Source organism: Sphingobacterium alimentarium, from assembly GCF_004342685.1.
In the GTDB taxonomy this organism is placed as follows: Bacteria; Bacteroidota; Bacteroidia; order Sphingobacteriales; family Sphingobacteriaceae; genus Sphingobacterium; species Sphingobacterium alimentarium.
This window is the reverse complement of record NZ_SMBZ01000017.1, coordinates 1-57,671: the sequence shown is the minus strand read 5'-3', so window position 1 is coordinate 57,671 and position 57,671 is coordinate 1. Positions and strand designations below refer to the sequence as shown.

Below are 57,671 nucleotides of genomic sequence, written 5' to 3'. Positions count from 1 at the left end.
ATGAAGTAGGTTCGAAATACAGTCTTTTTCTAGCCAAGCATCTTGATTGACGAGGAACACATAGTCATAATTATGAGAAATGGCGTACTCCATCCCTATATTGTTGGCTTTGCCAAACCCCAGGTTTTCTTTGCTTTCAACAATTATTACGGATGGATACTGCTCTCTAAGCACAGCGACAGTATTATCCCCACTTGCATTATCAATCACCATGATGTCCGTGGGGTATGTAGAATCAAGTAGGCTCGGAATACAGCGATTTATCCAGGGTTCGAAATTGTATGATACAATTAGAGTGAGTACTTTCTTCATTATTATTTCTTGACAAGTGCGCCTTGTGCAAAGTTGATGATTTCTGTTAAGATTTCGGGCTTGAAAATTTTATTTAATATAATATAGAGGATGCCGCTCGTAAGTACACAGGTGCCAAAGCGTACATACACATTATCTATTTCTTTTGACACAAAATAGGCCGCAAAGCATGCAATGCCCGCGATAAAAACATAGGAAACAACATCATTCAGTAAATTTCTAAAGCTATATGTTATATAATTTCTGATAATCGCAGTCCATAGAAACATCCACAGTATATTCAGACCTGATATAATTAACATCGAAGGTTCGATACCCCAATTTTTACAGAAAATCAAAATAAGAAATTGAAATAGACCAAAGGAAATTACATTAAACATATAAATGTTGGACTTGCCTTTGGTAAGAATAAGGTTGGAAAAGACATTATTAATCGTGGCAAACGCTCCGCCTATACACAGTATGCGTAGGTAGGTTGCTGTTTTTATCCATTTTTCGGTGAGCGTAATACGGATGAAATCATCGGCTACCGTGGCCAATCCGAATAACAGGATAAAGGCTACAAAAGCTGTAAAATTTAATATCTTCCGAAATACGCGGATATGTCGGTCTTGGTCATCCTGGATTTGATTCAGCACGGGTTGTATCACGTTGTTAATCATATTCGTGATCACAGATTGGCCCATATTATTCCATTTGGAAGCCTGATTTAAATTACCAATGATTTTTTCGGAGTAAAATCTTCCTAATACCGCAGAATAGATGTTGTTGTTGATGTGAACAAATATGTTGGTAACCAATATTTTACTGCTAAATTTGTAAATGTCCTTTAATGGGGAAAAGTCAATATTAATAGAAGGTCTAAATTTAGAGTAATAGAAAAATAATGAACTGGAAATAAACGTATATACCACGGTCTGAATAGCTAAACTCCAATAGGCAAATCCTTGATACGCAAATATTAATCCTATGATATTGGAGAGAATAAGAGCGGCTAACATTATTTTACTTCGCTCAATGACCATCAGATTTTTGAAAAGATAAGCGTTGTGCGCAATACTAAAACTGCCAAACCAAAGGCTTAGAAAATGGAAACGATACAAGCTCACTAAGTCTGGATTGTTGTAGAAGTGTGCGATATAAGGAGCAGCAATAAAAAGCAATATGTATAAGACGGTGCTGATCATTAGACTACACCAAAATACGGCGTTATAGTCCTTGTTCCCCACATTCTTTTTGTTGATAAGCCCTACGACAAATCCACTTTCCTGAAAAGCTGAGGCTATTAAAGGGAAAATCAAGATAACAGCGATTTTACCTTGATCTTCCTCTGATATAAAATATCTATTGAGAATAATTCCGAAAAGAAAACCTATAAACTGTTGTAATACATTGGAGAAGCCACCAAAGAATAATCCTTTTGCTGTCTTCTTTTTAAGTGAATTATCGATTTCCTCTTCTTGCGCGTCCATGGATAGTTATATTACCTTTAAGTGATTGGCAAAATCTTTAAGACGCGGATCCGTCGCCTCCAAATCTGTCACTAGGTAGGAAACTTCTTTAAGCGGAGCTACACGCATTTTCTGATTGGAATTCAGTTTTTCGGCAATACTCATGATGGCTAATGACTTCGAACATTTAATCATTGCGCGTTTGATCTGCACCACCTCCCAATCGGAGTCGGTGATACCTTCTTCGATGGAGAGACTATTTGTTCCCAACAAACACAGGTCCACGCGTAGGTCAGATAATTCGTTGATAACCTGTGAGCCAGTTACGATATTGGTATTGCGAGAAAGTTTTCCGCCTAAGAGAAATACTTCGATATTATCTTTCTCCGCCAGTTCTAAAGCCACAAGCGGACTGATCGTAAAGAATGTACACTGTAAATCATTGGGAATAAGACGAGCTAGCTCAATCATTGTCGTACCTCCACCAATTAAAATAGTCATGCCCGAGCTAATCAATGACAAAGCTTTGAGTGCGATCTCCTTCTTACCTTCTTTTGCGTATACATTCCCTTCTTGAAAAGGAAATTGAAAAGATTTGGATAATGCGCCTCCGTATACTTTGATGACCTGACCATTCTCCGCCAATTCATTTAAGTCGCGACGGATGGTGTCCTCAGAAACATTCAATTGAACACTGAGGTCAGATGATAGCACTTTATTGTGTAGATTAATCTGATGTATAATATACGCTTGTCTTTCTTCTTTAAGCATGATTTGTGTTTTAAGATAATTGGTTAGATCTTGTTATGAATTGTCTTCCTCAGAAGGCTTTGTTTTGGTAATTCCTGCTTTGAAACGCGGTTTGAATCCAGCCGGTTTATTTACTGGTTCGGTAGGTGTTTCTTCAGCACTTTCTGAAGGAGTACTTGCAGGTTTTGTCTCTTGCTCCGCAGAGGTTGTTTTTGTAATTCCTGCTTTGAAACGGGGTTTGAATCCAGCCGGTTTACTTACTGGTTCGGTAGAGGTTTCTTCAGCACTTTCTGAAGGACTACTTGTAGGTTTTGTCTCTTGCTCCGCAGAGGTTGTTTTTGTAATTCCTGCTTTGAAACGGGGTTTGAATCCAGCCGGTTTATTTACTGGTTCAGGATTGGTTTCTTCAGCACTTTCGGAAGGAGTAGTACTTGTAGGTTTTGTCTCTTGCTCCGCAGAGGTTGTTTTCGTAACTCCTGCTTTGAAACCAGCTGGTTTACTTGCTGGTTCGGCAGGTGTTTCTTCAGTACTTTCTTCAGTACTTTCTTCAGTACTTTCTGAAGGATTACTTGAAGGTTTTGTCTCTTGCTCCGCAGAGGTTGTCTTTGTAATTCCTGCTTTGATGCGCGGTTTGAATCCAGCCGGTTTTGCTGCTACGGGAGCTTGATCAGTATTTTCTTCGGTTTTGTTTTCAGGAGCAGCGGCAGGTTTTACGGTAGCTTTGAAGCCTGGTTTGAATCCTGCTGTTTTTTCCGCCGTTGCGGTTTTTGTTTTTTGTTCAACATTGTTATCTGTTGGCAATACTACATCAGATTCTTTTTGCGGCGCTATTACAGCAGCTTCCGCCAAAGGATGTACACGGCGCAATTGATTGAACCAAAACTTCTTGGAGTGATCGAAGCTTTTTTCGCCCATTAATAAATAATGCTCTTGAAATTCTAGGAATAACGTTTCATCTGCTTTTTTCAAAGCAGTTAAATCAATTTTTTTCTTCGCGAAGAATTCCTCAAATGTGAGCATAATCCCAAAGTTAATGATTTTGTGCAGATAATAAAAAAGAGGGTAATACCCTCTTTCCAAATAATAATAAGATTGAATATTGTATTATTCCATATTGTGGTATACCGCCTGTACATCGTCATCCTCTTCGATTTTGTCGATAAGTTTGAGTACATCCGCAGCTTGTTCTTCCGTCAATGAGGTGTGGGATAGTGCAATACGCTCTAGTTTAGCAGATTTAAGCTCAATACCTTTTTCTTCTATTAGGCGCTGCATATTTCCGAAATCTTCGAAAGAAGTCTGTACCACGACGATGTCGTTTCCTTCTTCGTCCGCCTCAACGTATAATTCTTCTAAACCGCCATCGATCAATTCCAATTCCAATTCTTCCACATCTAAATCTTCAGCAGCTGCAAAACGAAAAATAGATTTGCGATTGAAAATAAAATCTAAAGAACCCGTTTTTCCTAATGAACCGCCAGATTTTGTGAAATAAGATCTGATATTTGCTACTGTACGATTGGTATTGTCCGTCGCTGTTTCGATTAACACGGGTACACCATGTGGACCATAGCCTTCGTATACAAATTCTTCGTAGCCTTTTGAATCTTTTTCTGAAGCTCTTTTGATAGCTGCTTCCACACGATCTTTAGGCATATTCACTGCTTTCGCATTTTGGATAGCCGTACGCAAACGTGAGTTGTTCTCCGGGTGAGGGCCACCTTCTTTTACAGCGATAGCAATTTCTTTTCCTAAACGTGTGAATTGGACCGCCATTTTGGCCCAGCGCTTAAATTTTCTTTCCTTTCTAAATTCAAAAGCTCTACCCATTGTTGTTTATTTGTTTTAAGATTTTCGATCATTTCTCGTGTCAAATCTTCAAGGTTGTATTCAAGCTTCCAATTCCAGTCCTTCTGAGCGTACTCGTCGTTTATACTCTTCGGCCATGAATCAGCAATAGCTTGGCGTGGGTCCCCATCTGCATAAGACATGTCAAAATTAGGAAGAATTTTTTTAATTTCTTGAGCAATCTCTGTAGGAGTAAAGGAAATACCTGCCAAATTATAGCTAGAGCGAATCGTTAAGTTTTCGGCCGGAGCATCCATAAGTTCGATGGTGGCGCGTACAGCATCATCCATATACATCATAGGCAAAGCGGTATTTTCGGACAAGAAAGAGGTGTAGGCGCCTTTTGCCAAAGCCTCAAAGAAAATATGAACAGCATAATCTGTCGTGCCGCCTCCTGGCGCAGTTTTCCATGATATAATTCCTGGGTAACGGATACTGCGGATATCTAATCCGTACTTCGCGTGGTAATATTCTACCAATCTTTCTCCTGAAAGCTTACTAATCCCATAAATACTATTAGGATCCATTACACAGTACTGCGGAGTATCAATTTTTGGTGAATGAGGCCCAAATACGGCGATAGAGCTTGGCCAAAATATTTTTTTGATGCCTAGTTCTACAGCCAGATCCAAGACATTCAATAGTCCATTCATGTTTAGATCCCACGCTTTTTGCGGATACTGCTCACCCGTAGCGGATAGCATAGCAGCAAGCAAATAAATCTGCGTAGGCTTATACTTGAGGAATAATTCTTTTAATAGATTTTTGTCTAGAACATTTGCCGTTTCGAATATATCGCCCTCTTCCAGCTGCTGTGGAGGCCTAATATCGGAGGTAATGACGTTTTCTTTACCAAATTTATTGCGTAGTGCCAATGCTAATTCAGACCCAATCTGACCGTTAGCACCAAGGATGATTATTGTTTCTTTCATATGATACAGCAAAGTTATTTGTTTTTCAATGTCTTGTCAATGAGTAGATTAACACAAACGGTTGTTTAAATTGTTCTGTCTTACCGTTGTGGTTAAAAATTCTCGTATAGCAGATGTAATGTCCTTTAACACAGGGTTGTCCATTTTCATTCCGGCCATCCCAGGTCAGTGTGCCATGGGTGCCGGCCAGATTTTGATGCGCCAATTTTCTCATCAACTGTCCTTTTTCGTTGTATATTTCGACAGCAATGATGTAATTAGGTTGCATCAATTCATAGTTTATCTCTAACACATCCTCATAGCCATCCCCATTAGGAGATACGGTTTTGGAGGTCAAGTGAATGTTGTTTTGTTGGAGACCAAGATCATCCGTAGAATTTTGGTAACCCGGAGTCACCCCACCTACCAGCGTGGACGCTGAATGAAAGAGCGGCTTTTGTGGGGTTAATCGTTCTAAGGATACGCCTTTTGGCTGTACAAGATGCCCGGAGTGCATATTACTATTGTAATATACAGAGTCGATAAGGATATCTCGGTCCGAATATAAGGTAACTATGCCTTGTTGATTGGCATAGGGCGGCAGTGCAGCCGTCTGCAGTATATTTTGTCTATGGCTTTGAGGGTAATGCTGAACAAGGACATCTGGATGGGTCGTTATCGCTAGATGTTGGTGGCTTTCTAAAAGATAAAAATCCGAAGTAATGGTTCTATTCCCCAACTTGAAGTTTTGAAGGTTAATGCTGTAGTCTGTATTATTATATATCTCTACGAAATCCACACCACCTTCGCGCGGATTAAACAGAATCTCGTTAATTACAATATCGCCTCTTTGTATCTCTTTTTGGTCAAATAATTTACTCTCAAACGATGCAATAGCCAAGTTGCAAAGTTTTAATCCGTTGAATTGGAGTGTGTATAGTTTTTGGGGATCCACCACCTTAGAGAAGGTAAGGATAATCGAGCCGTTGCTTACATGGACATCTATGGCGTTATCAATGCCTTCGTCAAGACTGAATGAATTGGGACTAGTGATATCTATGAAGGCTGCGTCAATCTGAAAGCGAATCTCTACTTTATTTTGTTGGATATGATAATGCTGAATTTGTAGAGTCGGAGCAAAATCTTTATTCCATACAGTATTAGACTGTCCAGGCGTTCCACCCGATAAGGAAAGAGTGGCAGACCAATTGAGATTGATATTGCATTTCCATTCTGGACTGATGCGCTCCAAACTCCAACCGCCATTCCTTTTGCTGCTGCTGTTGTACCAGCTATCGCGGTATGACACTTCATCTAAGATCTCATCGTTCGCCGTTAACTTGACTGTGGCTCCTGTATTACTCAATGCATACCAGCGCGAAAGACCAATTGCATTTCCAAATCGGGCAAATTCATTTACGGATTCGGGACTACACAAAATGACGTATTGCCGAGGTGCTAAATGATGGGTGGGCAGTGAGATTTGGTTGGTATTAATATGGAGCGTGATATTACCAAGATCAATAGCTGTTGACCCGTTGTTGTATAATTCGATGTACTCAAATGGTGGGAGTGATGCGACATTGTTTGGATTGATCATGAGTTCGTTGATGACCAAGCGGTCAACAGGTTGAGACCATCCTTTGAGAAGAGGAGTGAATAGCAGAATAAGCCAGAATAAAAACAATTTTAATATTGATCTCATGCTTTTTTTATTCTTTGTGCGTATGTTTTGTTGAGAGGGGCAATTTACAGAATAATTTTCTCTAGAAAATATTTATACATTGTGTTTGTTCCGTGTATTGGCTTGAAATATTAATAAAATGATAATCAATCGGCTGTTTTTTGAAGGTATATTTGAATTTTGAAGTAATTTGAATGCGAAAAATTTAAAATTGTATGGTTTTCCTAATTTTAATTTGTTATGTTTGAATCCATTAATTAATAAGTATAAAGCAACAATTGTAAAGAAATGAAAGTAGCAGTAGTTGGCGCAACGGGTTTAGTTGGGTCCGAAATGTTAAAAGTATTGGCGGAGAGAAACTTTCCCCTAACCGAATTAATTCCAGTAGCATCAGAAAGAAGTAAGGGCAAGGAAATTGAATTCAAGGGTAAGCAATACAAGGTAGTCACTCCATCAGAAGCTATTGCACTCAAACCAGATGTAGCTTTATTCTCTGCGGGCGGTGGCACATCGACAGAGTATGCACCTCTATTTGCAGAAGCAGGTATTACTGTGATTGATAATTCATCAGCATGGCGTATGGACCCTACTAAAAAATTAGTAGTGCCCGAAGTGAATGGTGATGTATTGACGGCTGAAGATAAAATCATTGCCAACCCAAATTGTTCGACAATTCAAATGGTAGTGGTATTAAAACCATTACATGAAAAATATAAAATCAAGCGCGTCGTAGTATCCACTTACCAGTCGGTGACAGGTACCGGTGTGAAAGCTGTTCAGCAGCTACATGATGAGCGTACAGGCGTAGAGGGCGAGAAAGCATACCCTTACCAAATCGACTTAAACGTGATTCCTCAGATTGATGTATTCCAGGATAATGGATATACCAAAGAGGAGATGAAGATGATATTGGAAACGAACAAAATTATGCAAGATGATTCTATTCGTGTGACAGCGACTACAGTTCGTATTCCAGTAATGGGTGGTCACTCAGAGTCTGTGAACATTGAGTTTGAGAATGATTTTGATTTGAATGAACTGAGAGAAGCCTTGCGTGCTCAAGAAGGTGTGATTGTCGTTGATAATCCGGCTAATTTGGAATACCCAATGCCAAAAGATGCACACGGTAAAGATGAGGTATTCGTAGGACGTATACGTCGTGATGAATCACAAGACAAGACTGTGAACCTTTGGATTGTAGCAGACAATCTGCGTAAAGGTGCTGCCACAAATGCCGTTCAAGTCGCGGAATTGTTGTCTAAGAAGGGACTAATTTAATTTTTCACTTAAAGCTGTAAGAAAACTTACAGCTTTTTTTGTTTCTTACCGTAGTAACTCTCTTAAATCGTCTTGAGTCAAGGATTTTACAAAAGTTTCTTCTGTCGTGATTAAGGTTGTAGCAATCGACAACTTTCGATTTTGAAGCGCCACAATCTTTTCCTCCACGGTGTCCTTGCTGATGAATTTGTAGATAAAGACATTGCGTTTTTGGCCGATACGATGCGATCTATCAATCGCTTGTTGCTCCACAGCCGGATTCCACCAAGGGTCGAGGATAAATACATAATCTGCCTCTGTCAGGTTGAGCCCCACACCACCAGCCTTGATAGAAATCAAAAATATTCTAACTTCTTCCTTTTCTTTGAACTCCTGCACGGCCCTCGCGCGATCTTTCGTTGCGCCATCCAAGTAAGCGTATGGAATGTCTTTTTTGTCAAAATACTCTTTGAACAAATCCAAATGCTTGACGAATTGGGAAAAGATCAACACTTTGTTGCCTTCGGAAGAAATTGACTGCAGCATCTCTATGACCGCCTTAAATTTACCCGAATCTTTACTGTATTTTGTGTCCACCATCTTGGGGTGGTTCGCCAGCTGCCGCAACTTGGTAAGCCCTTGCAACAATGCTATCTGTGTGCCTTTCGCACTATTATTGACAACGCCTTCCAATAGCGCATTGCGATATTCCGATTTTGTGGATTCGTAAATTTCGGCCTGCGCCTCGTCCATTTCGCAATAAATGATTTGCTCCGTCTTAGGCGGTAGCTCCGTGGCCACCTGATTTTTGGTGCGGCGCAATACAAATGGCTTTATTATCGCCTGCAAACGCTTCGCTGTATGCTCATCCTTTTTCTTCTCGATGGCAGTTACAAATTCTTTCTGAAAGAAAGAATAACTTCCCAACAATCCCGGGTTGGTAAAGTGCATCTGAGACCAAATATCCGAAACAGAGTTCTCGATTGGCGTCCCGCTTAGTGCCAGCTTATACCTGCTTTTTAGGGATTTGATAGATTTAAAAGATTTGGATGTAGGATTCTTAATATTTTGACTCTCGTCTAATATGATATAATTAAAAAAGAATTTGCTAAACAAATCTTCATCACTACGAATAATGCCATATGTGGTGATGATGAGATCGAAATGAGTGAAAGCATAAGGGTCTTTATAGCGGTTGGACCCGATATGCGTGAGGATCCGCAAGTGAGGGGCAAACCTATTGGCCTCTCGTTGCCAATTGTAAACCAAGGAAGTAGGCAGTACCAATAAAGAGGTCTTTGCATAATCCGTGTTTTTCAACTCCTCTTTTTGCTTTTGCAACAGCGCTAATGTCTGTACCGTTTTACCCAAGCCCATATCGTCTGCTAGCACCCCACCAAACTTAAACTCTTGAAGAAAATGAAACCAATTGTAACCCGCTTCTTGGTAAGGTCGAAGGCTACCATTGAAATCCTGCGGTGGACTTACTGCGGCAATTTCTTCGAAATTTGTTAAGTTTTGAAGTTTGCGGCTCATGGTGAGTGCGGTATGCTCAGATATTTCATGCAATATACCAATGTGCGCTTTATTGAGTTGTAATCCCGATTTCTTAATTGCAAACTGAAACAAATGCTCGTACTGAGCAAACCATTCCTCTGGAATAATGGCAATCTCTCCGTTGGGCAACGCAAATTCTTGTATTCGGTTCAAGATATGATCACGCAACTGTACAAATGGAATCTTGTAAGGTCCAAAGTTGGCAAACGCGCGCACATCAAACCAGTCATTGTCTTCGACCACTTCGATGTCAAGGGTCGTTTTGCCGATAAAGAAATGCTTATCTCCTGTCTCTTGCTTTATAACGAAACCTTTTTGAAGCAACTGCTCATGTTTGTCACTGAGCCATTCAAATACATTGGAGAATGCTTGGCCATTGGTAATATATCTGCCGAAAAGTGTGTCTTGTTTTTGCAGCCCTAATTCTGTCAGGTAAGTATGCAGATTGTCTTCCCAAATTGTCGAACGTTTGACACGGGTGAAGGTGTATAAATCTTTGTCCGGATCGTAAGTCATCTTGACTGAAATTTTTTGCTCTGCCGCTGGGGAGAACAAAAAATCAGCATATTGAAAACTTAGTTGAAGATGAGAATCCCCATTTTGTACATAATTGAGTGTCAAGATGGGAATAGTGTCTTCTTTCAATGTCTTAATGTCAAATCCTTCAGCATATACCGCATATTTTTCGATCAGCGGCGTGACGAAGGTTTCATAATATTTACGTTCCGTCGAGCGAGGAACAGAGATGTATCGTTTATTTAAAAAAGGCGCTAACTTCTTTCCTTCTAAGGGTTGGTCAAAATGATACAGTACATTATCCAGCAGAAGCCAGGCTTGTGAATTGATGATGACTTCCGCATTTTTAAACATGAATTCCATGCGGTGTCCATCGTATTTGAGCGTCGGAAAATACCGTGTTTCGGATTCGTTACGCCGAAAATGAAATAGGATGGAAGTAGTTTGGTCCGCGATCTGGAGTTGCTGTTCTGCGGGATAGCCATCCTTTCTGCTCATTAGATAGAGTGATTTGGCGCCGATGTATTCCAGGACTTTGAGCAGCTTCTTCTCCAGCCTTGGTCGAATATAATTGCGAACCTTGTCGTCGAATATTTTGGAAAAATAATCTGCAGGACGAACAGGCTTTTTGTGATACTTCTTGATAACGTTACTCTGTTCTACCTCATCCAGTAGCTTGATAATTTTGTAGTCCGTTTCATCCAGAGCATCAGCAAACTCATCCACCGTATTTGAGAATACACGTTTGTACGAAAGCGAAAGACTTCCATTCGGATTCAGCTGCACGATATGCGGCTCAATTAAATATCCTAGATAGGGATGTTCACCAATTGAATATATTAATTTGTACGGATGAGCGGTATCTATTTGTTGCATCAATTTTTAATAGGTATTCCCAAAAAAGACATCTAATATAAGCGGAATATCTATGAAGATAAAATAAAGATTCAATTATTTAGTGATTTCAATTTCACCTTTAAAAACAAAATTCGCCGGACCTTTCAGGTACACGCTGGTAAATGAGTTGCCTTCCCGAAAGAAAGAAATGTATAGTTGGCCTCCCAAAACGCGGATTGGAATAGTAATCTGCCCTTTCAGGTCCTTGTCAATAGCCATGGCCATAGCTGCTGCGGTAGCACCGGTTCCGCACGCAAAGGTTTCGTCTTCTACACCACGCTCAAATGTGCGTACAAAATAGCCATCGCCTTCTGCCTCGATAAAATTAACATTAATGCCTTCGTCGCCATAGGTTTCATTGTTTCGAATTGCATAGCCTTCCCGATATACATCCAGTTTATCAAGATTTTCGACTTTAAGAATATAATGTGGCGAACCGGTATTCAGGACATAAGCTTCCCCATCACGGTTAACTTGGTGAACATCAATCATTCCCAAGTTCACTTGATCTCCTGCGATTTCCGCTGAATGCGGCCCGTCCACTGCCAAAAAGTCAGTTTGGCTGCTGATGAGATTGAGATCTCTCGCAAATGCGACTATACAGCGTCCGCCATTGCCGCACATCGTGCCTTCAGCGCCGTCTGCGTTGTAATAAACCATTTCAAAATCAAAATTTTCTCTATATTGAAGCAGCATGAGGCCATCACCTCCGATGCCAAAGCGTCGGTCGCATAATGTCCGCACTAATTCATTATTATGCTTATCAAAAGCCCCATTTCTATTGTCAATTAACACAAAATCGTTGCCTGCTCCTTGATATTTAGAAAATTGAATTTTCATCCTTAAAATATTTGAAATTTTCTATCGAATTTAATATTCTTGTTACACAATCATGCCGATTTGTTAAAACTTGTTAAAAACCGTATAATAATACAATATGTTAACAAAATTTAACTGACAAAACTTGTGTCATCTGCCAATGTGGTATTACATTTGAATACTTCGTACAAGGTAAGAATAGATAATTAATAATTGAATTTTAAAACAGCAATAAGTAATATGAAAAAAATAGGAGTAAGTTTATTGACAGCTGTCTTAGGAGGTGCGGTGGCTGTAGGCGGATATAAATTGTTTGAAGACAAGCAATTTAATCAGATGACCTTAGAAGAACAACAAAAAGTATATTATGCGAATAATCCTGCTGGGGAGATGCTGTCATCAACTGGTAATCCGGATTTTACGCAAGCGGCAGCTGCGGTATCACCGGGTGTGGTTCATATCAAAGTAACGATGACTGCTCGTGGCTCGCAACGCGGTGGTGGTTCTTCGCCCTTTGATATGTTTGAAGAGTTTTTCGGAATGCCTCAACGCCGTCAAGCACAACCTCGTCAAGCACAGGCTTCAGGTTCAGGTGTAATCTTGACACCTGATGGATATATCGTAACGAACAATCATGTTGTTGAGAATGCAGATAAAATCGAAGTGCAATTGACCGACAAACGTACTTTTGAAGCTAAAGTTATTGGTCGTGACCCAAATACAGACTTGGCATTGCTTAAAGTGAGTGCTACCAATTTACCTATGGTAAGAATGGGTGATTCAGATAATGTACAGATTGGTGAGTGGGTATTGGCTGTTGGTTATCCGTTGAGTTTGCAATCTACTGTGACTGCAGGGATTGTCAGCGCCAAAGGACGTCAAATTGGGATCTTAGGTGAATCGCAACAAATGCCTAGAGGCTACGGAAATGAAGACCAACAAATCATAAATACAGCTATTGAATCCTTTATTCAAACCGATGCGGTGATCAATAAAGGAAATAGTGGTGGTGCATTGGTGAATGCAAGAGGAGAATTGATCGGTATCAATTCCGCGATTGCTTCTCCTACTGGAGTATATGCGGGTTATGGATTTGCAATTCCAATCAATTTGGCGAAAAAAATTCTAGATGATTTCAAAGAATTTGGTAGCGTAAAACGCGGTTTCATCGGGGTTACATTTACTGAAATCAATGAAGCATTGCGTACAGAAAAAGGTATTGATGATATCAATGGATTGTATGTACAGAATGTAGTAAAAGGTGGTGCTGCTGAAAGCGCTGGTATCAAAGGTGGTGATATCCTTACCAAAATCGAAGGACGCCCTATTTACTCTTCATCTGATTTGCAAGAGCGTATTGCGAGATTGCGCCCTGGCGACAAAGTGAAAATTACGTACAAACGTGATGGCAAAGAGAAAGATGTAACACTAACCTTAAAAGCGGAAGAAGAATCTAAAGCAAAACAAGGAGAAGGTGGAAGTAATGCAAGCGCAACAGAAATCTTCAATAAACTTGGAGCTAGCTTTATCCCTGCTACGGATGCACGTAAGAAAGAACTTGGTGTTTCTTCAGGGGTAGTGGTTACTCAAGTACATAAAGGGGGTGTATTCGAATACTTCGGTGTCGAAAAAGGATTAGTGATTACCGAAATAAATGGTAAATCCGTAAATAATGTCGATGATGTAGAATCTGCATTGACTGGTACACGACGAAATATTGTCCGTATCAAAGGTGTACCGCAGCGCGGTAGCACAGTAGAATTAAATGTTCCGATAGAGTATTAATCGGCTCAGTAAATAATATAAAATGGCTTTCTGCGGAAAGCCATTTTTGTTTTACAGAATAAAACAACATTTTTGTTGCATGAAGATTTTAATGGTTTGTTTGGGAAATATATGTCGCTCGCCGCTGGCGCACGGTATATTACAGCATATAGCAGATACGAAAAATTTGGGTTGGGAAATTGACTCCGCTGGCACAGGCGATTGGCACGTCGGTCAATGTCCGGACAGAAGAAGCATTGCGGTAGCCAAGAAATATGGCGTAGATATCGCAAACCAAAGAGCGCAGCATTTTACGGCAGCACTTTTTGATAAGTATGACCGCATATTCGTGATGGATAGACAAAATTATGCAGACGTCATTCGACTAGCAAAGAATGAAGAGCAACGCGCCAAAGTTTCTCCATTTTTGGATGATGATATCGTGCCGGATCCATACTATGATGATGCGATGTTTGAGCCTGTATATGCGATGGTGGAAGAAAGATGCCAAGAATTAATTTTACAATTGTCCAAATAACGTAACGAAAACACAAGGTTGTGCTAATCCGAATTATAATGATTATTTTGGCACAATAGCTATAATATGAAAGCAACAGAAGTAAATCAAAAATGGAACGTACTACGGGAAGCCATTGCTCAGCGTTTTGACATGGAATTACCTGATTTAAAAGTCATGCTATTTTTGATAGGAGTACAAGAATTGGGCAAAGGACCCAAGCAATTCTCAAAACGGGAGAAAGAAGAGTTGATGCATATTGCTACATGCCGACTATTTTCGTCTATGGGTTTTTATGAGTTGGTAGGATTGGATGAAGAAGGCTGGCCACATTGGAAATTAATTAAACCGGTGCCCAATTATACATTGATGGAGCAAGAGTTGATTATTAAATCCCTTATCGTAGATTACTTTCAAGATTTAGATTTTATATAAGAATGAAAAGAATATTTTTTAGTCTAATACTGACACTATTCACTTTACAGATTTTTGCTCAAAAACCTCAGCATTACTACGTAGAGATAAAAACAAATAAAGGGGTAATCACTGCGCAATTGTACAATGAGACACCAAAGCATCGTGATAATTTTAAGAAGCTTGTGAGCGAAGGGTATTACGATGGTATACTTTTTCACCGTGTGATTAAGAATTTTATGATTCAAGGAGGTGATCCCAATTCCAAATTGCCAACTACGACAAGTTTGACAGTATTGGGAAATGGAGGCCCAGACTATCGTATAAAATCAGAAATTCAATCCGGCATTTTTCATAAAAAAGGTGCTTTGGGTGCTGCAAGAGATAATAATCCGGCGAAAGAATCTTCGGGTTCACAATTTTATATCGTGCAAGGTCGCAAATTTACTGATGCAGGCTTAGATTCGTTGGTTGTAAATCGTATGCAAGGCAAAAAATTCTCCGCGCAACAACGCGAAGCGTATAAAACAGTAGGTGGCACGCCTCATTTAGATGGCAATTACACGGTTTTTGGAGAAGTACTAACCGGTATTGAGGCTGTAGATCAAATTGCGGACGTAACCACGGATAAGGTGGATAGACCCATCAGCGATGAGCCCATGTATATGCGTTTGTTGACTCGTCGTGAGGCAATCAATCTGGAGAGAGTACGCAGTGGATTAGAACCGAAAACTGGTTTTTTTACACGCTTGTTTGATTCTTTCAAGTCTAAAAATTATAAGCTCTAACTCATGAAAATCGTCACTTATAATGTAAATGGCCTTAGAGCTGCCTTGAAAAAAGATTGGTTGGGCTGGTTGGAGTCGGTAAATCCAGACGTGGTATGCTTGCAAGAGATCAAAGCTACTCCTGATCAGGTGCCCGAAATTTTATTTTTAGAACAAATGGGCTATGAGCACTATTGGTATCCTGCTCAGAAAAAAGGATATAGTGGCACGGCTATTTTGACCAAGATCACACCCAAGCATGTGGAGTATGGCTGCGGCCATGAAGATTATGACTTTGAGGGCCGTATTATCCGCGCTGATTTTGATGATGTATCGGTCATGAGTACATATTTTCCGTCCGGGACAACAGGGGATATACGTCAAGATTTCAAATATAGATTTTTGGATGATTTTCATCAGTATGCGCACAAGCTGCTGGAAGAGCATCCTAGTTTAGTCATCAGTGGAGATTATAACATTTGTCACCGCGCTATTGATATCCACAACCCAAAATCAAATGCTAATACATCTGGATTTTTACCTGCGGAGCGTGAATGGATGGAGAATTTTATCAATTCCGGATTTATTGATACGTTTAGGTCTTTAAATCCTGATCCCCATCACTATACTTGGTGGAGCTATAGAGCGGGGTCTAGGGCAAAGAACTTAGGCTGGCGTATCGATTATAATATGGCTTCTCAAGCATTGAAAGATAGAATTGTCGCAGCTAAAATAATACCTGAGGCGGTACACTCGGATCACTGTCCTGTTTTGCTAGAACTACTGTAGCTCTATATCGTTGATCTTCTGATGGGTATAAGAGCATCCATCAGAAGAGTTTTATAAGAAGAGAATGTTGATTTACTTTTTGTAGGTAGCAGAACATTTTTGAGTCTCCTCGACTTTGCAACGTATAAGTCTACAAGAAGTGCCTTGCAGCTGTTGTGGGGCCACCACTTCTACCAAATGCTTGGCAATATTTTCGGCCGTAGGATTAAAAGGCACTATTACTAAGCTTTCAGCAGTTAACTTTTGTAATTCTTCGAGCATCGGGTCATTACTCCAAATCAAAAATTTGTGATCATAATGGTCTTCTAACCACATACACAACTTTTCTTTTATTACAGAGAAATCCAATACACGACCAATCTCGTCCAATTCCTCGGCGGCTACTTCGAAGTGTATTCTGTAATTGTGACCATGAAGAAATCTGCATTTCCCTTCATGACCTACCACTCTATGTCCACATGAAATATCGTGATATCTTTCTGCTGTAATCATACTGCAAATATAAGGTAATTTTATCAATCAGCAGATATGCTGAGCCTATAGGCATTTCGGCTCTACAACTGATAAAATGTTAAGAATCTTCACAAAAGTTGTGTAATTAACTTTACACCAAAAGATTTTTGTAAATAAAAATCTGATTATAATGGGTTTAATGAACTTATTCCTAATTTATTTCAGAAAAGGGCAAAAAATCTATGCAAAAGACTATTTTATTTCATAATATTGCCTTGTGGACTTCATTGGCAATGAGTTCATAAAGGGCAAATTGCACGGAAAACCTATTATTATGACTCGTTTTAAACCGTGAGCTCAGCATCATTTTTTTATAATCGTTAAAATATCAACTATCAAACATGAAAAGAAGATTTCTTCTCACATTTTTCGGGGTAGCAGTGTATGCATCCTGTTTGATGGCCCAGCAAAAGTCTATTACTGGTAGGGTAGTGGCTCCAACAGGAGAGGCTTTGGGAAACGTTACAGTTATTGTTCAGGGAACAAATCGTACTGTTAAAACTAATCCTGACGGGTCCTTTACTATTCAGGCATCACCTGGAGAAAAACTATTGTTCCGCTCTATTGGGAGTAATGAACTTGTCCAAGAGGTCGGCACTGGAAATGTGTACAACATCACATTAATGGATTCAGAAGAATCCTTAGATGAAGTGGTGGTGACAGCTTTAGGTATTCGTAAAGAAAAGAAAGCGTTAGGCTATTCTGTTCAAGACCTTAAGGCTGATGAGCTGATGAAGAATAAGACAGCTAATATTGTCAATTCATTGGCTGGTAAAGTAGCTGGTGTGAATGTTACGCAGACCTCAGGCTCTGCAGGGGCCGGAGCGCAGATTATTTTGCGTGGAGGAACTTCATTAGAGCGTGATAATCAACCTTTGTTTGTAGTAGATGGTGTAATCTACGATAACTCTACTGTATTAGGAGGAAATAGCGGTTTTGATGGCGCACAATCTGTTTCTTCTACCAATAGTAACCGTATCATGGATGTCAATCCAGAAGATGTAGAAAACATGTCCATCTTAAAGGGACCTGCAGCAGCAGCGTTATATGGTTCCAGAGCAGCGGCAGGTGCGATTATTATTACTACTAAAAAAGGTAAAGAAGGTAGAGCTGAGGTAGCATTTTCTTCTCGCGCTTCTACCAATTGGGTCAATCGCCTACCTGAGCAACAAAGCAAATATAAACGAGGATATTACAATGCTGCGGGCGTTTTGGATGATTACACGACACAATCTTGGGGCGAAACTTTCGGTCCAAATGATGTCATGTATGACAATATCAAAAACTTTTTCAATAACTCTACTGTATATGACAATACAGTAAGCTTAGCAGGAGGTAGTGCAAATACAACATTTTATGTTTCAGCATCACGCTTTGATCAGACGGGTATTGTGCCTAATACAGGCTACGATAAAACTACATTTAGATTTAACGGAGACCAAAAATATGGTCGTCTGACTTTAGGGACGAATGTTGCATATTCATTAGCGAATACAGATAAAACGTTAACTTCTGCAGGTCTATATAATTCTGGGGGTACGGGTGCTATGAATTCTGTGTACCGCTGGTCGAGAAATGATGATATGACCAAATATCTGAATGAAGACGGTAGTAAGTATAGAATGTTTGGCGACAGACAGCGATTAGAGGATGATGTTGAAAATCCATATTGGACAATCAACAAAAACATGCTGGACGATAAAACAGAACGTTTCACTGCTAACCTAAATGCCAACATGAAGTTAGCTGATTGGTGGAATTTGTCATATCGTGTAGGAACAGACAGTTATTTGACACGAAATAATACGTTGATCTCTCCTGAAGGTGCCGTGAGAGTTCAATGGCAAAATGGTATGATGTCCGCTAGTGACTACCGATTTAATTATTGGTCTTCAAACTTAATGTCCAATTTTGAAAAAACAGTTGGTGATTTTGACTTAGGAGCATTAGTGGGTTTCTTCTCGGAGCAAACAAAAGTGAGCAACGAAAGACGAGTAGGTTTTGATTTCGTAATTGATGACTTTTATAGTTTCGAAAACATTGTAGATGCTAATAAGAGGTTTAATTCTACAGAATCTAAAAGACGTTTATTCGGTCTATATGGTGAATTAAGAGCTGGTTACAAGAATATGTTATTCTTGAATGTGACGGGTCGTAACGATTGGACTTCAACATTGCCTGTGGCTAATCGTTCTTATTTCTACCCATCAGTAGGTGGTAGTTTTGTGTTTTCAGAATTAACGAAAGATGTGACATGGCTTAACTATGGTAAATTGCGTGCTTCTTGGGCTAAAGTAGGTAAAGATGCTTCGCCTTATTTGACTGCGACAACATTGTGGCCATCAAGAGAATTTATAGGAGGATTGGTGGGAACGGGTAACTTCTGGAATCGTGGTAATCCAGGTTTAAGACCTGAAACTACAACTTCCTTTGAAGTAGGTGCTGAATTGAGATTCTTAAATAACCGCTTAGGAATAGATTATACCTATTATACAAACAATTCATACGATCAGATTGTGTCTCCACGTATGGGACAGACGACTGGATATATTTTGGTGTCAGTCAATGCAGGAGATATCTATAATAAAGGTATGGAGCTCGCGTTGACAGGTAAGCCTGTAGTAACCTCTAATTTTACTTGGGATGCAACATTGAACATGGCTAAAAATAGAGGAACATTGGATAATCTGATAAAAGGTAATGAAATTCTATATGTTACCGATGTTCAGGTTGGTAATGCAAAAGCTGCTTCTTTCAATGGCGGTGACTTCATGGCTATTTCAGGTTCAAGATGGACGCGCACTCCGGATGGCAAAGTGGTATTAGACTCTAATACAGGAATGCCAATAAGTGATAACTCAACTACTTATCAAATCGGTAATCGTGAGCCAAAATTAACAGGTGGTTTTAACAATAGCTTACAGTACAAAGATTTGAATTTCTCATTCTTGTGGGATTTCAGAATCGGTGGAGATGTGTACAATGGTACAGATTACTTTATGACTGTCAATGGTATGAGTAAACGTACTATGGAAAGAGAAAGTTTAACAATCGATGGTGCGGTGCAGACAGGTACTGTGGACGGCGTTGCTACGTATGAAGACCGTAGCTTTACTTATGAAGCAGATCAATTTTACATGATTAGAAATGTAAATACAAGTGGCCGTAAAATTATACAAGATTATTATTCAGATTTTTACGTTAGAGAGAGTGCTAATTTCCAAACCAATACAAATTGGTTGAGATTAAGAACAGTTTCGCTTTCTTATGATTTTACCAAATATGTAGCTAAAAATGCTTCGTTAAATAGAATAGTAAAAGGACTTACAGCAACTGCTCAAGGTACCAACCTATTGTTATTTACAAACTATAAAGGTATGGATCCCGAAGCTTCGGCAGCAGGATCTGGCGTAGTTGGGTCTAGCTCAGTGGGTATAGATTTCAATGGTGTACCAAGTACCGCTGGCTTTATGTTTGGTGTTAACTTAAAATTCTAATAATTCGCATTATGAAACGTTTTAACACAATTATATTATTTCTCTCTGCTATTTTGTTATTCAATAGCTGTAAAGAGAGCTGGTTGGATGTGAATGTTGATCCTAGTAACCCAACCAATGTCGTAGCGCCTGTGCAAAATAGATTGCCCTGGATGCAACATCACCTGCTGTATGCACATGCTGCAGCGGGCGTAAGGTCTGCTTTAATTACGCAGAATCTAACTTTTATCAAAAATACATCGCAGCAAAGTATGTCTGCAGGTTGGGATCCTATACAAGGGATGTCCACCACACCATATCAATTTTTCTTTGTTGCTGTAGGTGCAAACTTGCCTGACTTCGAGAAGGCGGCTGAAGAGCAAGGAGCTTTCCATTATCTAGGTGCAGCAAAAGTTATTAAAGCGATGGGCTTCATGCTCATGGTGGACTGGTTGGGCGAGATTCCATACACAGAGGCTTTGGGCGAAAACATCTCTCCTAAATTTGATGATGGTAAAACAATTTTCGAAGGATGTATAGCTGATATCGATCAAGCTATTGCTTATTTTGAAATGACTCAGACCGCGGGAGCTCCAGCTTTGAGCGCAGGTGATAGTTGGAATGGTGGTAATGTAGAGAAATGGAAGCGTCTAGCGTACGGTTTGAAAGCTAGATGGTTGAATAATCTATCAAAAAAATCGATCTACAAGCCAGATGAAATCTTAGCGCTTTTAGATAAAGCTCCTATTAGCAATGAGACCAGTACCGTTGTTAATCACGTGGATGTTGTAGAGCCAGTTGGTGATGTTTTGTTTGGTGACCCACTTAAAGCTTCAGTAATGTTTTCTAATATGGGTATGAATACCAATTTTAGAATTACAAAATGGTATGAGGATATATTAACAAATACTACAGATCCTACAATTGCTGACCCAAGAGCGGATAAAATGATTCCATGGGCACAATTTGGCAGTGGCAGTTTGCAGAATAAGGTGTTTAAGCGCTCCAAAGGTGTGGATATGTCTTCTTCAATACGTATGAACGCAGGTCCTATTACTCCATCATTTAATAATAGCTCTTCTATATTGACTTTGAATGCTGGTACTGCTTCGGAGCGTAAAATATTGCCGTATTCGAATTATATTGCAGGAACAAACAGCGCGCGATATGGGGATACATTATATGTATCCACAAAAAGTAATTCTATCGGATATAATAAAGCGGCAAATGATCAATATGTTTGGGCAGACGGTAGTTCAGCAGGTACGAGTATATTCAATGCTAGACCTGATGCGCCTACATTTGTCATGACTTTTGCAGAAATGTCTTTTATAAAAGCAGAAATCTATTTCAAAAAAGGTAATACGAACCTTGCTTTTGAAGCCTATAAAGCGGGTATCAAAGCTCATATTGATATGATGAATGCTAAACTAGCACAGTATGGATCTGTTAATCCTAGCAAATCACCAATGCGGGCGGAAGATATCGCGAACTTTTTAAATAATGGTATCGGAACGGCAGGCAATTTGACATTAAGTAAAATTATGACTCAAAAGTATATCGCCATGTCTTATTCTCACCAAAATTGGAATGATATGAGAAGATATAACTATGATTCAACAATATATGCGGGTTGGAAAGTTCCTTATGAGTATACTGTAACAGCATCTGCACAGAATAAAATACCTCAAGGGCAATTCTTCAGACGCGTAATGCAGGTTAATCATGAATTCAATTATAATGCTGAAAATGTAAAAGCTTCTCATCCTCACGCATTAAGTGATGATGTATGGTCACAACCAGTGTGGTGGGACATTGAAGAATAATTTTCTTTCAACTAATAAATGCCTCTTATATTTTATAAGGGGCTTTTTTATATACCCCTAAGGATAGGTGATTGGTCCGAGTACAATCTTTGGGGGTAAATAAAGCCTACCTATTGATAGTGAGGATCAAACCTGCGTCATTGTGCAGGGTTTTTCGTTCGAAATATTGAAATGTAACACGAAAATTACCTTAAGGTGTCGATTTTACACTAAGTTTCGCCCCTTTTTTATTCCTAAAATAATCCTTAAGCCTTAAATTATTCGATAAAAGCTTGTGTAAAGCAATATTAGTTGTTTTTGCAAGTATCGTTTTGTTGCGTTTTTTAAATGATTATATTGTAAACAACAGCATAAAGTCGCGGTTTGTTGCTTTTTTTATGCGTTTTTTATTGTAATTTTATCCCATATAATGTCAAATTTGAATAACTAAATTAATTAACTAGAAGAGCTACAACTATAATGATTAGAACTTCCTTTCTTATTTTATCAATCTTTTTGTCTTTCATGCTGATTTCATGCGGGCTTTGCAAGTCTTCAAACAAAAACACGCAAGATACCGCTGTTGCCAGTTCCGCTACTGAAAGAATTTTGACCGGTGCTGATCAATTGTCCAACTACCTTCCTTTATTAAAGGGCAAAAAGGTTGGTCTAATGGGTAACCAAACGACTATAGTTGGCGCAGACAAAACACATTTAGTGGATGTGTTATTAGCTGAAGGCGTGGATTTGCGTTTTGGTTTTGCTCCAGAACATGGTTTCCGAGGCACAATTGAACGCGGAGAGAAGGTCGATAATGATAAGGACCAAAAAACAGGTTTACCTCTTTATACGCTATATGGCGGTAATGAAAAGCAGGATTCAATCGTGCAATCGGTTGATGTGATGATTTTCGATTTACAAGATGTTGGGGCTCGTTTTTACACTTATATCACCTCTCTACATCGCGTAATGGAATTGTGTGCAAAACACAATAAAGAGCTAATCGTATTGGATCGCCCTAATCCATGTGGCGACCAAGTGGATGGTCCGGTTCGTAAAGATGACAAATTCAAATCGAATGTTTCTTTCCACAAGATCGCGATGGTGCACGGCCTTACTGTGGGTGAGTTGGCACACATGATCAATGGTGAGAAATGGCTTGAAAATGGCCGTCAATGCAAGCTAACGGTTATTCCAGTCCAAAATTGGGATCATGCAACGATGTACGAATTGCCTGTGATTCCATCCCCAAGTTTACCTAATCATTTGTCGGTACGACTTTATGCTTCTTTATGTCTTTTCGAAGGAACCGAAATTTCGGTAGGTAGAGGTACAGATTGGCCATTCCAAATAGTAGGATATGACAATCCGGTGTACGGTGATTTTACTTTCAATCCAGGGGAAAAAGAAGGCATGGCAAAGCATGTTGAAGGAAAAGGGCAAACAATGTATGGTCTTGATTTAAGAGGGTTGGATGCAAATAAAGAGAAATTCACCTTGAAATATGTCCTTGACATGTACAATAAAATGCCAGATAAAAGCAAATTTTTCACACGTGCTGAATTCTTTGATAAGTTGGCTGGTACAGATGAGTTACGCAAACAAATTCTTGCGGGTAAGTCAGAGTCTGAAATTCGTAAATCTTGGGAGAAAGAATTGTCCGATTACAAGATTATGCGTAAGAAATATTTGTTGTACAAGGATTTTGAGTAATCCGCATTAATAAGAACTAAAACTGTAGAGGTCTATCCTGGAGACGAGATAGGCCTCTAAATTATGATAATCGATTTATTTAATTAGCTATACATGAGAAACACATTACTATTCTCTATTGCGTTGGGTTTAGCTGTGTCGGCGGAGGCTTCAACAGCTAAAGTTGCGAACGCTTCAAATCTACACGCTGCCACAGCCTATTCTAACAGTAGGTTGATGCAAAATACTGTACAAGGTACAGTGTCGGACTCTAGTGGTCCGATAGGAGGAGTGACTGTATCAGTGGTAGGTGTACCAGGGTCTACAATCACAGATGCGGGTGGTAAGTTTAGAATCAATGCACCCCTTGGCGCTACTTTACGTTTTTCTAGCATCGGATATGCTGCAAAAGAAGTGAAAGTGACATCAAATACCATTAACGTAACTCTTGAAGAAGAAGACAACTCTTTGGAAGAAGTCGTTGTGGTAGGTTATGGAACGCAAAAGAAAGAGCACTTAACAGGTGCAGTATCATCAATCAATGTTCAGGAAGTGATGGGCAGTAGGCCTATCCCAGATGCTGGTCGTGGTATGCAAGGTACAATACCAGGTCTATCTATTGTGATCCCTAGTGGAGAGGTTGGGTCAGATCCTGTAATGAAAATACGTGGTCAAATTGCATCTATTCAAGGTTCAAGTAATCCTTTGATCTTGGTGGATAACGTGGAAGTGCCAAGTATCAATATGGTAAATCCTAATGATATCGAAAACATTTCGGTATTGAAGGATGCGGCATCATCTTCGATCTATGGTTCTAAAGCAGCATTTGGTGTAATCTTAATCACAACTAAAAAAGGATCTAAAACAGATTCTCATAATGTGACATACTCGAACAACTTATCGTTGCAGTCGCCATTTAAACCTATTGAAATTGCAGGTATTGATGGTCTAGAATATACACTTGAAGCGCATGAAAATCAGCAACAAGCTGGTCCAGCGGGGGGGTTTTGGCGTGTGAATCGTGAGAGTTTAGAGCGTATACGCGAATGGCAACAAAAATACGGTGGTGTCATTGGCGATCACGATCCAGTAGTTTATGGACGTGACTGGTATTTTGACGGTACTGATAAGTTTGGATTAAGAATTTATGATCCAGCTTCGGTAATGATCAAAGACAATGCGTTCTCTCATTTACACAACTTAGGTTTAAATGGTAAATCAGGTAATACAACTTACAATCTAAGCGCTGGTTTCTTAGGTCAGCAAGGTATGATGAAGCCTGCGCAACATGATGATTTCACGCGTTATAATGGTACGTTGAATTTATCAACCAAAGTTAATGATGCTATAACAATCCGTGGTGGTGCGATGTATAGCAATGGTACAAAACGTTACCCTAACTCGGCTACAGGATTCACTTCAGATCCATGGTTATACCTTTACCGTTGGTCAAGAATATTCCCTATAGGCGCGCAGGAGCATGGTACAGATGTCAGAGATCCTTATTTTGATACAAAAAATGCGCATACAGCACGCAAAATCGATAGATATACTAACTTAAACTTGGGTACTACGATTAATATCCTAGATGGTTGGGATTTGAATGCTGACTATGCATTTAGTACACAAAACAATTCAAACAATACTTCTATGCCCTCGTTTAGAGGTGCATGGCACTGGTATGCACCTGTTGCATGGAACGAAAATGGTAGCCAAGTATATGTAGATGAAAATGGTGTTCCAACAGACAATGGTGGTATTCCTGCTTACCGTTTTCCTGTTGAGACGTATATTACAAAAGAGCAATCTAATATCTATAAGCAGTCGTTGTTATCAAAAAGACATACTTTCAATGCTTTCTCAACTTTCAACAGAACATTCAATAATGATCATGAGATGAAGTTGATGGTGGGTACAAACTTAGTGGCATATGATTGGAACAGCCACTGGGCAAGACGTACCAACTTGATTAATGAGGAAAATCCACAGTTCAACTTCGCTACAGGTCTTGAGACTAACGGTGCAGATGCAAACTGGGATTCGCAAGTAGGTTTCTTTGGTCGTGCTAACTACGCTTACAAAGGTAAATACTTAGTAGAAGGTAACTTGAGATACGATGGTACTTCCAAATTCCCTTCACACTTGAAGTGGAGATGGTATCCTTCGGTATCTGCGGGATGGGTAATGACAAGTGAGAACTTCATGGAAGGAATTACGGATGTATTGAGCTTTGCCAAAATCCGTGGTTCATGGGGTAATATTGGTGACCAGTCTGTAGGTAATGCACTTTATGTGCCTACTATGGGTATCACTAAAAATAACTGGTTAAATGGTTCTGGTCAGCAATTCTTCCAATTAGGTACGCCGGGTGCTGTATCTACAGCAATTTCATGGCAAGAGATTGAGCACACGAATGTAGGTGCTGACTTACGATTCTTCAATAAATTGGGCGTTGTATTTGAATACTTCCAACGCAAAACCAATAGTATGATTATCCCAGGAGAATCCTTGCCAGCAACATTTGGAACTTCAGCTCCACAAGGAAACTTTGGTGCTTTGCGTACAAGAGGTTGGGAAGTTAACTTGGATTACTCTCACCGTTTTGGCAATGGTTTGCGTCTGACAGCGAATGCCAACTTGGCGGATGCTATCTCTGTAATTACTAAAGGTGCAGATTGGAATACACGTTGGGATGATCGTTTATTAAGCAACGCGTATTCTACAGGACGTCGTTATGGCGATATCTATGGTTATGTAACAGATCGTTTATATCAAGCCGATGATTTCGTATACGATGATAATGGTAACCATAAAGTAACTACTATCATTCATGAAGGAAATGCTAGACAGACAAATATGCTTGCTGGTGATAATCCAGTATATCAAACACAGTTCCAAACAGGAACAGTTGCATGGGGATATATCTCTCCAGGTGATGTGAAGTTTGTGGATGTAAATGGTGACGGATACATCACGAATGGCCGTAACACAAATGGCGATCCAGGTGATAGAGTGGTAATTGGTAACACTACACCACGCTACGAGTATGGCTTCCGTTTAGGAGCTGATTACAAAGGTTTTGATATGTCTGTTTTCATGCAAGGTGTTGGTAAACGTGAAATTTGGGGTGCTGGTCAGTTAGCAATTCCTGGTTTCCACGTGAAAGACGGTGCTATGCCTCAGGCTATCGCAGGTGATTTCTGGAAAAAAGACCGTACGGATGCATTCTACCCACGTGCTTGGAACTTAAATGGTGAAGCTACGGGCCAAACTATGGTTCCTCAGACACGTTATTTGTTAGACATGTCTTATTTCAAAATCAAAAATATCACTTTTGGATACGCTTTACAGCCAAATGTATTGAGCCGTATGAATTTGAAAAATGCACGTATCTATGTGTCATTAGAGAACTTCTTCTTGTTTGATAATTTGAGAGGTTTACCAATCGATCCAGAAACGATTTCTGGTAATGGTGGTAACTTAACAAGTGGAAATTACAACTTGGGCAGAACGGGTACAGGTAACCCATCATTCAAATCTGCTTCCTTAGGTATTCAAATTGGGTTATAATTTAAAGTAGGAAAAAATTATGAAAATTAAATATAGCATAGCCCTTTTAACAGCGGCATTGATGTTTTCCAGCTGTGAGAAGTTTCTAGATAGACCTCAGCTTACATCAGCAAATGACGATAATGCTTGGACTACGGAAGAGAATGTTCGTCTATATGCAAATAAATATTATACAGATTTCTTTGAAGGATATGGATCAGGTTTCTCTTTAGGAAGTTCTTATCTATTAACTTTCAGTGATGATGTAGTGCGTCAAGGAAATCAAGGAGAGTTCACACTAGCTGTGCCGAATAGTGCAATTTGGAGCTACACAAATATCCGTTCGATTAATATCATGTTGGATCGTGTAGAGAATAGAATGGCTTCGATATTGACTCCTGAAGCGTATAACCACTGGATGGGTATTGGAAAGTTTTTTAGAGCGATGCGCTATGCCGATTTAGTGACTGCTTACGGTGATGTACCATATTACGATAAACCTGTATCTGATACAGATTACGCTACATTGTACAAAGATCGTACGCCTCGTAATGAGGTTATGGATGCCGTATACGATGATTTGAAATTTGCTTTCGAAAATGTGAGACTTAGTGATGGTGTACAATCAGTAAACCGTTATGTCGTTGCAGGATTCATTTCTCGTATTGCATTGACGGAGGGATCATGGCAGAAATATTATTATAAAAATAATGAGCGCGCGAAGAAATTCTTCGAATTAGCGCAGCAAGCAGGTGATTTCGTTATCAATAGCAATAAATATGCTATTGCGACCGATTATAGATCTCAATTTACGTCTGAAGACCTGAAAGGTAACAAAGACATGATTATGTACAGACAGTATGATGAGGCAATTAATGTGAAACATGCATTACTATCTACACATAACTTGGCTGATAATGTTACTTACGGACCTTCTGCGGATTTATTAAAATCATTTATCTGTGTAGATGGCAATGTATGGCAAAATTCAGATGTTGAAGGTTCCGATGAATTTAAAACATCAGAATTATTCAAGTCGAGAGATTCTCGCTTAGAGGCTAGTTTCCACATTAATCCAACACCTAGAAATAGAGGTTCATTCTTATATATTACGAAGTTTTTGCCACGTGATGTAGAAGCTAGAGTGGCAGCTGGCGAGGCTGCAGGAACGCCTTATACGGGAGCTAACAATACAACAGATGCGCCTGTATTACGTTATGCGGAAGTGTTGCTAAACTGGATTGAAGCTAAAGCTGAATTGGCAACTTTGGGCAACCCAGCGGTGACACAAGCTGATATCGATCGTTCGATTAATCAAATTAGAAAGAGACCTTTAGCAGCTGAAGCGGTGGCTCGTGGAGTTAAGCAGACAGCAGCTATGTCATTAGGTACGCTGCCGGTTGATCCTGAGAGAGATGTGACAGTTACGCCATTGATTTGGGAAATCCGTCGTGAACGTCGTATGGAGATGACTTTTGAGTACTCTAGAATAGAAGATTTGAAGAGATGGTCTAAACTTTCATACATGGATACTGATGCTAATCCAGATTTATTAGCTGGTGGCTGGGTAGACTTCCCGCAACAATTGCCAGGAGAGATTAAATCAGGCATTTCGGTAGTGAAATTAAATGGTCAAGTAGAGGTTTATAATCCAGAGGACGCAGATAGCAAAGCCAAAATGGTAGGATTCTATCGTTATGGGTTGAATAGAGGTAGACAACAGTTCCTTGGTTTAGGTAATGTAAACCCTTATTTATCTCCTATAGGAAGAAACCAAATCAACGAATATGCAGCTCAAGGCTACGTATTAAGTCAAACTGAGGGCTGGCCTCAAAACTAATTTTGAATTTATAATAGATTATAAATATGAATATGAAATTAAAAAGAACTATAGGTCAGTTTTTCCTAGGATTAGTAGGGATGGCAACTATGGTGTCTTGTTCGGAAGATTTTCCGGGCAATATAGAATCGGATAAATTCACGGATCTCAAGTCCATTAAGATTGTGAATGCAGGTGCGAGTGGTACAGAAGTGTTGGAAGGAAATATCGATGAAAATACAAAGACAATTACATTCCCTCGTTTGGATACATTGTCTGATTTCTCCAATATTAAATTCGAAGCGATCACTTCAGAAGGTGCACAATTAGAGAAAGACGTAGTGGCAATTCCTTACGAAAGTGGAAAGACACAAACGGACATTTATCTAAAGGTGACAAACTTGCCAAGATTCAAGGAGTATAGAGCAGTCATTCGATTCAAAGTACCTATTTATGGCGCTAACTTTGATGCGCCAGCGGTATATGATTTCTCTAAAAATGATTTAGGCAATGATATCTATCCATCCTTTGTCACAGCTAACACGCGTGGATCAGGATTTGATGGTAAGCACGTGTTGGTAATAGAAAGAGGGGGTTTAGGTCCTCACTTATTGGAAGTTGAAAAACTCAAAAATAATGTTACAACACCTATTCCATTGAATATGACAGGCGTAATAGGTGGTACACTTACCATCAATATGGGCGCTCAAGTACACGGTCATAGCTATATTGCTAATCTTTCGGGTGGAGCAGCATCGCCATTGAAGATTTATCACTGGGCATCGCCGTCGCAAACACCTGATGTAGTTATCGACATAAATGTTGCTACATTAGCAGATGCAGGTCCTCGTCATGGCGATACCTTCTCTATCAATTTGGATAAAAATGGTAATGGTTATGCTTTCTTCATGTCAGCTACTGGAAAGATTATCCGTATTAAAATCGAGAACTTTAAGACTGGCTCAGAACCGACAGTATTAGCACCTCGTATCAATTATGAGCAATGGGGACACTTCTCTCAAATTGGTACGACGGAGTCTTATATTCTTTCGGGACACTCTCAACCATTATCGTTAGTAAACAATGCAGGGTCAATATCATATACTGTGAAAGCAGGTTCATTGCCAGGAAGTTTTTCTGACGTGAAAATATTCACTTTCAATGGTCATCGTTACATGTTAGGAATCACTGTGCCTAGAAATTCAGCAACTTCTGGAGCAACTTTATACATGTATAATATTACTAGCGGAGAGAATATAGTAGACGCGCTAACAGCATTAGAACAAACAGCGGAGAATGGAAAAGTTGCGCCTCACGAATTTTCTTACAATCTTGTTACAGCATTAAGTGGCTCTCCTGGTACCCAAGCGGGATACTATATTGAGAAAGATGCCACAGGTAAAGATGAGAAGTTACTCATCTACGGAGCTACTACTCAAGGCGGATTCGCTGTTATTGAGTTTGGCCGTGGAGTTGCTGAAGATTAATGATCAGATTTCAATAAAAAATAAATAACTGAAGGACATCGAACCCTTATTCCCAGATAAGCTTAGATGTCCTTTTTTAACCATTATAAATTAATTACGATGAAAAGGATACCATTTTATGCCGTTATGCTTCTTTCATTTGCATTACTGCTCAACTCTTGTAGCAAGGATACTGTTGGTCCAGGCACGGATCCAGATCCAAACCCTAATCCCAATCCTCCAGCTACCGAATTAATATTTCCAAAGAAGGAAATGCGCGCTGCATGGATCGCTACGGTATGGAGCATAGACTGGCCCACTTCGCGTGAAGTAGCTGCTCAAAAGAAACAATATACAGACTTATTGGATCGCTTGAAGCAACTTAAATTTAATACAGTCTTTGTACAGGTTCGCGGGATGGGTGATGCTTTTTATGACTCACCTTATGAGCCATGGAGTGCAAATATTACAGGCACACGAGGCAAGAATCCAGGATACGATGTCCTTCGATTTATGCTGGATGAAGCGCATGCACGTGGCATAGAATTCCATGCTTGGATCAATCCTTATCGTATTGCTACACGTGCTAGTGCTGCAACAGCTTATCCAGCTTTGCATAGTTCAGTATCGCCAAGTTGGGTGGTAGATCATGAGAAGATTCAGATATACAACCCGGCATTGCCAGAGGTAAGACAGCGATTGGCAGATATCGTAAAAGATATCATTACAAAATACAATGTCGATGGCCTGCATCTCGATGATTATTTCTATCCAGATCCTAGCAGTGCAGGATCGATGAAGTCTGATGATGATGATTTCAATAGACTGAAAGGATCATTCACCGACAAAAATGCGTGGAGAAGGGATAATGTAGACAAGGCTATTGAGTTGATTCACACTACCATTAAAACACATAAACAAGAAGTCGTCTTCTCGATTTCACCTGCGGCAAGCCGCGCTTACAATTACAATACCTTATACGCCGATCTACCGAAGTGGACTTCGTCAGGCTGGGTAGATATTTTGATTCCACAATTGTATCAAGAAATTGGTAATTCGTCTAATCCATTCGAACGCAATCTTGCTGACTGGACACAATTTAGAGGAAAAGCACAAGTCGTTATCGGACATGGATACTACAAATTCGGTGCTGCCGATGGAGGAGCTAAATTTCAATCCGTGCAAGAGCTAGTTAACCAGTTCGATTTAGTACGCAATAACCGTTTTACAGTAGGTTCAGCAATTTATTCGGCTCGGGATATTTTGGCAAACCGGATTGGTATCACAGACAAGCTTGCTGAACTGTATGCTAAAGATGTGCTTATGCCATTCGCAGGTCGTGCTGTAGCATCTGCTCCTGCTGTTCCGAGTAATCTTTCATTAAGTGGAAGTGAATTGAGCTGGACAGGTTCTGGATCTAATATTCGCTTTGCTGTTTACTACTTTAGTAACCTAAAAGCGGAGGGAGAATTAGTAGGAGTGACGACTTCAAATAAACTCACCGTATCCAAAAATGGGTACTATTGTGTGACGGCAGTGAATGTGGATCATGTAGAAAGTAAAGCTTCTAATACAATAGAGAAGAAGTAAACAAATCATTAATGAAAAGGGTATCTTTGGGTACCCTTTAATTTTTTTTACTTATGAAAAGAATATTATTAGCACTAATTCTTAGTTTTTTCTTCTTCGCAACTTTTGCACAGACACCATTTAAATTTGCTCAAATCACGGACACACATATTGGTGGTCATTCTGGTGAGGAGGATTTGCGGAGAACGGTAGCGGATATCAACCAACTAAAGGATATTGATTTTGTTATTTTATCAGGTGATGTAACCGAATTTGGGTCAGATGAGGAGCTCCAGCTTGCCAAATCTATTCTCAATGGTCTAAACAAACCTTTATATATCGTTCCAGGTAATCATGACAGCAATTGGTCAGAGAGCGGCGCAAACTCCTTCCGCAAAATATTTGGCGGAGAGACCTTCTTTTTCGAACACAAAGGTTATCAATTTGTGGGAACTACTTCAGGGCCGAATATGCGCATGAGTCCAGGTCAGATTCCGCGCGAAAATTTAGTGTGGATAGACTCTATATTTAAAGCGAATCCGGATGTCAATGTTCCGTTGATTTCGATCAATCACTATCCTTTGGATTCTTCATTAAATAATTGGTACGAATTAGTCGATAGATTGCAAGATCGCAATATTCAATTTGCTTTGTGTGGCCATGGTCATAGTAATAAATTATACGATTGGGATGGTATTCCGGGGGTAATGGTTAGATCGAACCTTCGTGCCAAAGCAGATGTGGGTGGATATAATATCATTTCCTTGACTCCAGATTCAGTCTTCTTTCACGAACGTAATCCCGGAATCCGCACCCAAGAAGCATGGTTGAAACTTCCTCTTGGAAAATTAACTTTTTCAGGAGCATATAAACGTCCAGATTTTAGTGTTAATAATTCCACCAAAGCCAAGGTCGAGTGGGAATACATTAATGACGGCGATTTGGGAGCTGGCTTCAGTACAGATGGGAAATTGGCGTTTACAGCCAATACAATCGGGGAACTTTTTGCTTTGGATTTAAGAACCGGTAAACGTGTATGGGCGTACCAGACGCAAGGAAAAATATATTCTACCCCAGCGGTTGCTAATGGTATAGTCGTAGTCGGCTCGACAGACAACTTTATTTATGGAGTTGATAGTAAGTCTGGTAAAGAAATTTGGAAAGCACAAGCGAACAAAGCCGTATTGGGCTCTCCCAATATCTATAAAGGTAAGGTCTATATTGGGGCGTCGGATGGAATTTTCAGATGTTTGGACCTGCGTACCGGAAATGACGTTTGGACTTTTGATCAAGTGAAGAATTATGTGTCTACGTTGCCTACCATTGCAGATGATAAAGTCATATTTGGATCTTGGGGGAATGGTTTCTATGCGTTGGATGTGAATAATGGCCAATTAGTGTGGGAGTGGAACAATGGACATGCTAATCGGATGTTCTCTGCCGCCGCTTGTTATCCTGTAGTGGCTAACAATCGAGTATTCATTGTAGCTCCGGACCGTTATATGACGGCGTTGGATTTGAAAACAGGCCAAGTGATCTGGAGAGAGAAGAAAGATGAATACCGTGTGCGCGAGTCTATGGGATTATCGTTTGATAAAAAACATGTGTATGCTAAAACCATGGATGGGGAGCTGATAGGCGTTCCTGTCACTTCGAGCTTCATGGATGTAAGGTGGAAGTCCGCGTTGAAGCTGCCTTATGAATTGACACCATCTGCGATCTACAGCAATAAGGATATTATCGTCGTGCCGAATAATTCGGGATTAGTGTCTGCAGTACATCCTAAGTCGGGAGAAGTGCTCTGGCAATACAAAATATCCAATGGCATGGTCAACCCACCGTTAGTCGCCAAAAATTATATTATCACCAGTACAATGGACGGCAAAATCGTTAAGTTGAGCTACTAGCTGAATCCTTATTTTTGATACAAAAAGCGAATGATTTTTCATTTGCTTTTTTTTTGTATTCGAGTCTTTGCAGATTTTTTCATGTTCTTATTGGTTTTGCGCATAAACTTGAATAATTATTTTGATTTAATGCTTTCTTATGTCTAATTTTAAACGGAAGTTAATATAACTTCTTGTTACTGACCTAGTAAAATAAACTTAAATACAAAAAGGCTATGCGAAAATTTGTACTATTTTCAATTGCTCTGGGGATGTCTTTACCGACCTATTCATTTGCTGCAAAAAATGATTTCGGAGGCAACCCATCGAGCCTTTCCTTCACCACTCTTTCATCCACAAACCAACAAACAGTTCAAGGAACTGTAACAGGTAAGTCGGGTCCTATAGAAGGAGCAACGGTTTCCGTAGTGGGTGGAGCTTCAACACAGACAGATGGGAGCGGTAAGTTCTCGATTTCTGCCAATGTGGGAGCCAAACTACGAGTCTCCATTGTCGGCTATGCAACAAAAGAAGTGGTGGTAACTTCTTCTAGTCTGAATATCGTGCTAGAGGATGAAGGAACATCATTAGATGAAGTGGTAGTAGTTGGTTACGGTACCCAGAGAAGGGGTAATGTGACGGGCGCGGTATCTACTGTCAATATCAAGGAGAATCTGGAAGGGCGAACGGTAACGGACGTGGGGCGTGCCATCCAAGGTACTACCCCGGGACTGAACGTTACCATCCCAAGTGGAGAGGTCGGCTCTGATCCGGTTATCAAAATCCGGGGAGCAGTAGCGTCAATAACAGGAAGTAGCTCGCCTTTAATATTGTTGGACAATGTCGAGATACCGAGTATCTTATATGTCAATCCCGACGATGTAGAATCCATTACGGTCCTCAAGGATGCTGCAGCCTCATCCATTTATGGTGCTAAAGCTGCGACAGGGGTGGTATTGATTACCACCAAGACAGGAGCGGCAGGAAAACCTAGTATAAATTATTCGAATAACTTCTCATTCCAAAACCCATACAAAAAATTTGAAATGGGTACCATTAATGCATTGAAGTATTCTGTGGATGCACTAGAACGTGTGGGTGGTACAGTGTATGGAGCCTTCTACGCATTGGATAAGGCGAGCTATGAGAAAGCATTAGAGTGGGAAAATAAATATGGCGGTAAATTAGGTCCTAACGATCCTACTGTCTACGGTAGAGATTGGTTTGTGGACCCCGCATTTCCAGGCAGAAAGTATGGTCTAAGAACCTATGATCCCTATGAGTACATGATCAGAGAATGGGCGCCTACGAAAACCCATAATTTCTCCGTGAATGGTACTTCGGGCAAAACAAAATATAGTACATCTTTCGCGGCAGTAGATCAAAGCGGGATGATTAAACCAGGCAATGCAGATAATTTTACAAGATATAATGCCGGTCTCAGATTATCTACGGACCTCACCGATTTTCTAACAGTACGTGGAGGAATGCTTTATTCGCAACGGATTAAATCTTATCCTTATGCGACCAATTCTACAACGGCCGATCCATGGTTATACATTTACCGCTGGAGCTCCCTTTATCCTATGGGATATGATGAATTAGGAAATCCGATTCGTAGCCCGTGGAGTGAAAATGAATTTGCAAATAAGGCTGCAATGAAGCGTAACTACATCAATGCGAATGTGGGAACTACGTTACAGCTCAAAAGTAATTGGAAAGTAGATGTGGATTATACCTTTACCAATGAAGATTACAAATGGAATAGAAACGGTACACGATTTACAGGTGCGAACAGTTGGGTAGCACCGCGAGAGCGTAAGGATGTCAATGGAAACCCGGTATATGTAAATTCTGATGGTCAAGTAGTGGCGGCAGGAAGTCCAGGAGCAATGTTGGCGTATGATTTAATCAATGAGACATATACGGCAAATGGATCCAATCCAGACCATATCTATCAACGTTCGGAAGATGAATTCAAACATACGCTTAATGCATTTACAACCTATAACCTAAACTTAAATACAGATCACGACTTCAAATTTATCTTAGGTACAAACCTAGTCACTGGTCATGGTAAATTTCATTGGACTCAACGCACCAATTTATTGGATATTACCAACCCACAGTTTGACCTCGCTGTAGGTGAAATAACGGGTAGCGGTGGAGAATATTGGGATGCACAGTTAGGATACTTTGGACGTATCAATTATGCATTCAAAAACAAATACTTATTCGAAGGAAACCTCCGTTATGATGGTTCGTCAAAGTTCCCTAAAGATTTAAAATGGCGATGGTTTCCGTCTATGTCAGCAGGTTGGGTGGTTTCAGAAGAATCCTTCATGCAGGCCCTTAATCCAGTCGTTAGTTTCCTGAAATTCAGAGGTTCATGGGGTGTGATTGGAAATCAGGCAGTTCCTTCAGATTTATATGTTTCTAATATGCAAACTTCAGAAAGTTCATGGATCGCAAATAATGCCAAAGTTGTATCTGTAGGATCACCAGCATTGAGCTATCCAGAAGTATTCTGGGAAAATATTGAAACACTCAATGGAGGTATGGATGCCCGTTTTTTGAATAATAAATTAGGTTTGACTGTTGAATGGTACAAGCGTTCGACTACTAATATGTTTGGTCTTTTGGACGGGACGACTTGGACTATCGGTGGATCTGCGCCAGTGTTGAATAGGGGCTCCCTTGTGACTAAAGGCCTTGAGATAGCGATAGATTATAATCATCGTTTTGAAAATGGTCTAGGTATAAATCTTAGAGCCAATTTTGATGATGCCAAATCTCGTGTCTACGGGTATACGCCATCTCGCGTAACAGGTGCATTATATGATGGATCTGTGTATGGAGATATCTGGGGCTATGTAACAGATAGACTTTACCAAATGGATGATTTTATTTTGGGTACTGATGGTAAACCTCAATTAGTGACACTGACACCAGATATGACAAAATATAACACCAGCGGTGGCGGAAAAGCCTATTTGCTAAAAAATAACCCTGATGGAAGTAAACCTATCTATCAGCCAAGATTAGAGAATTCTGCAAATTTTGATTTTGGTCCCGGTGATGTGAAATTCAAAGATTTGAATGGTGATGGCGAAATCGATAATGGTGATGGTACGGTGGATAATCCGGGTGACAGAACAATAATCGGTAATACGACTCCTCGTTTTAATTATGGATTCAGATTTGGTGCGGATTACAAAGGAATTGATTTTGCGATTTTCTTCCAAGGTGTGGGCAAACGTGAGGTGTGGGGTCAAGGATTCCTAGCACAGGCAGGATGGCACGTATCTGACGGTGCGATGCCGGCTACTTTTGTTAATGATTATTGGACGCCTGATAATACTGGAGCTTTCTATCCAGCGGCTTACAGTAATGGCGGTACAGCAGATATTAACAATATGCAGGTGCAGAGCAGATATTTGTTGGATATGTCTTATTTGCGTATCAAAAATATTTCCCTTGGTTATACATTGCCTCTTGAGTTAACGCAAAAAGCTAAATTAAGTAGAGTGAGAATATACACTTCGTTAGAAAACTTCTTCACCTGGGATAAGTTGAATGGCTTGCCTATCGACCCAGAGGAAGTTTCTGGGTATTCGATATTCAATACTTCTAATTATAATTCAGGAAGAACAGGGGTAGGAGTACCAACATTTAAAAGTGCTTCTTTTGGATTACAATTAACATTCTAAATGATATCAACATGAAAAAGATAATATATATACTACTAGGCTCCACGCTCAGCATGATGAGTTGTGACAGTTTATTAGACCGTCCAGAGTTAACAAAAATAACCGATTCGGAAGGCAATTATTGGCGCAATGAAAACGATTTGAGATTATTTGCCAACGACTTCTATCCCAATTATTTTGTAGGATATAATACAGCGTTTGGTACCGCCTATGCACCGCTGACGGGATATAATTTTGCTGATGATTTTACTTCACAAGGAGCGCAAGCGAATCTGCTGGGTACGGTACCTACCGGAACTGGGGGTTCTTCGTCCGCAGCTATTTCTGTACTTCGTCTCGAACACCCAGGACCTAACTGGAATTTTTATTGGGTAAGAAAGGCTAATTTACTCCTTTCAAGAATTGAGACAACGGCCAAAAATAATATTTCCGAAGAAGCTTTTAAGCACTGGACTGCGGTAGGCCGATTTTTTAGAGGATACGAGTATTCCCGCTTGGTGAGTAATTTTGGCGACATTCCCTATTATGATCAAGAAGTATCCGTAAGTAATCCGGATGATATGTACAAAACACGTGACCCAAGAGGTGAAGTGATGGACAAAGTCTATGACGATTTTAGATTTGTGTTGGATAATATGCGGGAGAGTGACGGCAATGGCTATGTCAATCGTTATGCAGCAGCAGCCTTGATATCCAACTTGATGTTATTTGAAGGGTCATGGCAGAAATATCATAATCTAGATGGTACACGGGCAAAGAAATATTTGGAAATGGCGCGTGATGCTGCACAATATGTGATGGAAAGTGGTAAATGGTCTTTCTCGGCAGATTTTAAAAGTCTTTTTGCATCCGAAAGCTTAGCGGGTAATCCGGAAGTAATCTTTCACAGAACCTACGATGACGGGTTAGCGGTAAGGCATGCGGTGGGATCGTACAGCAATGGTACGGAATCCCAAGCGAGATCCGCGAATTTGGACTTGTTGAAGGATTTTATCAGTGTAGATGGTAAAGTATGGCAAAATTCGGCAGTAACGAATGCAAATAGCTTCCGTCTACAAGATTTAGCAAAAACAAGAGATCCCCGATTTGAAGCCACATTTATGGATACTGTGAATGCTTCTGCCTCAGGTACTTTTGTGTATGCACACAAATTTGCAGGCAGAGAAGCATTGAGCTATATCGGATCAAGTTATCCTCCTAAATGGGGATCCAACACCAATACAAATGATGCGCCAATTGTGCGTCTCGCTGAAGTCGTGTTAAACTGGATTGAAGCGAAACAAATACTCGCTGAGTTTTATGGAGGTGTTGCGGTGACGCAATCAGATTTAGACCGATCGATCAATGCTATCCGTAATAGACCATTAGATAATGTGGCTACTGCTAAGGGTGTGACCAAAACGGCACCTTTGATCTTAGCTAGCTTGCCAAATGATCCGGAGCGCGAGAGTGATGTGTCGCCACTGATGTGGGAGATCAGACGAGAGAGACGTATGGAATTTGTGTTTGAATATGCGCGGATTCAAGATATTAGAAGATGGAAGAAATTGCATTATCTCAACTTCACGTCGGAAGATTACCGATTGGGCCCTTGGATAATCGGAAATGTAGATCTACGCGATCGCGCAAATCCTGGAAAGATCGCTCCAAGCTATAGAAATGTATTGCAGGTGAAGAATGCAGCAGGGCAAATCATTACGTACAATGGCACAAATGACGCAGAAATGGTGGGCTATTATGTGGTAAGAAATTTTGCTAACCGTTTGGCTGTGCAAGATCGCAATTACCTAGCACCAATCAGTCAATTGCTTATTGACGAATATAAAGACAGAGGTTTTACACTCAACCAAACCACGGGTTGGTAATTTATTTCCCCAATAAATGATGGCGTTTCCTGTCATTTATTGGGGAATTTTATACTTTTACAAATTCAATATATATTCCTATACCTAATTTTTTTATGAAAGTTTTCGCAACTATTTTATTCTTATTTATTTCTAGTACTATTCTGTGGGCTCAGCAACAATCTTGGATTCGGATCAATCAACTTGGCTACCTTCCTGAAGGTAAAAAAGTAATGGTCTGGGTTTCAAAAGGAAATCAATCCATCAAATCTTTTGAGGTATATGATGCAGACAACAACAAAGTAGCCTACAAAGGTAAAGTCAATAAAATATTTGGAAAATATGGACCTTTTGAGCGTGGCGCACGACTAGATATATCTCGGGTGCAAAAATCCGGTAGATATTATGTAAAAACAGATGATGGTACACAGTCGCCGGTTTTTAAAATCAATTCTGATGTGTACAAGGGTGCTGCAGATTTTACCTTGCGCTACATGCGTCAGCAGCGGACATTATTTAATCCTTATCTTCAGGATAGCTGTCATACGCATGATGGTTTTACCATGTATGCCTCCTCAGTTGGTTTGCCAGACAGCACGCATATAGATGCTGGTGGTGGATGGCATGACGCTTCGGATTATTTACAATATTCGACGACCTCAGCCAATGCTGCCTTTCACTTATTAGCTGCTTATCGGGATTTTCCAGAGGTTTTTGGAGACGAAAAACAAGCTAATGGCTTGGATGGTAAGAATGGCATTGCTGATGTTCTAGACGAAGCCAAATGGGGATTGGATTGGTTGTTAAAAATGCATCCAAAGCCTAATATGATGTTCAATCAAATAGCGGACGACCGTGATCATTCGGGATACCGCTTGCCAGGATTGGACTCCTTGTATGGACGTGGACATGAAAGACCTGTATATTTCATCGATGGTAATCCACAACAGCGTGGCAAATTTATGAATAACACGACGGGTACAAGTTCGACAGCTGCGAAATTCACCAGTGCTTTTTCATTGGGCTATCATTTACTAAAAGATAAAGATCAAGACTATGCGGCATTGCTGAAAGAAAAAGCTAAATCTGCTTATGATTATGCTTATATCAAACCCGGTGTGACACAAACCGTGTCTGTCAAGTCTCCGTATATCTATGCCGAAGATAATTGGGTGGATGATATGGAACTTGCTGAAGCCATGATGTATTCTTTGAAGCAGGATCCAGCTTATTTGGACAAAGGACTGAATTATGCACGTCAAGAGCCCGTTACTCCGTGGATGATTCGAGACACGGCCAATCATTACCAATACTATCCTTTTATCAATTTAGGTCATTATGAGCTCGCGAAGCATACCAAAGGCAAAGAACGTGAGGAAGTTATAAAGTATTATAAAGAGGGGATTGAATATGTGTGGAATAGAGCTAAGGACAATATGTTTTATCGCGGTGTGCCTTATATCTGGTGTAGCAATAACCTGACGACTTCTTTTGCTATACAAACGTACTGGTATAAACAATTGACGGGCAGCACAGCTTATGAAGAGTTAGAACAAGCGAATTTTGATTGGTTGTTTGGGGTTAATCCTTGGGGTACAAGTATGGTTTTCGGATTGCCGGCAGATGGGGACACACCAGTACATCCGCATTCATCGCTTACTTATTTGCATAATTATCCATTGGATGGAGGATTGGTAGATGGTCCGGTATACGCATCAATTTATAACAATCTCATTGGTATACAGCTATTGGCTGAAGATGAATATGCGAAGTTTCAAAGTGATTTAGTCGTGTATCATGATGATTTTGGCGACTATAGCACGAATGAGCCTACCATGGATGGTACAGCATCATTAATCTACTTGCTTTCAGCCAAAGAGGCGGAAGGTCAAAAAAAAAAGTAAAAGATAAATTTGGAGCAATAGTACGTGGCAATCCACAGACCCCTCATATTAGCTTGGTGTTTACGGGGGATGAATTTAGAGATGGTTTGCCACATATCGCTGCTACCTTGAAGAAGAATAAAGTAAAAGGAGCTTTTTTTGTTACAGGAAAATTCTTGGAAGACAAAAAGTCGGCGAAGTTACTTAAGAAATTATATAAGGACGGACATTATGTAGGTCCACATTCGGACCAGCATCTTTTGTACGCGCCTTGGGAAAATAGGGATAGTCTCTTGATTACTCAGGCAGTTTTTGAAAAGGACCTAGAGGATAATGTGGAGCGATTAAGTGAATGGGGGATTAGTCGCGGTGATATGTTTATTCCGCCATACGAATGGTATAATGAAAAAATAGTGGATTGGTCTGCGCAAAAAGGTTTTGAGGTATATAATTTCACACCTGGATTGCGAACTGCTGCAGATTACACGTATCCCGAGATGGAGAATCGGTATATGTCATCAGAGAAGATTTTGAAGCAATTGTTTGATTATGAAGAGGTTAATGGCTTGCATGGCTACGTTATTTTGATACATTTGGGAACAGATCCTCGTCGTAAGGATAAGTTTTATCATAAGATTGAAGAAATCATACAAAGATTGCAGTTAAAAAATTATATTTTCGTTCCGCTTAAAAAATTATAAATGCGTTTTTTTGCGTGTTTTGCAAAAAAGTCGCATATTTACGATATTATAGATTATTTAAAGAATTTGTTTTAGATGGTTAATACAACAGAGAAAGATTCTAATTACCAGGATCTGGACAAAATGTCTGTCCTAGAGTTACTTACGAATATCAATAAAGAAGATAAAACGGTGCCAGATGCCGTAGAGCGTGCTATTCCTCAGATTGAGGCTTTAGTAAAGCAAGCGGTAGAAGGCATGAAGCAGGGTGGACGTATTTTCTATATTGGCGCTGGGACAAGCGGTCGTTTAGGGATATTGGATGCCTCTGAGTGTCCTCCAACGTATGGTGTGCCATTTGATTGGGTAATTGGTCTTATCGCTGGAGGGGATACTGCTATACGTAAAGCAGTGGAATTTGCGGAAGATGACATGGAACAAGCATGGAAAGACCTTGATGAATATGTGATCACTCCGAACGATATTATTATAGGTATTGCAGCTTCAGGTACTACGCCGTATGTAATCGGTGGATTGAAAGAAGCTAATGCGAGAGGAATAGCTACAGGATGTGTAGTATGTAATGGTGGCTCACCAATTGCTGCTATCGCAAAATATCCAGTTGAAGTAATCGTAGGTCCGGAGTTCGTAACTGGTTCTACACGTATGAAGTCGGGTACAGCACAAAAATTGGTGTTGAATATGATTAGTACGTCTGTAATGATTCAATTGGGCCGTGTCAAAGGAAACAAAATGGTAGATATGCAACTATCCAACCACAAGCTGGTAGGACGCGGTGTACGTATGGTCATGACCGAAACTGGTGCTGAAGAAAGTGTAGCAACAGAATTGTTGGAAAAATTTGGCAACGTGCGTAAGGCAATTGAAGCATTTAATCAGAAACAATACTAAACAATAGACTATATGTCACCTATTATATTACTATCATTTTTAGTGGTTTACTTCGTGATACTTCTCGGGGTATCCTATTTCACTTCTAAAGGCTCGGCAGATAACTCTACCTTCTTTGTTGCTAACCGTAATTCAAAATGGTATTTAGTTGCTTTCGGAATGATTGGTACGGCGCTCTCTGGAGTTACATTTATTTCGGTGCCCGGAGACATCGGTAATGCGCCAGCAGGTCTAGAACCCAATAATTTCAGTTATTTCCAATTTGTGTTGGGTAATGCGTTGGGTTTTGTCATTATAGCCTATGTGCTATTGCCATTATACTACCGCATGAATCTTACTTCGATCTATACGTATCTGGAAGAAAGATTAGGCTATAAAAGTTATAAATCCGGTGCGATGATTTTCTTAGTTTCTCGTACTATTGGATCAGCATTCAGACTTTATCTTGTAGCCATTGTATTGCAACGTTATATATTTGATGCTTGGAATATTCCATTTTTCGTGACTGTATCTGCATGTTTGCTTTTAATTTGGCTTTACACAAACAAAGGTGGTCTTAAGACTATCATTATTACGGATACATTACAGACGACTTTCCTCGTTCTTGCCGTTATCCTATCTATTTATTTTATGGCTGATGGACTAGGAATTACTGTAATTGAAGCTTTTGAGAAAGTGAAAGACAGCTCCTATTCGAAAGTGTTTATCTGGGAGAATTTATTGGGTGATACAAGACACTTCTGGAAGCATGTGATCGGTGGTGCATTCGTGACTATAGCGATGACTGGTCTTGATCAGGATTTGATGCAAAAGAATTTGAGCATGAAAACGATCGGCGAAGCACAGAAAAATATGATGACTTTCACATCTATTTTTATTGTGATTAATATCTTTTTCTTGTGTGTAGGCGCTTTGTTATATTTCTACGCAGATGCCAATGGCATTAATATCGCTGATTTAGGTAAGTCAGACTACCTGTATCCCGAAATTGCGTTGAGACACCTGGGTTTATTGCCTGGTATAGTGTTTATGATGGGACTGACTGCGGCCACCTTTGCTACAACCGACTCTGCATTGACGGCATTAACTACGTCTTACTGTGTGGATTTCTTAGGATTCAATAAAAAGGAAAACCCTAATGACCCTAAATTAGTGAAACAAAGAAATATCGTACACATGGCATTCTCTGTGGTAATGTTATTGGTTATTTTGCTATTCCACGTCATTAATGATGATTCAGTTGTTTCGGCTATCTTCAAGATCGCTGGATATACATATGGTCCATTGTTAGGCTTATTTGCTTTTGGCATATTGACCAAACGCCGCGTCAATGATAACCTTGTGCCTTATATTTGTGTGTTGGCTCCTCTATTTATTTGGTTATTGACCATGTATGTATTGCCTTACACTTCTTATAAAATCGGATTTGAATTAATTGTTTACAACGGATTAATTACTTATCTATTGTTGCTCATTACTTCTCCAGGAAGAGCTTCTGAGAAAGAGCTATCTAATTAGGAATTGCGATTCAGTGATTTGTGTGTACAAAAAATTAACATTAAGTTTGAATATTAGTTTTTTGTACACATGTATCACTTAGTAGAAGACACCGTTTCCTTCATTCGCCAACGCATAGGCGAATTCACTCCCGAATTTGGTATTATTCTAGGCACAGGCTTAGGTAAGCTAGTAAACGAGATTGATATCGCGTATCAAATCATGTATGTTAATATTCCAAATTTTCCTATTTCGACAGTAGAATTTCACACGGGCAAGCTTATTTTTGGGGTGCTCAATGGCCGTAATGTAGTTGCTATGCAAGGAAGGTTGCATTACTACGAAGGCTATAATATGCAAGAAATAACTTTTCCAGTTCGAGTAATGAAGGATTTAGGGATTAAAAAGTTGTTTGTATCCAATGCTTCAGGCTCGTTAAATGAAAATATCAAGAAAGGCGATATTTGCATCATAGATGATCATATCAACTTGCTACCTGATAATCCGCTTCGTGGTCCTAACGATGACCGCTATGGGGACCGTTTTCCCGACATGAGTGCGCCATACGATAAAGTGATGCAAGAGCAAGCGCTTCAAATTGCTTCTAATCTAGATGTTCGTGCACAGCGGGTAGTCTATGTGTCTACTCTGGGACCAAATCTCGAAACGCGTGCTGAGTACCGCTATATGCGCCTGATAGGTGGTGATATCGTAGGTATGAGTACAGTCCCAGAAGTTATTGTGGCCAATCATATGCAGTTACCTGTTTTTGCGATTTCGGTAGTTACGGATGAAGGTTTTCATGCGGACTTGCAGCCTGTATCGCTGCAGGAGATAGTCAGAGTGGCTTCTGAAGTTGAACCTAAGATGACTCAGGTGTTAAAAGAGTTAATTGCCATGCAATAACACTAATTTTATCCTTATTTTTGCCTGTATATTTTGAGTCTAGATGAGTAGATATTTTTTGCGTAACTTATTAAGTTTTTTATTCTTTTTCGCATTTACTTTTGCGCTCCAAGCACAAGTTAACGATGAATTCAGTTCGGCATTAGATTCTGCTAGAGCCAAGGAGGATAATAAAAAAGATTCGGTGATATTCTCTTCGAAATATGTACGTTATGCTACATTGAATATGCTCAAATATGCTACGCATACGAAGCAAATAGATACGACACATCACAACTTTCACTATTATAATAATCAAAATCTGCCGTGGAATCCTAGTATCAATTTAGGTTCTTATGGATTAGCTACACGGGATTTGTTATTTACACCAAGCAAAAAAATCGGCTTTCAACCTGGTTTCCATGCGCTCGAGCGTTACCTATTGACGTCAGATTCTGTGTTATACTATCGCGCTAGAGCACGTTATTCAGAGCTGTATGCGGTAGGTTTCTTTTTTGCAGACCAAGTTTTCAAGGCTAAGCTGGCGCAAAATATCAATCCCAATTGGAATATTGGTATAGACTATCATGCGACTAATACCGATGGTTACTATTTCAATCAGGATTATTCCGACCGAAAGGGGGCCGTACATACCTGGTATGAATCACCAAGTAAGCGCTACAATCTTCTTGCTAATGTGACTTTCAATAAGTTGGATGCTACGGAGAATGGCTCCATAAGAAACGATACGATATTTAGGGATGATCAAGTAAGTTCTTTGTACTCGGTCATTACACGTCTACGGGGACAGCGTCAGAATAGGCCTTACAACAAATGGAATGACAATAGTTTGTTTCTTCGTCAATCCTATTTTATAGGACGTCTGGACACGATAAATAAGGGGCTTCCAGAGATGGAAATACATCCTACTAATGCTATCGCACACAATACCCATATCAGACAGCAACGCTTTGTGTTTTACAAAAACGAAGCTGATGATGGAAATGCTTTTCCATTTGGCAATTTTGTAGAGGTGCATGACACCACGAAAGTAACGACGATTTCTAATGAGTTTACGTATGCTTTCTACTTGCGTCCCAAGTCTTTCCTCAAAAATGAAGCGAAGCTTAATCTCGGCTTTCAGAATGATTTAATCTGGTTTGCCGATAGTATTTCGAATGATTTTTATCAAAATTCATCCGTAAAAGGTGATTTAAGTTATAAATTTTCGAATAGGATAGATCTCAATGTTGGTGTAAACCAAATTGTGGTGGGACACAATTTTGGCGATTACTTATATGAAGCCAAAGCGGACATTTTGATTGGAGAACGGGTAGGAAAGATTTCCTTAGGCGCTTATTCGCAAAATAAATCGCCTGAAATCGTTTTCAACCGAATGAATTATACCTATCACCAATGGAGTAACAACATGGACAAAACCAAGACGCAGAACGTTTCTTTTGTGTATGCTAATCCAAAGTTAGGCTTTAGAGGACGAATTGAGTACTTTTTAATTGATAATTACCTGTACTTCAAGGAGGTGGATAATCCGAATGAAGATGGACGATTAAGCAAGGTTATTGAAGCAGCTCAATATGGGAAACTAAACTTTTTAAAGGCTACGGTGGAACAGAATTTTAAATTCGGTAAGTTTCATTTGGATAATCGTGTGGTTTACCAAAAATCAGATGCTATGGACGTGATAGCCACACCTGAATTATACACTTGGCATAGCTTCTATTACGATTCGAGATGGTTTGACGTGCTCAATTTACGTATTGGTACTGATGTTAGATTTAATACACCTTTTGTGACGCCATCTTATTCCATTAACACGGGTCAATTCTATAATACGAATCATAGTCTTGAATTTTCCACGTATCCAATAGTAGATGTGTGGGCAACCATGAATATTAAGCGTGTGAATCTTTTCATCAGCAACAATTTTACCAATCAGTATATATATCCAAAAGGTTATTATTCCGTACGACGCTATCCAATGAATCCTGCAAACTTTAGGTTTGGAGCATCATGGAAGTTTTACGATTAAAAATTATCTCTCTTTTCCTTAGGAAATTACACTTGAGAGGCCTAAAAAAGTTGAAAAAACATTTTGAAACTTAAAAATTAGGGCTATATTTGCACACGCAATCGGATAAAGGTTGCATCGTTCTAATAAAGAATAATCCAATGTTTGGAGGCTTAGCTCAGCTGGTTCAGAGCATCTGCCTTACAAGCAGAGGGTCACTGGTTCGAATCCAGTAGCCTCCACCAAACATTTTATGGAGAATTAGCTCAGCTGGTTCAGAGCATCTGCCTTACAAGCAGAGGGTCACTGGTTCGAATCCAGTATTCTCCACCAATCATTCTTCGGAGGCTTAGCTCAGCTGGTTCAGAGCATCTGCCTTACAAGCAGAGGGTCACTGGTTCGAATCCAGTAGCCTCCACACTACACATGAAATAGGCCGTCTCAAAATAATTGAGGCGGCCTATTTTAGTTTGACAGTAATTTGTCAGTGTTTAGGGGATCAAGCAGAATTTATCCCAACGTAATATATCCCCTGTAGAGTTTAAAGAACACCGACTTGAGTCTAAGGGTTATATTGATGAGGTGACTCTTCGTGATTTCCCGTTGCGTGGCAAAGCCTGTTTTTTTGCATCTCAAACGCCGCAAATGGTGGGATCACTATACATGTAAACCAGTCTAAAGTTCTTGAGATTCGGTAGCAAAGGGTACACGGTTGATAGCGGAATTCGCTGCTTTTTTAAAAGGAGGTCATCGATAATAATCCGGTTAGCTGTAAACTCTTGAGCCGACTTTTTCAATTGGATGGTAAACGCCTCCAAGAGCAATATATTCGATATTTAAGCGGTTTCATGAGCTGGGACCAACTAGAACATGCTGAAGACTGGAGCTCTTTCCTGAAAATATCGGGGAATATTTAAGCCTTGATGAGGTTTGTCTCTCTCAAGGAGAACTCTATACTGTACTGACCAACAGGGAGGCCAAAGGAAAAAAAGGTGCTCTGTTAGCTATGGTTAAAGGAACTGTAAGCGAGAAGGTTATATCAATACTAGAGCAGGTGCCCATTCGAATTCGCAAAAAGGTAAAGGAAGTTACTCTAGATCTGGCACCAACGATGGAAAGAATTGCCCGTCGCACATTTCCTTATGCCAAATTGGTGTCTGATCGTTTTCACGTCCAGCAGCTGGCAGGAGATGCTGTTCAGCAGCTTCGTATTGAATATCGATGGGAAGCTATTGATCAGGAGAACAAGGTGATGCTAAAGTCCTATACTGTTTTCTTTGCTGCTCTAAGTATGAAAACTCCTTGGATAGGATTCTGTGTAGCTTTTGGAACTTGGTTTTTATTTCTTTGGATAACAACGAAGACATGTATAAAATATTAATTGTTCTATAATGAACTGTTATAATATAAGTCCGTACAGATGAACTTATAATTAGAGAAGGCTATTATGCTTTATATTTCAACACAAAACTGGATGTTGTAGGTTGCCGGAAAATAGCGGATGGTGGATTAGATACAGTTATGGTAGATATGCGATTGATTATTTCCTCCGCACTTGTGTGCAATTCAACAAGGATTGCTGTAGCGCACAATAACCCGTCTGGAACATTGAGACCAAGCACAGCAGATAGACCATTAAGCTGTTTTGTAAACAAATGAAGCCTGTCCAAATTCATTTACCGAACTTTGACAGACTTCCATTTTAGAATAATTGTGGTAGTTTATTTAGCGGCTAAAATGTCCAATTTCTCAATATATGGCGGATTGGCTAACAATTCAGGTGCATTTTCCATAAGCGCCTTTGCTATCTTACCACCAAGATGTGCTTGTCTGCCTTCTTCATCTGAAAATGTGTCATAAATGCCAAATGTAGAAGAGTCAATACGGAACGCATACCAACTAATAGTGCCGGCTTCTTCCTTAGCAAGTGGCAACGCACTTGTAATAAACTCTTCAACGTTCTTTTCTTTACCAGCTTTTGCTTCTAGCCGAACTAATAATCCTAATTTTTTCATATCTTTTATTTTTTTTAAATTAAACATTTTTTTAACAAATGTAGCTCATTTAAGTTTTTCAGGCTTTATTATTTGGTTCAAAAACTTATGAAATAAGGTCAACTACAGTTAAAGCGTAGCCTTTGGGGATATCAATAAACCAACCCGTTTCGAGTTATCGGCCTCTTTGAGTTCTTTGGTAAGTTGCACCACGATTTCCTTTAACTCCTTAATCTCGCTTTCCTTTTTCGCTATAATCTCGTCTTTTGTCCTGCTGAAATCCCATTGGTCTATCGAAGTGAGATGGTCAAGGAATGATCTTAGCATCTTTTTCTGCTGTACGATGCTCTTGTGCTTTGATTTGGATTCCCGTTTATCATCCGCTATGAGCTTACCCAGTTCGTCGCTGACGATATCGTTCAAGTGCGTGAAAAATTCGGTTTCGGTCGCTTCTTCGTTCTCCTTCAGAAAGAATTGCAGGTGACGCTCATAGTATGCGCAAAATTCGTTCTGTGTCCGCTCCTAGAGCAGATGATTAAAACAAACAATATAAGTGATAAAATATAAAAAAGAGGCTGCCTATTTTTGGACTTCCGTTCTTTTTGTGTGCCCAGCATGTTCAATAACTCTAGGGTGTAAGTCCCGAACACGTCTTTACAGTGGGAAGTGTTAGCTTATGACAAGGGTGTCCACGGCGAGGTGGAATCTGAAGGAAGCCTGAGGCAAAACCTCGGTCCGACGAACAGAAACTACATACATGGCCGCAAGTGTTGGGTGAGGCTGCACCACAAGCCGAAGCCCTAAACTGTACGGAAACACTATGGTAAATGTAGCGGATATATGAGGTGAAAGTTATTGTTCTTACCTGGGGAGATCTGTCTAAACTCTGTCAAAGGTATAGGCGAATACCCGCGAAGAAACATCTAGCAGAATAATAATGCTATTATGCTTTAGTCAGAAGTCAGCAGAGGACATAGCACCCTGTTTCTCTACTTTATACAGGGGAAGGTCTGAATGTTAGAATGGCAAAGGAACCAATAAGTTTATGACGAAGCGTTAAAAGCCGAACCACTTAAGAGAACTGCTTGCATGAGGATAGGTCGGAAACTGATAGTAAAATGCAAGAGGAGCTTAGCTGAGTCGTGCAACGAAGTGGACACAATGCCTGAGGTTTTTTTTTAGTAATACTATGTTGGAAGAGATATTACACATCCGAAATGTCAAACACGCAGTTGATCGTGTCATCTCTAATGGAGGTGCTAGCGGAGTTGATGGTATGCAGATCGATAATCTTCGTGACTACCTTAACACGCACTGGCAATCCCTGCGATCGGATATTCTCTCTGGCACTTACCGCCCACAAGCTGTTCGGAAAGTAGAGATTCCCAAAGCAAGTGGCGGCAAGCGTATGCTGGGTATTCCAACGGTCATCGACCGTGTTATTCAGCAAAGCATTTCCCAATGGCTTGGGTTAAAGTATGAGGGTGATTTTCACGATAACAGCTACGGCTTCCGTCCGAATCGTAATGCTCATCAGGCCGTCATTAAAGCGCAAGAGTATCTGAACTTGGGCTACACGTGGGTCGTTGAACTTGATCTGGAGCAATTCTTCGATCAAGTGAACCACGCGACAAAGTGATGCATCTTCTGAGCAAGAAGATTACGGATCATCGAGTCCTAGCCCTGATCGGGAAATACCTTCGTTGTGGGATTATGGATCATGGTCTTGAACAAAAGCGAACCAAGGGCACCCCCCAGGGCAGTCCTTTAAGTCCACTTTTGTCAAACATCATCCTGGACGAACTGGACAGGGAACTCAGCTTCCGTGGACATCGATTTGTACGCTATGCAGATGACGCTAGTATCTACACGAAGAGTAATAAATCCGCGACTCGTATTATGGGCAACATCACCAGCTACATCGAATCTACACTAAAGCTGAAGGTGAACCGTGAAAAGAGTAAGGTAAGCAGACCTTCCCAAAGTAGTTTACTGGGCTTTAGTTTCTTCAAAACTCAAGGATACTGGCAGATTCGTATCTCTGCAAAGAGTATCGAACGAATCCGAGAGAAGTTACGTCAAAATACTCGACGTAATACAGTTACTCCTATGCATGAGCGACTGACTAAACTACGGCAAATTACTCAGGGCTGGGTGAATTCTTTCGTATAGCAACGAATAAGAAGGTGATGGTAGAACTGGATAAACTAGTGCGAAGACGCTTGCGTGTTCTGCTTTGGAAACAATGGAAGACCACAGGTAATCGAATTCGTAACTTAATGAAACTGGGAGCCAAAAGCTGGCTTGCCTATCAACATGCGAACACCCGTAAATCCTATACGCGAACAGGGACAAGTCCTACCCTTCAAACAAGGCTAACAAACTCATACTTTACTAAATTAGGTTACGAAGGATTTGCATAATACTATTACTGGAGAACAACACATCAAACGAAGTTATTCTAACAAACCGCCTTGGTACGGATCCGTATGCCGGGTGTGAGAGGACAGATAGGGAAATAATCCCTATCTTCCTACTCGATTTAGTTTATGCTAAAATCTAATGATTTCTTCAATTTGTTCGTCTATGAAAGCCCGCGTGATGGGCTCTACAAATAGACCCTCGCTATCAATTTCATCTTTGATATGTGGAACATGTATTTTTAAAGAAAGAACTTGCATGCGCAAATAATTGCATACCCCAGTGAAGTGATCGACCCCGCGTATGTTGCCATATTTCCCTGTTGCAACGCCTACTAATGCGGCTTTTTTGTGGTAAAAAGAGGTAGGATAAGAGCATGCGTCTATGAATATTTTTAGTGCGCCCGGATAGCTGCCGTTGTATTCTGGTATTACAAAAATAAATTTTTGAGCCTCGGAAACTTTAGCTTGTATGGACGCGAATGCATCCGAACGTTTGCCATACAGATCCGAGAACAAGATGTCCTGCGGCAAGTCTTCCAAAGAGAGTATTTCCCATTCCTGCCCCTTGTGTATTAGTTCATCTTTGTAATAGTTTGCTACTTTTAAAGAGTTACTACCCAGCCTATTTGTTCCTGATATAATTAAATTCATTGTGATGTTGCAACTTATCATAATCGATACACGATTTGTCGAATCGTGAACCAATTTTTTTGTATCTTAGCATCCTGAGTAATAGTGTCAGGAAGTTCTCAAAATTAGTAAATTTAACATCATTTAAACATTTTGTGGGTGAACAAAATGTAAATTTGATAAGAGAACAACAATTGAAAATAGATAATTGTAAAGGTTCGGTATCTCATGGGAAAAATAATTGCTATAGCAAATCAAAAGGGCGGTGTAGGGAAAACAACAACTTCGATCAACTTGGCCGCTAGTTTGGCGGTATTAGAATATAAAACTTTGCTCGTGGATGCAGATCCACAGGCAAACTCTACTTCGGGAATTGGATTCGACCCCCGAGGTATCAAAGCCAGCGTTTACGAATGCTTGGTGAATGATTTGGATCCGCGAGAGGCTATCAAAGCAACCGAAACACCTCATTTGGATTTATTGCCAGCGCATATTGATTTGGTAGGTGCGGAGATTGAGATGATCAACCTCAATGAGCGTGAGTATAAAATGAAGAAGATGCTGGATGAGATCAAAGATGATTATGATTTCATTATCATCGACTGTTCTCCATCTTTGGGTTTGATTACGATCAATGCCTTGACGGCTTCGGATTCTGTAATTATTCCGGTGCAGTGTGAATATTTTGCGCTTGAAGGCTTAGGTAAATTACTAAATACCATTAAAATCGTTCAGAATAGGTTAAATACAAATTTAGAAATTGAAGGCATTCTATTGACCATGTATGATGTTCGTCTACGTCTGTCAAATCAAGTGGTAGAAGAGGTGCGTACACACTTTACGGATTTGGTATTTGAGACGATCATACAGCGAAATACACGACTTAGTGAGGCGCCAAGCTTTGGTATTTCGGTGATTATGCATGATGCTTCATGTAAGGGAGCGATTAATTATTTGAATCTAGCTCGTGAAATATTACAAAAAAACGGTCTGGTAGAACATAATAAAGAAGAAAAAGCAATCGTATAATGGCAGCATTACAACGTAAAACAGGATTAGGAAAAGGACTCGGTGCGCTATTGCAGGATGATTTGAAAGTATCTCCTAATACTACCTCGCGTGATATTGGCGACACATCTGCTCCTTCTGCGGGCAGTATTAATTTCATAAAAATTGAACAAATAGCTGTCAATCCATTTCAGCCACGTACAGATTTTGACGAAGGTGCTTTGAGAGAGCTTTCAGAATCTATCCGTTTGCAAGGATTAATACAGCCTATCACAGTAAGACAAGTTAGCAAAAATCAATACCAACTGATCAGTGGTGAACGCCGTCTACGTGCGTCTATACTCGCGGGAATTACAGAAATTCCAGCATACGTACGTACAGCCAATGACCAACAAATGTTGGAAATGGCATTGATCGAGAATATACAACGTGAGAACCTGAATGCTATCGAGGTGGCCTTGAGTTTTCAGCGTATGATCGAAGAATGTAATTTGAAGCAAGAAGAGTTGGGTGATAGAGTTTCTAAAAATCGCTCTACAGTGACCAACTATCTACGATTGTTGAAGCTTCCTCCTGTCATTCAAGTGGGTATCCGTGATGGTAAAATTACAATGGGACATGCCCGTGCATTAATCAATGTGGGTGATATTGATAAACAACTGTTTGTGTATCAAGAAATCATTGACAAAGATTTGTCTGTTCGTATGGCCGAGATATTGGTGCGTAATATTCAAGAGCAACTCAAACCTAAAAAAGGTAAAGGAGTAGGCAAGCAATTGGATTTTCAATATCAAAAAATAGAAGATGATCTGGCATCAAAATTTTCAACTCGCGTACGCTTGAATTTAAAGAATTCGCGTGGAAAAGGAGCTATTGAAATTCCTTTTGAATCGGAAGATGATTTGAGCCGAATTTTAGAATTGTTGGATTGGTAATGCCGAAATACTTATTTCTTATATTCTTTGTTTTGTATTCTTTTGTTGGTGTCGCTCAGGTGGATACGACAAAAAGAATCGTGCTGGATTCTACAATAAATTTGGTGGATAGTACAAAGGCGGCGCAAGATACAGTGAAGAAAGAAACACGTGCCCAGCGTAAAGCCCGTGAAAAGGCAGAAAAGGAACGCGAAAAATATTATTACAAAGATATATTAAAGGATTCCACGCGTCTCGAAATCGAAAGGCTTTCGAATGTAGCATGGAGGCGTTCATTGATTTTGCCCGGATGGGGGCAGATTACAAACGGTGGTAGGTTTGTGTGGGTCAAATTGCCAATTATCTATGGCGGTTTTGTGACAAGCGCATTGGTTTTCGACTTTTGGAACTGGCATTATAAAAAGTTTGTGAAAGAAGCGGCATATCGTATTGATAATAATGGAGATTGGAGTGATCCAGATTTGCAGGGTTTTCAAACTTTGGATGGGTTGATTCGTGCCAAGGACAACTATCGTCGAAATCGCGATATGACTATTCTGGTGACAGTAGGCTGGTGGGGATTGAATGTATTGGAAGCCTATACGGACTCTATGCTACGTTTTAGGTACGATATCGGCGATGATTTAGGTTTTAAAGTGACGCCAACATTATTGCCTACCTCGGGATTGGCCTATACCAATATGAATTTAGGTCGACCCTATGTACCGGGAGTAAAACTGACATTTAGTTTTAAATAGATAAACCTTAAATATGAAAATAGTTATACTAGGTTATGGTAAAATGGGGCAAATGATAGAAAAATTTGCACTCAAAAGAGGCCATGAAATAGCACTAATCGTTGATTCAGAAAATCGAGATGGCCTTATCGCCGAGAACTTAGTAGATGCTGATATAGCTATAGATTTTAGTACTCCCGAAGCTGCATTAGGCAATATCAGTCTATGTTTTGAAGCAAATCTGCCTTTGGTAGTCGGTACCACGGGCTGGTATGACCACATTGAAGAGGTCAAGGAGACTTGCTTGGAGGCCGACCAATCTCTATTGTACGGTTCTAATTTCAGTATAGGCGTCAACTTATTCTTTCATATCAATAAGCTACTGGCCAAAGCTATAGCACCATACCAACAGTACGATGTGCAGGTCGAAGAGATTCATCATATTCACAAGCTGGATGCACCAAGCGGTACGGCAATTACGATTGCTGAAGGCATTATCGATAATAGTGAAATTAAAAAAACTTGGGTTAATCAAGTGGTGGGAGCGGAGGAGGAAATTGTAAATCAGCCCCATGAATTATTGATCGAAAGTCTCCGTATCGAGGAAGTGCCGGGTACACATACCGTATTGTACAGCTCCGAAGTGGATCAAATTGAATTTAAACATACAGCACACAATCGTGAAGGTTTTGCCTTAGGTGCGGTCATTGCGGCGGAATGGTTGTATGGCAAAAAAGGATTTTATCAAGTAACAGAAATTTTTGATTTTAATAAATAACGCATGCAAACTTGTCATTGACAAGTTTTTTCTATGCTAAAACGATACAAATATGTGGTATATTATTTTTGGAGTTTTAACGGTTGTAGCACTTTATGGCTTATACTTATTATTTAAAAAAGCCGGAAAACAAGGCTGGGAAGCTATTGTACCTTTCTACAGGGAATATGTGATGACCCAATTGGTGGGGCGTCCTGCTTGGTGGGTAGTTTTATTGTTAGTGCCTATCGTCAATATTTTCATTTTCTATAGCCTCTATTTAGACTTGCTAAAGGCATTTGGCAAGCAGCGTTTTTGGGAAACGGTGGCTGCGGTTCTAGTTCCTTTTATCGTATTGCCCATGTGGGGTAATGATCCTAAGGTGGTCTACAGAGGTCAATCCGCGACTGAAGAATTTAAAAAGAAATACCCTTACAAAAAATCAACGGCTCGCGAATGGGCAGATGCCATTATTTTTGCAACGATAGCGGCATCATTGATTCGTGGTTTCTTGATTGAAGCCTATATGATTCCGACGGGATCTATGGAACGTAGATTATTGGTGGGTGATTTCTTGTTTGTCAGTAAATTAAATTATGGCCCACGTATTCCTAATACTCCTTTAGCATTTCCTTTTGCACATCATACGATGCCGTTGACAGGTGGCAAAGCCTATTCAGAAATCATTAATATACCATACAAAAGATTACCGGGCTTTCAAAATATCGAGCGAAATGATGTCGTGGTGTTCAATTATCCAATGGAAGCAGATGCGCCATTCAATAGACCGGTTGACAAGCGCGAAAATTATATTAAGCGTGCAGTAGGTATCCCTGGTGATGAATTGATCATGAAAGATGGTAAGCTCACCGTAAATGGTACTCTACAATACAATTCAGACGATTTACAGACCTCTTATATTGTCGTAGCCGAGCCTTTTGGATTGTCCGAAGATATTTTAGTTAAGAAACGTTATGATGTAGATTTAGAAAATACGGATCCTTCTCAAGGAATTTATGTGTTGCATATTACGGAGGCGGAGGCCGAAGACGTACGCTCTTGGTCTAATGTCAAAGAAGTGCGCGAAGTTATTTTTGGTACTGACGATTCTAATTACGCTTCCTTCCCGAATTACGATTGGGATAGTGTACAATGGTCGTATGACAATTTTGGACCGATAAAAGTGCCGGCAAAAGGGTGGACCGTACAATTGGATGATCGTACATTGCCTCTTTATCAACGTGCCATAACTGTATACGAAGGCAATACACTCGAGATACGCGGTAATGAAATTTTCATTAACGGTGAAAAAACGGATTCATATACTTTTAAAATGGATTATTATTGGATGATGGGCGACAACCGTCACAATTCATACGATTCACGCGGTTGGGGATTTGTGCCTGAAGATCATATCGTCGGCAAGGCTCTATTCACTTGGTTGAGCTATGACAAAGATGGTTCTTTCTTATCCAAAATCCGTTGGAATAGAATTTTTAAAGGTATTAAATAATACCTGCTCATATAAAAAAGAAGAAGCCGTATTGATTTCAATACGGCTTCTTCTTTTTGTGTGCCCAGCATGTGCAATAACTCTAGGGTGTAAGTCCCGAACACGCCTTTACAGTGGGAAGTGTTAGCTTATGACAAGGGTGTCCACCGCGAGGTGGAATCTGAAGGAAGTCTGAGGCAAAACCTCGGTCCGACGAACAGAAACTACATACAAGGCCGCAAGTGTTG

The 57,671-nt window shown here is 40.0% G+C and carries 45 protein-coding genes and 3 tRNA genes (1 of these 48 running past the window's edge); 35 read left to right on the top strand and 13 right to left on the bottom strand.

What is annotated here, in order from left to right:
* The 7 genes from EDC17_RS07910 to EDC17_RS07880 form a co-directional block, all read right to left on the bottom strand.
* Positions 1–312: the 5' end (the start) of a glycosyltransferase family 2 protein gene (locus EDC17_RS07910; protein ID WP_132777551.1), read on the bottom strand. 576 nt of this gene lie to the left of the window's left edge; only the first 312 of its 888 coding nucleotides appear in the window; the start codon lies at positions 310–312; its stop codon lies beyond the left edge, outside the window.
* A 2-nt stretch (positions 313–314) separates the two neighbouring features.
* Complete coding sequence (locus EDC17_RS07905) at positions 315–1,784, bottom strand: lipopolysaccharide biosynthesis protein (protein ID WP_132777550.1); 1,470 nt, start codon at positions 1,782–1,784, stop codon at positions 315–317.
* Positions 1,785–1,790: 6 nt separating this feature from the next.
* A complete protein-coding gene (locus EDC17_RS07900) occupies positions 1,791–2,534 on the bottom strand; it encodes a DeoR/GlpR family DNA-binding transcription regulator (protein WP_132777549.1) in 744 nt (247 codons plus the stop codon).
* A 33-nt stretch (positions 2,535–2,567) separates the two neighbouring features.
* Positions 2,568–3,533 (bottom strand): hypothetical protein, encoded by a 966-nt coding sequence (locus EDC17_RS07895; protein ID WP_132777548.1) that lies wholly within the window; start codon positions 3,531–3,533, stop codon positions 2,568–2,570.
* Between the two features lie 84 nt (positions 3,534–3,617).
* Entirely contained in the window at positions 3,618–4,343 is a 726-nt protein-coding gene (locus EDC17_RS07890) for a YebC/PmpR family DNA-binding transcriptional regulator (protein ID WP_132777547.1), read from the bottom strand.
* Entirely contained in the window at positions 4,265–5,293 is a 1,029-nt protein-coding gene (locus EDC17_RS07885; protein ID WP_207895723.1) for an NAD-dependent epimerase/dehydratase family protein, read from the bottom strand. The genes EDC17_RS07890 and EDC17_RS07885 overlap by 79 nt, the downstream gene beginning before the upstream one ends.
* Positions 5,294–5,318: 25 nt before the next feature.
* Positions 5,319–6,977, bottom strand: coding sequence for a lamin tail domain-containing protein (locus EDC17_RS07880; protein WP_132777545.1), 1,659 nt, complete (start codon positions 6,975–6,977; stop codon positions 5,319–5,321).
* A 267-nt stretch (positions 6,978–7,244) separates the two neighbouring features.
* Between EDC17_RS07880 and EDC17_RS07875 the strand changes: the two genes are divergently transcribed.
* Positions 7,245–8,234 carry an aspartate-semialdehyde dehydrogenase gene (locus EDC17_RS07875; RefSeq protein ID WP_132777544.1) on the top strand — a complete coding sequence of 330 codons (990 nt, stop codon included), beginning with the start codon at positions 7,245–7,247 and terminating at the stop codon, positions 8,232–8,234.
* A gap of 45 nt (positions 8,235–8,279) precedes the next feature.
* Here the strand turns inward: EDC17_RS07875 and EDC17_RS07870 are convergent, their stop codons facing one another.
* Both EDC17_RS07870 and dapF read right to left on the bottom strand, forming a co-directional pair.
* Positions 8,280–11,162: a DEAD/DEAH box helicase gene (locus EDC17_RS07870; protein WP_132777543.1), complete on the bottom strand. Its 2,883-nt coding sequence runs from the start codon at positions 11,160–11,162 to the stop codon at positions 8,280–8,282.
* A gap of 75 nt (positions 11,163–11,237) precedes the next feature.
* On the bottom strand, positions 11,238–12,023 hold the full coding sequence (gene dapF, locus EDC17_RS07865; RefSeq protein WP_132777542.1) for a diaminopimelate epimerase: 786 nt from the start codon (positions 12,021–12,023) through the stop codon (positions 11,238–11,240).
* A 219-nt stretch (positions 12,024–12,242) separates the two neighbouring features.
* On the opposite strand from dapF, the gene EDC17_RS07860 reads away from it, so the two are divergent.
* From EDC17_RS07860 to EDC17_RS07840, 5 genes are all read left to right on the top strand, one after another.
* A complete protein-coding gene (locus EDC17_RS07860; RefSeq protein ID WP_132777541.1) occupies positions 12,243–13,787 on the top strand; it encodes a Do family serine endopeptidase in 1,545 nt (514 codons plus the stop codon).
* A 79-nt stretch (positions 13,788–13,866) separates the two neighbouring features.
* Positions 13,867–14,304 carry a low molecular weight protein-tyrosine-phosphatase gene (locus EDC17_RS07855; protein ID WP_132777540.1) on the top strand — a complete coding sequence of 146 codons (438 nt, stop codon included), beginning with the start codon at positions 13,867–13,869 and terminating at the stop codon, positions 14,302–14,304.
* 66 nt (positions 14,305–14,370) lie between these two features.
* Positions 14,371–14,718, top strand: coding sequence for a hypothetical protein (locus EDC17_RS07850; protein ID WP_132777539.1), 348 nt, complete (start codon positions 14,371–14,373; stop codon positions 14,716–14,718).
* Positions 14,719–14,720: 2 nt separating this feature from the next.
* Positions 14,721–15,485, top strand: a complete 765-nt coding sequence (locus tag EDC17_RS07845; RefSeq protein ID WP_132777538.1) for a peptidylprolyl isomerase — start codon at positions 14,721–14,723, stop codon at positions 15,483–15,485.
* A 3-nt stretch (positions 15,486–15,488) separates the two neighbouring features.
* Positions 15,489–16,253: an exodeoxyribonuclease III gene (locus EDC17_RS07840; protein ID WP_132777537.1), complete on the top strand. Its 765-nt coding sequence runs from the start codon at positions 15,489–15,491 to the stop codon at positions 16,251–16,253.
* Between the two features lie 72 nt (positions 16,254–16,325).
* Here EDC17_RS07840 and EDC17_RS07835 read toward each other — a convergent pair whose 3' ends face one another.
* Positions 16,326–16,745 (bottom strand): 6-pyruvoyl trahydropterin synthase family protein, encoded by a 420-nt coding sequence (locus tag EDC17_RS07835; RefSeq protein ID WP_132777536.1) that lies wholly within the window; start codon positions 16,743–16,745, stop codon positions 16,326–16,328.
* Positions 16,746–17,107: 362 nt separating this feature from the next.
* Here EDC17_RS07835 and EDC17_RS07830 point away from each other — a divergent pair, with 362 nt between their 5' ends.
* The 21 genes from EDC17_RS07830 to EDC17_RS07735 all read left to right on the top strand — a co-directional run bounded on the left by EDC17_RS07830 (position 17,108) and on the right by EDC17_RS07735 (position 49,127).
* Entirely contained in the window at positions 17,108–20,263 is a 3,156-nt protein-coding gene (locus EDC17_RS07830) for a SusC/RagA family TonB-linked outer membrane protein (RefSeq protein ID WP_132777535.1), read from the top strand.
* An 11-nt stretch (positions 20,264–20,274) separates the two neighbouring features.
* Positions 20,275–22,068, top strand: a complete 1,794-nt coding sequence (locus EDC17_RS07825) for a SusD/RagB family nutrient-binding outer membrane lipoprotein (protein WP_132777534.1) — start codon at positions 20,275–20,277, stop codon at positions 22,066–22,068.
* A gap of 504 nt (positions 22,069–22,572) precedes the next feature.
* Positions 22,573–23,760: an exo-beta-N-acetylmuramidase NamZ family protein gene (locus EDC17_RS07820; protein WP_132777533.1), complete on the top strand. Its 1,188-nt coding sequence runs from the start codon at positions 22,573–22,575 to the stop codon at positions 23,758–23,760.
* 93 nt (positions 23,761–23,853) lie between these two features.
* Positions 23,854–27,309, top strand: a complete 3,456-nt coding sequence (locus EDC17_RS07815; RefSeq protein ID WP_132777532.1) for a SusC/RagA family TonB-linked outer membrane protein — start codon at positions 23,854–23,856, stop codon at positions 27,307–27,309.
* Between the two features lie 19 nt (positions 27,310–27,328).
* Positions 27,329–29,128, top strand: coding sequence for a RagB/SusD family nutrient uptake outer membrane protein (locus EDC17_RS07810; protein ID WP_132777531.1), 1,800 nt, complete (start codon positions 27,329–27,331; stop codon positions 29,126–29,128).
* A 32-nt stretch (positions 29,129–29,160) separates the two neighbouring features.
* The gene (locus EDC17_RS07805) at positions 29,161–30,594 is read left to right on the top strand and encodes a DUF4623 domain-containing protein (RefSeq protein WP_165894383.1); all 1,434 of its coding nucleotides are present in this window, start codon (positions 29,161–29,163) and stop codon (positions 30,592–30,594) included.
* A 99-nt stretch (positions 30,595–30,693) separates the two neighbouring features.
* On the top strand, positions 30,694–32,163 hold the full coding sequence (locus tag EDC17_RS07800; protein WP_132777529.1) for a glycoside hydrolase family 10 protein: 1,470 nt from the start codon (positions 30,694–30,696) through the stop codon (positions 32,161–32,163).
* A 53-nt stretch (positions 32,164–32,216) separates the two neighbouring features.
* Complete coding sequence (locus tag EDC17_RS07795) at positions 32,217–34,049, top strand: outer membrane protein assembly factor BamB family protein (protein WP_132777528.1); 1,833 nt, start codon at positions 32,217–32,219, stop codon at positions 34,047–34,049.
* Between the two features lie 215 nt (positions 34,050–34,264).
* A complete protein-coding gene (locus EDC17_RS07790) occupies positions 34,265–37,738 on the top strand; it encodes a SusC/RagA family TonB-linked outer membrane protein (protein WP_132777527.1) in 3,474 nt (1,157 codons plus the stop codon).
* Between the two features lie 11 nt (positions 37,739–37,749).
* Complete coding sequence (locus EDC17_RS07785; RefSeq protein WP_132777526.1) at positions 37,750–39,603, top strand: RagB/SusD family nutrient uptake outer membrane protein; 1,854 nt, start codon at positions 37,750–37,752, stop codon at positions 39,601–39,603.
* 95 nt (positions 39,604–39,698) lie between these two features.
* Complete coding sequence (locus EDC17_RS07780) at positions 39,699–41,486, top strand: glycoside hydrolase family 9 protein (protein WP_243646080.1); 1,788 nt, start codon at positions 39,699–39,701, stop codon at positions 41,484–41,486.
* A 56-nt stretch (positions 41,487–41,542) separates the two neighbouring features.
* Positions 41,543–42,166, top strand: a complete 624-nt coding sequence (locus tag EDC17_RS17225; RefSeq protein ID WP_243646083.1) for a polysaccharide deacetylase family protein — start codon at positions 41,543–41,545, stop codon at positions 42,164–42,166.
* A gap of 75 nt (positions 42,167–42,241) precedes the next feature.
* Positions 42,242–43,057, top strand: a complete 816-nt coding sequence (gene murQ, locus EDC17_RS07775; protein ID WP_132777525.1) for an N-acetylmuramic acid 6-phosphate etherase — start codon at positions 42,242–42,244, stop codon at positions 43,055–43,057.
* 12 nt (positions 43,058–43,069) lie between these two features.
* On the top strand, positions 43,070–44,575 hold the full coding sequence (locus EDC17_RS07770; RefSeq protein WP_132777524.1) for a sodium:solute symporter: 1,506 nt from the start codon (positions 43,070–43,072) through the stop codon (positions 44,573–44,575).
* 69 nt (positions 44,576–44,644) lie between these two features.
* Positions 44,645–45,460 (top strand): purine-nucleoside phosphorylase, encoded by an 816-nt coding sequence (locus EDC17_RS07765; RefSeq protein ID WP_132777523.1) that lies wholly within the window; start codon positions 44,645–44,647, stop codon positions 45,458–45,460.
* A 43-nt stretch (positions 45,461–45,503) separates the two neighbouring features.
* Positions 45,504–47,489 (top strand): putative porin, encoded by a 1,986-nt coding sequence (locus EDC17_RS07760; RefSeq protein ID WP_132777522.1) that lies wholly within the window; start codon positions 45,504–45,506, stop codon positions 47,487–47,489.
* A 146-nt stretch (positions 47,490–47,635) separates the two neighbouring features.
* Positions 47,636–47,713 (top strand) — tRNA-Val (locus EDC17_RS07755).
* A 10-nt stretch (positions 47,714–47,723) separates the two neighbouring features.
* Positions 47,724–47,801: transfer RNA gene (locus tag EDC17_RS07750), tRNA-Val, on the top strand.
* A gap of 10 nt (positions 47,802–47,811) precedes the next feature.
* A tRNA-Val gene (locus EDC17_RS07745) sits at positions 47,812–47,886 on the top strand.
* 462 nt (positions 47,887–48,348) lie between these two features.
* Positions 48,349–48,849 (top strand): transposase, encoded by a 501-nt coding sequence (locus tag EDC17_RS07740; protein ID WP_207895725.1) that lies wholly within the window; start codon positions 48,349–48,351, stop codon positions 48,847–48,849.
* 47 nt (positions 48,850–48,896) lie between these two features.
* On the top strand, positions 48,897–49,127 hold the full coding sequence (locus tag EDC17_RS07735) for a JAB domain-containing protein (RefSeq protein ID WP_132777562.1): 231 nt from the start codon (positions 48,897–48,899) through the stop codon (positions 49,125–49,127).
* A gap of 62 nt (positions 49,128–49,189) precedes the next feature.
* Here EDC17_RS07735 and EDC17_RS07730 read toward each other — a convergent pair whose 3' ends face one another.
* Positions 49,190–49,510: a putative quinol monooxygenase gene (locus EDC17_RS07730; protein WP_243646079.1), complete on the bottom strand. Its 321-nt coding sequence runs from the start codon at positions 49,508–49,510 to the stop codon at positions 49,190–49,192.
* Positions 49,511–49,591: 81 nt separating this feature from the next.
* The gene (locus tag EDC17_RS07725) at positions 49,592–49,885 is read right to left on the bottom strand and encodes a hypothetical protein (RefSeq protein ID WP_132777521.1); all 294 of its coding nucleotides are present in this window, start codon (positions 49,883–49,885) and stop codon (positions 49,592–49,594) included.
* Between the two features lie 766 nt (positions 49,886–50,651).
* Here EDC17_RS07725 and EDC17_RS17410 point away from each other — a divergent pair.
* Genes EDC17_RS17410 through EDC17_RS17025 form a run of 3 tightly spaced genes read left to right on the top strand, consistent with a single transcriptional unit; the run spans position 50,652 to position 51,885 of the window.
* A complete protein-coding gene (locus tag EDC17_RS17410; protein WP_207895722.1) occupies positions 50,652–51,101 on the top strand; it encodes a reverse transcriptase domain-containing protein in 450 nt (149 codons plus the stop codon).
* Positions 51,101–51,634, top strand: a complete 534-nt coding sequence (locus EDC17_RS17030) for a reverse transcriptase domain-containing protein (protein ID WP_262708181.1) — start codon at positions 51,101–51,103, stop codon at positions 51,632–51,634. The genes EDC17_RS17410 and EDC17_RS17030 overlap by 1 nt, the downstream gene beginning before the upstream one ends.
* Before the next feature lie 17 nt (positions 51,635–51,651).
* Positions 51,652–51,885, top strand: coding sequence for a hypothetical protein (locus EDC17_RS17025; RefSeq protein ID WP_207895724.1), 234 nt, complete (start codon positions 51,652–51,654; stop codon positions 51,883–51,885).
* Between the two features lie 129 nt (positions 51,886–52,014).
* On the opposite strand, the gene EDC17_RS07715 is transcribed toward EDC17_RS17025, so the two are convergent.
* Positions 52,015–52,536 (bottom strand): NADPH-dependent FMN reductase, encoded by a 522-nt coding sequence (locus EDC17_RS07715; protein ID WP_132777520.1) that lies wholly within the window; start codon positions 52,534–52,536, stop codon positions 52,015–52,017.
* A 207-nt stretch (positions 52,537–52,743) separates the two neighbouring features.
* On the opposite strand from EDC17_RS07715, the gene EDC17_RS07710 reads away from it, so the two are divergent.
* From EDC17_RS07710 to lepB, 5 genes are read left to right on the top strand one after another with little or no spacing between them, the layout of a single operon-like run.
* Positions 52,744–53,544 (top strand): ParA family protein, encoded by an 801-nt coding sequence (locus EDC17_RS07710; protein ID WP_132777519.1) that lies wholly within the window; start codon positions 52,744–52,746, stop codon positions 53,542–53,544.
* Positions 53,544–54,458: a ParB/RepB/Spo0J family partition protein gene (locus tag EDC17_RS07705; RefSeq protein ID WP_132777518.1), complete on the top strand. Its 915-nt coding sequence runs from the start codon at positions 53,544–53,546 to the stop codon at positions 54,456–54,458. Before EDC17_RS07710 ends, EDC17_RS07705 begins: the two co-directional genes overlap by 1 nt.
* The gene (locus EDC17_RS07700; protein ID WP_132777517.1) at positions 54,458–55,195 is read left to right on the top strand and encodes a DUF5683 domain-containing protein; all 738 of its coding nucleotides are present in this window, start codon (positions 54,458–54,460) and stop codon (positions 55,193–55,195) included. The genes EDC17_RS07705 and EDC17_RS07700 overlap by 1 nt, the downstream gene beginning before the upstream one ends.
* A 13-nt stretch (positions 55,196–55,208) precedes the next feature.
* Entirely contained in the window at positions 55,209–55,952 is a 744-nt protein-coding gene (gene dapB, locus EDC17_RS07695; protein WP_132777516.1) for a 4-hydroxy-tetrahydrodipicolinate reductase, read from the top strand.
* Between the two features lie 52 nt (positions 55,953–56,004).
* Entirely contained in the window at positions 56,005–57,444 is a 1,440-nt protein-coding gene (gene lepB / locus EDC17_RS07690) for a signal peptidase I (RefSeq protein WP_132777515.1), read from the top strand.
* The last annotated feature ends 227 nt before the right edge of the window (positions 57,445–57,671 follow it).

Bases quoted from the DNA above. Each gene is read 5' to 3' on its own strand.
- EDC17_RS07825 (WP_132777534.1), top strand. From the start codon at position 20,275: ATGAAACGTTTTAACACAATTATATTATTTCTCTCTGCTATTTTGTTA.
- EDC17_RS07880 (WP_132777545.1), bottom strand. From the start codon at position 6,977: ATGAGATCAATATTAAAATTGTTTTTATTCTGGCTTATTCTGCTATTC.
- EDC17_RS07805 (WP_165894383.1), top strand. From the start codon at position 29,161: ATGAAATTAAAAAGAACTATAGGTCAGTTTTTCCTAGGATTAGTAGGG.
- EDC17_RS07760 (WP_132777522.1), top strand. From the start codon at position 45,504: ATGAGTAGATATTTTTTGCGTAACTTATTAAGTTTTTTATTCTTTTTC.
- murQ (WP_132777525.1), top strand. From the start codon at position 42,242: ATGGTTAATACAACAGAGAAAGATTCTAATTACCAGGATCTGGACAAA.
- EDC17_RS07780 (WP_243646080.1), top strand. From the start codon at position 39,699: ATGAAAGTTTTCGCAACTATTTTATTCTTATTTATTTCTAGTACTATT.
- EDC17_RS17025 (WP_207895724.1), top strand. From the start codon at position 51,652: ATGGTAGAACTGGATAAACTAGTGCGAAGACGCTTGCGTGTTCTGCTT.
- EDC17_RS07765 (WP_132777523.1), top strand. From the start codon at position 44,645: ATGTATCACTTAGTAGAAGACACCGTTTCCTTCATTCGCCAACGCATA.
- EDC17_RS07770 (WP_132777524.1), top strand. From the start codon at position 43,070: ATGTCACCTATTATATTACTATCATTTTTAGTGGTTTACTTCGTGATA.
- EDC17_RS07830 (WP_132777535.1), top strand. From the start codon at position 17,108: ATGAAAAGAAGATTTCTTCTCACATTTTTCGGGGTAGCAGTGTATGCA.
- EDC17_RS07845 (WP_132777538.1), top strand. From the start codon at position 14,721: ATGAAAAGAATATTTTTTAGTCTAATACTGACACTATTCACTTTACAG.
- EDC17_RS17410 (WP_207895722.1), top strand. From the start codon at position 50,652: ATGTTGGAAGAGATATTACACATCCGAAATGTCAAACACGCAGTTGAT.
- EDC17_RS17030 (WP_262708181.1), top strand. From the start codon at position 51,101: ATGCATCTTCTGAGCAAGAAGATTACGGATCATCGAGTCCTAGCCCTG.
- EDC17_RS07730 (WP_243646079.1), bottom strand. From the start codon at position 49,510: ATGTTTAATTTAAAAAAAATAAAAGATATGAAAAAATTAGGATTATTA.
- EDC17_RS07700 (WP_132777517.1), top strand. From the start codon at position 54,458: ATGCCGAAATACTTATTTCTTATATTCTTTGTTTTGTATTCTTTTGTT.
- dapF (WP_132777542.1), bottom strand. From the start codon at position 12,023: ATGAAAATTCAATTTTCTAAATATCAAGGAGCAGGCAACGATTTTGTG.
- EDC17_RS07790 (WP_132777527.1), top strand. From the start codon at position 34,265: ATGCGAAAATTTGTACTATTTTCAATTGCTCTGGGGATGTCTTTACCG.
- lepB (WP_132777515.1), top strand. From the start codon at position 56,005: ATGTGGTATATTATTTTTGGAGTTTTAACGGTTGTAGCACTTTATGGC.
- EDC17_RS07800 (WP_132777529.1), top strand. From the start codon at position 30,694: ATGAAAAGGATACCATTTTATGCCGTTATGCTTCTTTCATTTGCATTA.
- EDC17_RS07850 (WP_132777539.1), top strand. From the start codon at position 14,371: ATGAAAGCAACAGAAGTAAATCAAAAATGGAACGTACTACGGGAAGCC.
- EDC17_RS07905 (WP_132777550.1), bottom strand. From the start codon at position 1,784: ATGGACGCGCAAGAAGAGGAAATCGATAATTCACTTAAAAAGAAGACA.
- EDC17_RS07705 (WP_132777518.1), top strand. From the start codon at position 53,544: ATGGCAGCATTACAACGTAAAACAGGATTAGGAAAAGGACTCGGTGCG.
- EDC17_RS07855 (WP_132777540.1), top strand. From the start codon at position 13,867: ATGAAGATTTTAATGGTTTGTTTGGGAAATATATGTCGCTCGCCGCTG.
- EDC17_RS07890 (WP_132777547.1), bottom strand. From the start codon at position 4,343: ATGGGTAGAGCTTTTGAATTTAGAAAGGAAAGAAAATTTAAGCGCTGG.
- EDC17_RS07860 (WP_132777541.1), top strand. From the start codon at position 12,243: ATGAAAAAAATAGGAGTAAGTTTATTGACAGCTGTCTTAGGAGGTGCG.
- EDC17_RS07785 (WP_132777526.1), top strand. From the start codon at position 37,750: ATGAAAAAGATAATATATATACTACTAGGCTCCACGCTCAGCATGATG.
- EDC17_RS07710 (WP_132777519.1), top strand. From the start codon at position 52,744: ATGGGAAAAATAATTGCTATAGCAAATCAAAAGGGCGGTGTAGGGAAA.
- EDC17_RS07715 (WP_132777520.1), bottom strand. From the start codon at position 52,536: ATGAATTTAATTATATCAGGAACAAATAGGCTGGGTAGTAACTCTTTA.
- EDC17_RS07840 (WP_132777537.1), top strand. From the start codon at position 15,489: ATGAAAATCGTCACTTATAATGTAAATGGCCTTAGAGCTGCCTTGAAA.
- EDC17_RS07895 (WP_132777548.1), bottom strand. From the start codon at position 3,533: ATGCTCACATTTGAGGAATTCTTCGCGAAGAAAAAAATTGATTTAACT.
- EDC17_RS07815 (WP_132777532.1), top strand. From the start codon at position 23,854: ATGAGAAACACATTACTATTCTCTATTGCGTTGGGTTTAGCTGTGTCG.
- EDC17_RS07870 (WP_132777543.1), bottom strand. From the start codon at position 11,162: ATGCAACAAATAGATACCGCTCATCCGTACAAATTAATATATTCAATT.
- EDC17_RS07900 (WP_132777549.1), bottom strand. From the start codon at position 2,534: ATGCTTAAAGAAGAAAGACAAGCGTATATTATACATCAGATTAATCTA.
- EDC17_RS07875 (WP_132777544.1), top strand. From the start codon at position 7,245: ATGAAAGTAGCAGTAGTTGGCGCAACGGGTTTAGTTGGGTCCGAAATG.
- EDC17_RS07835 (WP_132777536.1), bottom strand. From the start codon at position 16,745: ATGATTACAGCAGAAAGATATCACGATATTTCATGTGGACATAGAGTG.
- EDC17_RS07820 (WP_132777533.1), top strand. From the start codon at position 22,573: ATGCTGATTTCATGCGGGCTTTGCAAGTCTTCAAACAAAAACACGCAA.
- EDC17_RS07810 (WP_132777531.1), top strand. From the start codon at position 27,329: ATGAAAATTAAATATAGCATAGCCCTTTTAACAGCGGCATTGATGTTT.
- EDC17_RS07795 (WP_132777528.1), top strand. From the start codon at position 32,217: ATGAAAAGAATATTATTAGCACTAATTCTTAGTTTTTTCTTCTTCGCA.
- dapB (WP_132777516.1), top strand. From the start codon at position 55,209: ATGAAAATAGTTATACTAGGTTATGGTAAAATGGGGCAAATGATAGAA.
- EDC17_RS07885 (WP_207895723.1), bottom strand. From the start codon at position 5,293: ATGAAAGAAACAATAATCATCCTTGGTGCTAACGGTCAGATTGGGTCT.